This is a genomic window from Pseudomonas sp. MWU347, assembly GCF_017947305.1.
GTDB lineage: Bacteria > Pseudomonadota > Gammaproteobacteria > Pseudomonadales > Pseudomonadaceae > Aquipseudomonas > Aquipseudomonas putida_A.
In genome coordinates this window covers 228,800-285,726 of the sequence record NZ_JAFGZB010000003.1, presented here as the reverse complement: position 1 = coordinate 285,726, position 56,927 = coordinate 228,800, and the positions used below count along the sequence as shown (strand labels likewise).

Here is a 56,927-nt window from a genome sequence, read left to right as displayed (position 1 = left end):
CGCACCGGGTGCGTCGTTGCGTAGACGAAGGCAACATCAAGACCGTGGTAATCGACAGCATCAACGGCTATCAGGCCGCGATGCCGGAAGAAAACGCGCTGGTGCTGCACATGCATGAGTTGCTGCTGTATCTGAACCGCAAAGGCGCGGCAACCTTCATGACCGTTGCCCAGCATGGCCTGGTCGGCGACATGCAGGCGCCGGTCGACATCACTTACCTGGCCGACACGGTGATCCTGCTGCGCTACTTCGAAGCCATCGGCAAAGTTCGCCGAGCCATTTCCATCATCAAGAAACGTACCGGCAGCCACGAATCGACCATCCGTGAATACCGCATTTCGGGCCAGGGCATGACCATCGGCGAACCACTGGAAGCGTTCCAGGGTGTGTTGCGTGGCGTGCCGACTTACCTCGGCGCGAGCAATCCGCTGTTGCGGGAAGAAACCTTGTGACAGCCTCCGTATCACTGCCGGAACGGGCGCTGATTCTGGCGCCCATGGGCCGGGACAGCCAAGTGGCGCTGATGATCCTCAATGAGGCGGGTTACGGCGGCGTCATCACCCCGGATCTGGGCGCGCTGTGCGCAGAACTGGAGCCTGGCGCCGGACTTTTGTTAATTGCCACCGAAGCCCTGCGCGGCCCCGAGCTGGAAACGCTCCTGCACTTTCTGGAACAGCAACCGGCTTGGTCGGATCTGCCGATCGTCTTGCTGACCCACCATGGCGGCCCGGAACCGGGCCCCTCCTCGCGCCTGAGCAAACTGCTGGGCAACGTCACGTTCCTTGAGCGCCCGTTTCATCCGGCGACCCTGGTCAGTCTGGTCTCCACCGCCCTGCGCGGGCGACGACGACAGTACGAAGCCCGCGACCGCCTGATCGATTTGAGTGAAAGCGAACGCCGACTGCAATCGACCCTGGAAACCCTTGAGCAACAGGTCGAGGAACGCACCGCGCAACTGCGCCACAACGAAGAAGCCCTGCGCCAGTCACAGAAAATGGAAGCGGTCGGTCAGTTGACCGGCGGCATCGCTCACGACTTCAACAACATGCTCACCGGGATTATCGGCAGCCTTGAACTGCTGCGCCGGCGTCTGGCTCGCGGACGCCTTGATGACCTCGACAGCCTGATCGATCTCGGTGTCACTTCAGCCAACCGCGCGGCCGGCCTGACCCACCGTTTGCTGGCGTTTTCCCGCCGGCAATCGCTGGACTCCAAAGCCGTGCAGATGAACACACTGGTGCTGTCGATGGGCGAGCTGCTGCAGCGCAGCCTCAACGAAAGTATCCAGCTGGACATGCGCCTCAACGACCAGTTGTGGATCGCCGAAGCGGATCCCAATCAACTGGAAAGCGCCCTGCTCAACCTGGTACTCAACGCCCGCGATGCAATGCCCGAGGGCGGCAAACTGGTGGTCGAAACCAGCAATCAGGTGCTTAAGCCGGAATTCACCGAGGCCTACCCGAATCTCGAACCCGGCGACTACGTGATGCTCAGCGTCACCGATAACGGCAGTGGCATGGCCCAGAGCGTGGTCAGCCGCGCGTTCGATCCGTTCTTCACCACCAAGCCGATCGGCCAGGGCACCGGGCTGGGTCTGTCGATGATTTACGGCTTCAGCAAGCAGTCTCGTGGTCACGTCTCGATCGACAGCGAAATCGATCAGGGCACCACGGTCAAACTGTACCTGCCGCGCTTTCGCGGCGAAGAGCTGGAGCATCCGGTGTCCGATGCTCAGCAGGCCCCGGAAGCAATGGATGGCGAAACCGTGTTGATCGTCGAGGACGACCCTGCCGTACGCGTACTGGTCAGCGCGGTGCTCAGTGAGTTGGGTTATGCGTTTGTCGAAGCCGGCGATGCCGACGGCGCCGTGCCGATCCTCAACTCGACACAGCGCATCGACCTGCTGATCAGTGACGTCGGCCTGCCAGGCATGAACGGCCGGCAACTGGCGGAAATCGGCCGGCAGTATCGGCCGGGGCTGAAGGTGTTATTCATTACTGGGTATGCCGAGCACGCGGCAGTGCGCGGTGGTTTCCTCGACCCGGGCATGCAGATGATCACCAAACCGTTCACTTTCGATCTGCTGACCGCCAAAGTCCGCGAGATGATCCAGAACTGATCCCCCAAAACGACTGTAGGAGCTGCCGCAGGCTGCGATCTTTTGATCTTGTTTTTTAAGATCGAAAGATCGCAGCCTGCGGCAGCTCCTACATGGGGAGCATCAGCCGCTATAGATCAGGCCAGCAATTCCTGAATCTTTTCCTGCAGCACGTCCAGATCGAACGGTTTTTCCAGGATCGGCGCCTTGCGCGTGATCGGGCTGCCGGTCTCGCGGATTTCCTGCGGGTAACCGCTGATGAAGATCACCTTCAGATCCGGGCGCAGTTTTACTGCCGGCTCCGCGATCTGCACGCCGGAGATCCCGCCCGGCAGGCGGAAGTCAGTGATCAGCATGTCCAGATGCGGCTTGCTCGCGAGGATCTCGAACGCCTGCTCGCCGTTTTCGGCCTGCAACACGCGGTACCCCTGCCCCGACAGGTAATCTGTCAGCACCATCAAGATAACCGGTTCGTCCTCGACGACGAGTACTACATCTTGTGCATCTACGCTCATGGGAAGCCTTTGTTCGGTCAATAGCTGCTGATACGACCGTGCGGTCACTCAGAGGTTGCGTCGGATATGCCGTTTTCCTGGATTGGCAGACAAACGCGAAACAGGGCGCCTTCGTTGATTTGACTCTCGACGACGATGGAACCGCCATGGGCGGCGACGATCTGCTCGGAAATGAACAGACCCAGCCCGAGACCAGCCACTACCGTCTTGGCGGAAACCCGTTCGAACTGTTGGAAAATGCGCTTCTGGTTCTCTTCGCTGATGCCGATGCCACGGTCCTGAACCTCAACCCGCGCCTCGTCGCCTTCACGGTACACGCGCACCTGAATCGGGCTGCGGCCACCGTAGCGCAAGGCATTGGTCAGCAAATTGGAGACCACCTGCTCGATGCGAAATTCGTCCCAGTAACCTTCCACCGGCTGCGGCGCGGTGAACGACACTTCGGTCTCCGCCGCCTCTATCTGCTGGGCGAAATTCTGCAGCAGGTTGCTCACCAGTTGCGTCAGGTCGAAACGATTCGGCCGGATCGACAGCTTGCCCGTGCGGATACGCGAGACGTCGAGCATGTCTTCGATCAGCCGGATCAGGCTTTTGATCTGGCGCTCGTCGCGATCGACCATCGCGTGCATCTTGTCGAGAGTGAACGCCGCGGCGTTGTCCCGCGCCAGGTGCATCTTGCGCAACTGGGTTTCGAGTATCAGGCCATTGAGCGGCGTGCGCACTTCGTGAGCGACGATTGACATGAAGTCATCGCGCATACGCACCGCCTGCTCCAGCTCCAGTTGCGTGCTTTGCAGTTGTTGCAGCAGCGCTTCCTGCTCGCGACGCGCCTGCTCCAGGGCTTCGACCTGTTGTTTCATGGCCTTGCTCTGGCGGTACAGGTCGACGAATACGTTGACCTTGCTCTTCACCGCGTGGATATCCAGCGGCTTGTGCAGGAAGTCCACCGCCCCGCTCTCGTAGCCCTTGAACGCGTAGTTCAGTTCACGGCCGGCGGCGCTGACGAAAATGATCGGAATGTTCTTGGTTTTCTCGGTGCCGCGCATCAACTCGGCGAGCTCGAAGCCGTTCATCCCCGGCATCTGCACGTCGAGGATGGCCATGGCGAACTCGTGTTGCAGCAGCAGCGAAAGTGCCTCGTCCGCCGACAGCGCCTTGTACACCGTGCGGTCCTCGCGCTTGATCAGCGCTTCGAGGGCCAGCAGGTTCTCCGGCAGATCGTCGACGATCAGCAATTTGGCCTGGATATTACTCAGCATGCGATTCGTTCCAGCTCGACAAGCAGACGGCCGATGCCGTGAATGGGTAGGACATGGTCAGGCTGCTGAATTTTCAGCGCAGCCAGAGGCATGGTGGCGACCTGTGCGTCCTGCGGGTCTTGAACGATGGTCAGTCCGCCACGCTGCTTGACTTGCGCCAGGCCGCGAGCGCCATCGTGATTGGCGCCGGTCAGCAACACGGCAGCCAGGGTTTCGCCGTAAACATCAGCGGCGGACTCAAACAAGTAGTCGATGGCAGGTCGGGAATGGTGTACGCGGTCCTCAAGACTCAGCGACAAACTGCGATCCTGCTCCACCGACAGGTGATACCCGGGCGTGGCGAAATAAACCGTGCCGGGCATGATGTCTTGCTTGTCGGTCGCCTCTGCCACCGGCAGCATCAGGCGCCGGGAGAACACTTCGGCCAACTGACTGCGCCGCTCCTCCGGCAGGTGCAGCACCACAATGATCGGCAACACGTAACCCTGGCGCAACGGCGCGAGCAGAGTCAGCAGGGCCTCAACCCCACCGGCTGAAGCACCGACCACGATGGCCTCGACACGAGGCAAATCCACGGCATCGTTCATAATTTGCGGTAGATCCGTTCTTGTTTGACCAACGGTTCGAACTGATTCGAGTAACCGGAAAAATCCAGCGTTTCCTTGCTGCCCAGCACCAGAAAGCCACGGTGGCACAGCGATTCGTGAAACAGACCGAAGGCACGGTCCTGAAGTTTCTTGTTGAAGTAAATCAGTACGTTGCGGCAGGAAATCAACTGCGTTTCGGAGAACACGCTGTCCGTCGCCAGGCTGTGATCGGCGAAGGTCACGTTCTCGCACAGGCTCTTGTCGAAGATCGCGTAGCCATAGGCTGCGGTGTAGTAATCGGCAAAGGAACGCTGACCGCCGGCTTGCTGGTAATTGGCAGTGTAGGCCCGGACATTCTCCATCGAGAAAATGCCCTGTTTGGCCTTGTCCAGCGAGCGCGGATTGATATCGGTAGCGTAGATGATCGTACGGTCGAGCAGGCCTTCTTCGCGCAGCAGAATCGCCATCGAATAGACCTCCTCACCGGTGCTGCACCCGGCGATCCAGATCTTCAGCGACGGATAGGTGCGCAGCAGCGGCACCACTTCCTTGCGGATTGCCAGGAAGTGCGACGGGTCGCGGAACATCTCGCTGACCGGGATCGTCAGCAACTGCAGCAACTGCATGAACGCCGTGGGATCGTGCAGGACTTTCTCTTGTAACGCCGAGATCGTCGCGCATTCGAACTGACTCAAGGCGTGCTGCACCCGGCGCTTGATCGAAGCGCCCGAGTAATCACGAAAATCGTAGCTGTACTTGAGGTAGATAGCCTCAATCAACAGGCGTAATTCGATTTCGCTGTTGCGCTCCGCGGAGTGACTGCTATCCACTAAATGCGTTCCATCTTCGGTAACCACACGCGAATCAACGAGAACAGGCGATCCAGATCGATCGGTTTGGCCAGATAATCGTTGGCGCCCGCCTGCAGGCAGCGCTCCTGATCGTCTTTCATGGCCTTGGCGGTCACTGCGATGATCGGCAGTTTGCGCCAGCGCGGATCCTTGCGGATTTCAATGGTGGCTTCAAAACCATCCATCTCCGGCATCATCACGTCCATCAGCACCAGGTCGATGTCCTCGATTTCATTCAACTTATCAATCGCTTCGCGACCGTTACGGCCGATCACCACGACTGCGCCCTTGTGCTCCAGCGCACTGGTCAGGGCGAAGATGTTACGCACATCGTCGTCCACCAGCAGCACCTTGCGGCCTTCGAAGACCTTGTCGCGGCTGCGGGCGGTCTTGAGCATCTTCTGCCGTTCATGGGACAACTGCGATTCGACTTTGTGCAGAAAGAGTGTCACCTCATCCAGCAGGCGTTCCGGCGAGCGCGCGCCCTTGATGATGATCGAGCGCGAATATTTGCGCAGCTCGGCCTCTTCATCGCGGGTCAGGTTGCGGCCGGTGTAGACGATCACCGGCGGGAACGAGCAGATGTCCTCGGTCGACATGCGCTTGAGCAGATCGTTGCCGAGCATGTCCGGCAATTTCAGGTCGATCACCATGCAGTCGTAAATCGTCGTGCGCAGTTTCTCCAGCGCGTCTTGCGCCAGACCGACCGCGGTGATTTCGATGTCCTCGTCACCGATCAGGCGGGCAATGCTTTCGCGTTGCAGATCGTCATCTTCGACCAGCAGCACGCGCTTGACCTTCTGGGTCAGCTTGGCTTCGAGACGGGCGAACACGTCCTTGAGCTCTTCGCGGGTGGTCGGTTTGACTGCGTAACCGATCGCCCCCATGTGCATCGCCGCTTCAACGCGGTCTTCGACCGAGATCACGTGCACCGGGATGTGCCGGGTTTCGGCGTGTTCTTTCAGGCGTTGCAGCACGGTCAGACCGGAGTGATCCGGCAGACGCATGTCGAGCAGGATCGCGTCCGGCACGAACTCGCGGGCCAGGTCATAACCTTCATCCGCTCCGTGCGCCACCAGACACTGATAACCCAGTTCGTGGGCCAGGTCGTAAAGGATGTGGGCGAAATTCGGCTCGTCTTCCACCACCAGAATGCAGCGCGTGGCGAACGGCGCCTTGCCACGGTCATCGGCAAAACGCGGGATGTGCACCGGCGCCAGCGGCGACACCGCGATCGATGGCGGCTGCACCACCGGGGCCGGGGCCGATACCGGCGGCGTGAAGGTCAGCGGGATCGCAGGGCTGTCACCCGGCTCGCTGTATTGCTGCGGCAGCACCAGGGTAAACACACTGCCCTGCCCCGGCGCGCTGCTGACGCTGATCGAGCCACCGAGCAAGGCCGCCAGATCACGCGAGATCGACAAGCCCAGACCGGTGCCACCGTACTTGCGGTTGGTGGTGCCGTCAGCCTGACGGAACGCTTCGAAGATGCTTTCCTGCTGATCTGCAGCGATACCGATCCCCGAATCGCGCACGATGAATGCAATGCGTTCGTTCGGCTGGCCGGCGATGGTCAGGCTGACCGCGCCGTGTTCGGTGAACTTCACGGCGTTGGACAGCAGGTTCTTGATCACCTGCTCCAGACGCTGGCGATCGGTGTACAGCATGATCGGCGCATCCGGCTGCAACTCAACGCTGAACGTCAGTTGCTTATCCGCCGCCAGCGGTTCGAACACGCTGCGCAGGCCGTCGGCCAGCCGCGCGACGCTGGTGTTTTCCGGGATCACTTCCAGCTTGCCGGCCTCGACCTTGGAAATGTCGAGAATGTCGTTGATCAGGTTCAGCAGATCGTTGCCCGCCGAATAGATCGACTCGGCGAACTTGACCTGCTCGGCCGTCAGATTGTCCTGCGGGTTCTCGGCCAGCAACTTGGCGAGGATCAGCGAACTGTTCAGCGGCGTGCGCAGTTCGTGGGACATGTTGGCGAGGAATTCGGACTTGTACTTGCTCGAACGCTGCAGTTCTTCGGCGCGTTCTTCGAGCTGCACCTGAGCCTGATTGAGTTCGGTGTTCTTCTGGTCCATGGCGTCGCGCTGCTCGGCCAGAGTCTGCGCCTGTTCGGCCAGTTGCTCGTTGGTCTGCTCCAGCTCGACTTGCTGGGTTTCCAGATGCGCCTGGGATTCCTTGAGAATCCGCGACTGTTCTTCCAACTCCTCGTTGGCGGTTTTCAGCTCTTCCTGCTGCACCTGCAACTCTTCGTTGAGCTGCTGGGTTTCGGCCAGCACTTCCTGCAGACGCTGGCGATAACGCGCCGCTTCGATCGAGGTGCCGATGTTGCCGGCAATCAGTTCCAGCAAATCGATATCGCGGTCGGTGAGCGGGCGCAGGAAGCCCAGTTCGATCACGCCGTTGACCCGGTCATCATCACTGGTCGGCACCACCAGCACACTGTGCGGCAGACCTGCGCCCAGGCCGGAGCTGACTTTGAAGTAGTCGGCGGGGACGGAATCCAGACGAATCAGTTGCCCCTGCTGGGCAACCTGGCCGACGATGCCTTCGCCGCTGTAGATCTGCTGATCTTTTTCTTCCTGTTCGCGGGAGAATCCATAGGACGCCACGCGCTTGAGGCCGCCGTGTTCTTCGCGTACGTACAGCGCCGCCACCGCAGTGCCCAGATATTGTGCGCAGAACTGCAGGATGTTGCGCCCCAGCAGGTTAAGCGTCAGTTGCCCCAGCACCTGTTCCGCCAGTTCGGTCTGGCCGCTGCGCATCCACGCCTGGCGCTCCAGACGCTCGGCGCTGGCTTGCTGCGCCGCAAGGTTGGCGCTGTAGCTGTCCGACAGGCTGACCAGATCGCGGCGACCGACATACGCGAGCAAACCGCTGATCGCGGCGATGAACAGCAGGTATAAGGTGATGCTCCAGATCGTGGTACGGCGCACCTCTTCGTTGCGCGTGGTGCGCAACTGCTGCTCCATGTCGATCACGTCTTCGAACTGCTTGCGGATCTCATCGGTCAGGCGCTTGCCGCGCCCGGCCTTGACCGCGCCCCGGTAGTCACCGCTGGAGCGCTGCAGATCGATCATCGATTGCGCGTAGTTGCTCCACTCAGTCTGCAAGGCCTGCAGACGCCGCAACCGGTCGGTCTGGATCGGATTGTCGGCAGTGAGTTCGAGCAAGGTATTGAGCGCCACGTTGATCCGCGGCTTGGCGGTCTCGTACGGGTCGAGGAAGTGCTCGTCGCCGCTGAGCAGGAAGCCGCGCATGCCGGTTTCCAGATCAACGGTGAGTTTCACCGCTTCATTGGCGTTATTGATCACCCGGTCGGTGTGTTCCACCCACTGGATCACCGAGAGCAAATAGGTGATCAGCGAAATGAAAAACACTGCACTGATCGCGCCGACGCCCAAAGGCAGACTGATGTTGCGCGTCAGGAGTTTACGGAACCGTGTTTCGTCAACTGTAGACCGAGTGGACATGGGGCAGCCTTGTCGAACTGTCGAAACCCGGGAGTTTGCCCCAAAACGGTACTATGGATCCATTTTTCTCACTGCCATGGTGGCAATTTCCTACATTTGCTGCACTTCCCGATCAGGCAACGGGTATCCTTGCCGCCCCGATTTGCAGCTAATCTTTTTGTACCCGCTCGGGAACTTGTGGCCATGCGCCACTTACTCATGCAAGAGCCCGGCATTTTCGACCGGTCGCCGTTCCGATTTCATTTCTTGAGAGCTATCCCTATGTCCACCCCAGAGTCCACCATCCTTGTAGTAGAAGACGACGACATCGTACGCATGCTCATCGTCGATGTGCTCGAGGAGCTGGAATTCAGTGTGTTGGAGGCCGATGACGGCGAGTCTGCGCTGGAGATTCTCGGGGATCAGAGCAAGGCTATCGACTTGATGATGACTGACTACGGCCTGCCGGGCATGACAGGCAGTGAACTGGCCGGCAAGGCACGTGAACTGCGCTCCACCCTGCCCGTTCTGTTCGCCAGCGGTTACGCCGAAAACATCGACGTACCTGCGGGCATGCATGTGATCGGCAAACCGTTCTCCATCGATCAATTGCGTGACAAGGTCAAGGGCATTCTGACCAAGTGATTGGCCTTGATCCGGCAGCGGCTGCAGATGTGCTCTAATTGCGCGCCATTTTTAGCCGCCTGCCTGCAAGGAACCCCCGTCAATGACTGCATCACCCGCCACCAAAGTTCTGGTCATCGGTTACGTCTGGCCCGAACCGCGCTCTTCGGCAGCCAGCGGGCATGTGATGCAGATCCTCGAGACGTTTTTGCAGCAAGGCTGGGACATCACCTTCAGCAGCCCGGCCGGCCCGGGCGAGCACAAGGCTGACCTGACCGCGCTGGGCATCCGCGAAGTGCCGATCGAACTCAACAACAGCAGCTTCGATAGTTTCATCAGTGAACTGGCCCCGGATATCGTGCTGTTCGACCAGTTCATGATGGAAGAGCAGTTCGGCTGGCGCGTCGAAAAGCAATGCCCGAATGCCTTGCGCGTACTGGAGACGTCCGACCTGCAGAGCCTGCGCCACGCCCGCCACCAACGGCTCAAGGAACGTTTGAAAGACGACCCGGACAATCAGGACTTCAGCGCCCTGTTCGCCCCGGCGCTGCGCGAAGAGTTCGAGTTGATGGCCGACACTGACCTGGCCAAACGGGAAATCGCCGCGTTGTATCGCTGCGATCTGAATCTGATGATTTCCGAAGTTGAAATTCAGTTGCTGGTCGAACAGTTTCAAGTCCCTGGCGACCTGCTGCACTGGTGCCCGCTGATGCTCGAACCACCGCGCGATTCGTTCGTCCCCTTTGAAGAGCGGGCGCACTTTCTGAGTATCGGCAACTTCCGTCACGCGCCCAACTGGGACGCCGTGCTGTGGATGAAGACCGCCGTCTGGCCGCTGATCCGCCAGCGATTGCCCGGCGCCCAACTGCATATCTACGGTGCCTATACGCCGCCCAAGGCCACAGCCCTGCACAACGCGGCGCAGGGGTTTCATGTGATGAACTGGGCAGAAGATGCGCTGCAAGTGATGTCGCAAGCCAGGGTTTGCCTGGCGCCTTTGCGTTTCGGCGCTGGGATCAAGGGCAAGATCGTCGATGCGATGCTCTGCGGCACGCCCAATGTCACGACACCCATCGGCGCCGAAGGCATGGGCGGCGCATTGCCCTGGCCCGGTGCGGTGGCTCAGTCGGCCCAGGCCCTGGCCGACACCGCTGTGGCGCTGCACGAAGACAGATTGCGCTGGGCTGATGCACAGCAGGCCGGCGTCGCGTTGTTGAATGCGCGCTATCGGCAGACTGATCACGGCCCGGCGCTGATCGCTCGCCTGCAATATTGCCGCGACAACTTGTCAGCATTACGTCGCGCCAACTTTACTGGCAGCATGTTGCGTCACCACTTGCATAAAAGCACTCAATACATGGCGCAGTGGATCGAAGCAAAGAACCAGAAAAGTTGATAATTAAAGTGCAAAAGCACATTGCCAATACTTTGCAAAGAGTGCTGGCTTGTACTTTTTCCGTTTGCACCAAAGAATAACTTCCGAACTGACCAAACAAGTTGACTGGTCGGAAATTAAACTTTATCTGCAACGGAATGCACCATGAGTAATTACCCTTTCAAAAACTGGATGGCGGCTACACCGGATATGGACCGACTGACCCTTAGTGAAGTGGTCTGGCCCGGCGCGCATAATTCCGGGCTGGATTTTGATTTTCCGTACCCGACTTATCTCCAACCCGCCCAGAACTGGTTTGTCTGTCAGGACGGTCCGTTCATTCAGCAACTTAATGAAGGCGTGCGCGCCTTCGACTTGCGTCTGCATTCAGATGAACACTGGCTGGGCATCAGGAAGTTTCATACCTTTCATGGCGTGAAACTGCTCCAGGGACGCTCCTTGAGCGAGCTGGTAAAAAGTCTCAATTTTTTCCTCAATGAAAATCCGAACGAGTTCATCGTATTGGACTTACATGAACTCAAGGGCACCAACGATCAGCCATTCGATTACAAGGGTTTCCATGAAGTCATCACCACGGAGCTGGCTTCGCGGCTTATTCCCCGAAACAACGGTCATCTGACCCTTGAACAACTTAAAAGGGCCAGTTCGCTACAACGCGTGGTGTTGGCAAGCGACTCGCACCCGGATTTCAATTCGCCCCTGTACTGGCCGAAAATCCGCCATGAATGGAGCGGGTCGGACATCACCTCGCCAGAGCAACTCAAGCAACACATCACCCGAACCCTGGCCAACCCGCCGGTACCCGGCAGCCTCTGGTCATTGTCGGCCACCAGCTATGGCGAACTGGCCGGCGTCAAGCGGATCACCGACGAACTCGATCAATGGTTTGGCCCAGACTCGGGATGGGCGCCGAAGTGCAGCATTATCAATGCCGACTTCATCGGTGGCACTCCACTGATCGGCCATTGCCAGCAGGTCAACCAGTCCAAAGGTCTACGCAAGGCCCGGGACTGAGGCGCTGGAACTGTCCGTGGCGCGCGTGCATGATGGGCACCTGAACACCACAACAAGACGCATCGGACATGACTCGGGCAACCAGAATCACTGATCCCTCCTACGAACTGATGGACGACCATAACGGGTTGTCCATCATCTACCGTCAGCATGGTTTTCCGTGCCCATTAGTGCGCTGGCATTTTCACAAGGAATACGAACTGCACCTGATAGTTGCCAGTTCCGGCAAGGTCTTCATCGGCGACTACATCGGCAACTTTTATCCGCAAACACTGTTCCTCACCGGGCCCAATCTGCCGCACAACTGGATCAGCCAGGTGGCCGACGACGAGGTGGTGGAAAAGCGCGACATGCTGGTGAACTTCACCGATGAGTTGTTCGACAGCGGGCACCAGGTGTTCGCCGAACTCAAGACTTTGGCGCCGCTACTGGAGCGTGCGCAATATGGCATCGAATTTCGCGACAAGGATACGATCCGTCAGGCCATGACGTTGATGCAGCGAATTGCCGACACCCGCGGCGTTACCCGTCTCGGACACTTTTTCATTTTGATGGAGCTGCTGGCGGCGACTGACGATTATCAATTGCTGTCCGGCGCCACTAACACGCAACTGGCCGACGAGCACAACATCGACCGCACCAACCGCGCAGTCGATTTCATCTTCGACCATTACGCCCGCGAATTGACCCTGGAAGAAGTCGCCGATCATCTGGGGATGAAGCCGACCTATTTCAGCCGCGTGTTCAAACAGGCCACCGGGCGCAACTTCATCGAGTTCGTCAATCGCCTGCGCATCAGTAAATCCTGCGAACTGCTCGCTGACGGCGACAAACCGGTGACCGAGGTGTGTTTCGAGTCGGGGTTCAACAACATTTCCAACTTCAATCGGCGCTTCCAGCAACTCAAGGGCATGACGCCGTCGCACTATCGACGCCTCGCGGTGCAGCGCCTGACTGAACAAAACCTCGGCTGATATTACCGCCCCTTGTAGGAGTGAGCCTGCTCGCGAAAGCGGGGTATCAGTCAACTGATCGGCAAACTGACACAGCGCTTTCGCGAGCAAGCCCGCTCCCACAAAGAGCATCTGATGCGATGAAACCTGTACTGATTCGATAGCCCCTTCCCACTGAAAAGCCCTTCCCTGCGTCTACCGCAACAAACCCCAGTGCAAAAAAGTATTGATTTGAGTGCGACGGATGATTTGTCAGTCCGTCGATTGAGGGCTGTAATCAGCGCACATTCTTCCTGCATTCGGAAGACACAAAAACAATAACTGTCCTTCTGCCGCCCGCCGGGTGCAGAAAAGGAGTGCACGATGCAACCCACTGCAAAAGCTCTGCTAGCCCTCACCTGCATGACCCTCAGCAGCGTCAGCCTTGGCGCCCAGACCCTGACCATCGCCACCGTCAACAACAGCGACATGATCCGCATGCAAAAGCTCTCGAAAACTTTCGAGTCCGAGCATCCGGAGATCAAGCTCAACTGGGTGGTGCTGGAAGAAAACGTCCTGCGTCAGCGCCTGACTACCGACATTGCCACTCAGGGTGGCCAGTTCGATGTGTTGACCATCGGCATGTACGAAGCGGCACTCTGGGGCGCCAAGGGCTGGCTCGAACCGATGAAGGATCTGCCGGCTTCTTACGCCCTCGACGACGTGTTCCCGTCGGTGCGCGAAGGCCTGTCAGTCAAGGGTTCGCTGTATGCCCTGCCGTTCTACGCCGAAAGCTCGATCACCTACTACCGCACCGACCTGTTCAAGGACGCCGGGCTAAGCATGCCCGAGCGCCCGACCTGGGAACAGATCGCCGGTTTCGCCGAAAAACTCACCAACAAGGACAAAGAGCAGTACGGCATTTGCCTGCGCGGCAAGGCCGGCTGGGGCGAGAACATGGCGTTGATCACCACCGTCGCCAATGCTTACGGCGCGCGCTGGTTCGATGAGAAATGGCAGCCGGAATTCACCGGCCAGGAATGGAAAAACGCGCTGAACTTCTACGTCGACACCATGAAAAAATCCGGCCCGCCGGGCGCGTCCAGCAACGGTTTCAACGAAAACCTCGCGCTGTTCAACAGCGGCAAATGCGCGATCTGGGTGGACGCTTCCGTCGCCGGCTCGTTCGTCACCGACAAGACCCAGAGCAAGGTCGCCGATCACGTCGGTTTCACCTTCGCCCCGCATCAAGTCACCGATAAAGGTTCGGCGTGGCTGTATTCGTGGGCACTGGCGATTCCGACCAGTTCCAAGGCCAAGGACGCCGCCAAAGCGTTCAGCGCCTGGGCCACCTCCAAGGAATACGGCGAACTGGTGGCCAAGACCGACGGCATCGCCAACGTACCACCGGGCACCCGCGCCTCGACCTACAGCGATGCTTACATGAGCGCCGCGCCGTTCGCCAAGGTCACGCTGGAATCGTTGAAAGCGGCGGATCCGAGCAAACCGACGTTGAAACCGGTGCCTTACATCGGCATTCAGCTGGTGACCATTCCTGAATTCCAGGGCGTGGGCACCCAGGTCGGCAAGCTGTTCTCGGCGGCGCTGATCGGCCAGACCACGGTGGATCAGGCCCTGACCGCCGCACAGCAAACCACTGAACGCGAGATGAAGCGCGCCGGTTATCCCAAGTAACCACTGAACGACTTGCTCCTGCCTCCTGTGGGAGCGGGCTTGCTCGCGAAAGCGGTGGGTCAGTGTCATGTGTATTGACTGACACGACGCCTTCGCGAGCAAGCCCGCTCCCACATGGGATCTTCATAGGTCCGTACGACTCGGTTGTGATCACCATGAATACTTCAACTGCCAAAGCCCACCTCGACCTGTCGCAACCCCAGCGCAAAGTCCGCGTACGCAATCCCGGCTGGTTTCTGGTCAGCCCTTCGGTGGCCCTGTTGCTGCTGTGGATGATCGTGCCGTTGGGCATGACCATTTACTTCTCGATGATTCGCTACAACCTGCTCGATCCGGGGGTGAACGAATTCGTCGGGCTGGAGAACTTCACTTACTTTCTGACCGACTCCGGGTTCCTGCCCGGCGCCACCAACACCCTGTTGCTGGTGGGCAGCGTACTGCTGATCAGCGTGGTGTTCGGGGTGTTGATCAGCGCGTTGCTTGAGGCCAGCGAATTTCTCGGCCGCGGCATCGTGCGGGTGATGCTGATCTCGCCGTTCTTCATCATGCCCACCGTCGGCGCGCTGATCTGGAAGAACCTGATTTTCCATCCGGTGTCGGGGATTCTCGCCTACGTCTGGCGGCTGTTCGGCGCCGAGCCGGTGGACTGGCTGGCGCATTACCCGCTGCTGTCGATCATCATCATTGTTTCGTGGCAATGGCTGCCCTTCGCAATCCTGATCCTGATGACCGCCATGCAGTCCCTCGACCAGGAACAGAAGGAAGCCGCGCGCCTCGATGGTGCCGGTCCGGTGGCGATCTTCTGGCACCTGACCCTGCCACACCTGGCGCGGCCGATTGCGGTGGTGGTGATGATCGAAACGATCTTCCTGCTGTCGGTGTTCGCCGAGATTTTCACCACCACCAACGGCGGCCCCGGCTACGCCTCGACCAACCTCGCCTACCTGATCTACAACCAGGCGCTGGTGCAGTTCGACGTCGGCATGGCCTCGGCGGGCGGCTTGATTGCCGTGGTCATCGCCAACATCGCCGCGATCATTCTGGTGCGGATGATCGGCAAAAACCTGACTGACAAAGCCTGAGGCCCGCCATGACTCTTCAACAATCCCGCCGGCTGCAAAGCCTGCTGCTCGGCACCCTGGCCTGGGCCATCGCGATCGTGATTTTCTTCCCGATCTTCTGGATGGTGATGACCAGTTTCAAAACCGAAATCGACGCCTTTGCCACGCCGCCGCAGTTCATCTTCACGCCGACGCTGGAGAACTACCTGCACATCAACGAACGCAGCGACTACTTCAGTTTTGCCTGGAACTCGGTGGTGATCTCGTTCAGTGCTACCGCTCTGTGCCTGTTGATCGCGGTGCCCGCCGCCTACTCGATGGCGTTCTACGAAACCCAGCGCACCAAAGGCACGCTGCTGTGGATGCTCTCGACCAAGATGCTGCCGCCGGTGGGCGTGCTGATGCCGATCTACCTGCTGGCCAAGAGTTTCGGCCTGCTCGACACGCGCATCGCCTTGATCGTGATCTACACCCTGATCAACCTGCCGATCGTGGTCTGGATGATTTACACCTACTTCAAGGACATCCCCAAAGACATCCTCGAAGCCGCCCGCCTCGACGGCGCCACCCTGTGGCAGGAAATGGTCCGCGTGCTGCTGCCGATCGCCAAGGGCGGCCTCGCCTCGACCGTGCTGCTGTCGCTGATTCTGTGCTGGAACGAAGCGTTCTGGTCGCTGAATCTGACCTCGTCGAAAGCCGCGCCGCTGACCGCGCTGATCGCCTCGTACTCAAGCCCCGAAGGCTTGTTCTGGGCCAAGTTGTCGGCGGTCTCGACCCTGGCCTGCGCGCCGATCCTGATCTTCGGCTGGATCAGCCAGAAACAACTGGTGCGCGGCTTGTCGTTCGGTGCCGTGAAATGAATATTCCAGAACCAACACCTTCCCCTGTGGGAGCGGGCTTGCTCGCGAAAGCGGTGGGTCATCCAACAATGATCGTGACTGACACGGCCCCTTCGCGAGCAAGCCCGCTCCCACCAAAAGCTTGCCCGGCGCCATTGAATTAACTTAAGCGGAGGCCCATCACCATGGCCAACCTGAAAATCAAGAATCTGCAAAAAGGCTTCGAAGGTTTCTCCATCATCAAGGGCATCGACCTTGAGGTGAATGACAAGGAATTCGTGGTCTTCGTCGGCCCGTCCGGCTGCGGCAAATCCACCTTGCTGCGACTGATCGCCGGGCTGGAAGAGGTCAGCGGCGGCACCATCGAACTCGATGGCCGCGACATCACCGAAGTCAGCCCGGCCAAGCGCGACCTGGCGATGGTGTTCCAGACCTACGCGCTGTACCCGCACATGACCGTGAAGAAAAACATGTCGTTCGCCCTCGATCTGGCCGGTGTACCGAAAGCCGAAGTCGAGAAAAAGGTCGGCGAAGCGGCGCGCATTCTCGAACTCGGGCCGATGCTCGAGCGCAAGCCGAAACAGCTGTCCGGCGGCCAACGGCAACGGGTCGCCATCGGCCGGGCGATCGTGCGCAATCCGAAGATCTTCCTGTTCGACGAACCACTGTCTAACCTCGACGCCGCGTTGCGCGTACAGATGCGCCTGGAACTGCTGCGTCTGCACAAGGACCTGCAAGCCACGATGATCTACGTAACCCACGATCAGGTCGAAGCCATGACCATGGCCGACAAAGTCGTGGTGCTCAACGGCGGCAAGATCGAACAGGTCGGCTCGCCGCTGGACCTCTATCACAACCCGGCCAACCTGTTCGTCGCCGGGTTCCTCGGCACGCCGAAAATGGGTTTCCTCAAAGGCAAGATCGCCCGCGTCGACGGCCAGACCTGCGAAGTCTCGCTGGACGCCGGCACGCGCATCACCCTGCCGTTCAATGCCGCCAACCTGAGCGTCGGCAGCACCGTGACCCTGGGCATTCGCCCGGAACATCTGGAGCTGGCACAACCGGGCGACTGCACCCTGCAAGTCACCGCCGACGTCAGCGAACGCCTGGGCAGCGACACCTTCTGCCACGTCACCACCAACGCCGGCGAAGCCCTGACCATGCGCGTGCGCGGTGACCTGGCGAGCCGCTACGGCGAGCAACTGAACCTGCACCTGGACGCCAGCCATTGCCACCTGTTCGACGCCGATGGCGTGGCGCTGACCCGCCCGCTTCGCGCCGCGGCCTGAATTTCGAGACCTGTCCGATGAAACTGAATGAACAAAACCTGCACCGCCTCGCCCCCGAGGTGCAACTGCCGTCCTACAGCCTCAGCGACACCCGTCAGGGCATCGCACACATTGGCGTCGGCGGCTTCCACCGCGCCCATCAGGCGTATTACACCGATGCGCTGATGAACACCGGCGAAGCCCTCGACTGGGCGATTTGCGGCGTCGGCCTGCGCGCGGAAGACCGCCGCGCCCGTGACGATCTCAAAGAGCAGGACTACCTGTTCACCCTGTTCGAACTGGGTGACAACGACGACACCGAAGTGCGGGTGATCGGTGCGATCCGCGACATGCTCCTGGCCGAGGATGGCGCGCAGGCGCTGATCGACAAACTTGCCGATCCGCAGATCCGTATCGTCTCGCTGACCATCACCGAAGGCGGCTACTGCATCGACGACAGCAACGGCGAATTCATGGCGCACCTGCCGCAGATTCAACACGATCTGGCACATCCGCAGGCGCCGAAAACCGTGTTCGGTTTCCTCTGCGCGGCGCTGGAAAAACGCCGTGGCTCGGGCACACCGGCGTTCACGATCATGTCCTGCGATAACCTGCCGCATAACGGCGCGGTGACCCGCAAGGCACTGCTGGCCTTCGCCACCCTGCGTGACCCGGGGCTGCGCGACTGGATCGAGCAGAACGTCAGTTTCCCCAACGCCATGGTCGACCGCATCACACCGATGACCAGCACCGCGCATCGTCTGCAACTGGCCGACAAACACGCGGTCGACGATGCCTGGCCGGTGGTCTGTGAGCCGTTCGTGCAATGGGTGCTGGAAGACAAATTCGTCAACGGACGCCCGGCCTGGGAACAGGTCGGCGTGCAGTTCACTGACGACGTTTCGCCCTACGAAGAAATGAAGATCAAACTGCTCAACGGCAGCCACCTGGCGCTGACGTATCTGGGCTTTTTGAAGGGCTATCGTTTCGTCCACGAGACCATGAACGACCCGCTGTTCGTGCGCTACATGCGCGCCTACATGGACCTCGACGTCACCCCGCAACTGGCGTCGGTACCGGGCATCGACCTGACCGACTACAAAAATACGCTGGTCGCGCGCTTCTCTAATCAGGCGATTGCCGATCAGCTGGAACGAGTGTGTTCAGACGGCTCGTCGAAGTTTCCCAAGTTCACCATTCCGACGATCAACCGCTTGATTACCGATGGCCAGGAGACCAAGCGCGCAGCGTTGGTGGTGGCGGCCTGGGCGTTGTATTTGAAGGGCGTGGATGAGAATGGCGACACTTATACGATTCCCGATCCACGGGCGGAATTCTGTCAGGGACTGGTGGCGGATGATGCGCTGATTACCCAGCGGTTGCTGGCGGTCGAGGAGATCTTCGGCACGGCGATTCCACGGTCGGCGGAGTTTGTTGCGGCGTTTGAGTGGTGCTGCAACAGCTTGCGCGAGGTGGGGGTGACGCGCACGTTGGAGCGGGTTTTGGCCTGAATTCAGCGGTGAAACCACCGACGCCTTCGCGAGCAAGCCCGCTCCCACAGGGGAACGCGTTTCAAAATGTGGGAGCGGGCTTGCTCGCGAATGGCAGCCTCACCTTGGCAGATCTGAAACCCTGAGGACCTCACTGTGACCACCCGACAACTCTTCCTCGGCATCGACTGCGGCACCCAGGGCACCAAGGCGATCATCCTCGATGCCAGCAACGGTCAGGTGCTCGGCGAAGGCGCGGCCACGCACACGATGATCAGCGGCGCCAATGGCCGGCGCGAGCAGGACACCCAACAGTGGCTCGACGCCTTCGCCCTCGCCACCCGCCGCGCCTTGCTCTTAGCCAATGTTGACGGTCAGGCGATCCTCGGCATCGGCGTATCCGGCCAGCAACACGGTCTGGTGCTGCTCGACGAACAGGGCCAGGTGCTGCGTCCGGCCAAGCTGTGGTGCGACACCGAAACCACCGATGAAAATGACCGTCTGCTCAAGCACCTCGGCGGCGAAAAAGGCTCGCTGGAGCGCCTCGGGGTGGTCATCGCGCCGGGCTACACAGTGTCGAAACTGCTGTGGACCAAGGAACAACACCCGGAGTTGTTCTCGCGTATCGCGCGCATCCTTCTGCCCCACGACTACCTGAACTTCTGGCTCACCGGCCGCGCCTGCAGCGAATACGGCGACGCCTCCGGCACCGGCTATTTCAACGTGCGCAGCCGTCAGTGGGACTTGCAACTGCTGCGCGACATCGACGCCACGGGTCGCCTGCAAGCCGCGTTGCCGGAGCTGATCGACGCGCATCAGGCGGTCGGCACGCTGCTGCCGGCGATTGCCGAACAGCTCGGCCTCAACCCGAATGCGCTGGTCGCCAGCGGCGGTGGCGACAACATGATGGGCGCCATCGGCACCGGCAATATTCAGCCGGGAGCGATCACCATGAGCCTCGGTTCCTCCGGCACGGTGTACGCCTACGCCGAGGCGCCGCAGGTCAGCGCGGACGCTTCGGTTGCGACGTTCTGCTCGTCCAGTGGCGGCTGGCTGCCGCTGATCTGCACCATGAACCTGACCAACGCCACCGGTGCGATCCGCGAACTGTTCGACCTCGATCTGCAGCAGTTCAATCAACTCGTGGCCCAGGCGCCGATCGGCGCGGAAGGCGTGAGCATGCTGCCATTCCTCAACGGTGAACGCGTCCCCGCCCTGCCCCATGCCACCGGCAGCCTGCACGGCCTGACTCTGAGCAACCTGACCCAGGCCAACCTGTGTCGCGCCGTGGTCGAAGGCACCACCTTCGGTTTGCGTTATGGACTGGATCTGTTGCGCCACAATGGTTTACAAAGCCGCAGCATTTGCCTGATCGGCGGCGGCTCGAAAAGTGCAGTGTGGCGGCAGATCGTCGCCGACATCATGAACACCCCGGTGATCTGCACCGAACACAGCGAAGCCGCAGCCCTTGGCGCGGCGATTCAGGCGGCGTGGTGCAAGTCATGGTCGAACGGCCACGAAGACACTTTGGCCGATCTGTGCCAGCGCTGCGTGAAGCTCGATCTGCACAGTGAAACCCTGCCGGTCGCCGCCCATGTCGCGGCGTTCCAGCAGGCCTATGAACGCTATCAACAGCATGTCGCAACCCTATAAAGAGCAAACAATTATGTATTTGGTGTGTGGCGAAGCCCTGTTCGATTTCTTCAGCGAAGACGATGCCAGCGGTCTGGCCTCGAAGGTGAATTTCAAGGCGATTGCCGGCGGCTCGCCGTTCAACGTCGCGGTCGGCTTGCGCCGTTTGGGTGTGGATTCGGCGCTGTTTGCCGGGCTGTCTACCGACTATCTCGGCCGGCGTTTGCAGCAAGTGCTGCAGGAAGAAGGCGTGCGTGCGGACTACCTGATCGACTTCGCCGCGCCAACCACGCTGGCGATGGTCGCGGTCGGCGCCAACGGTTCGCCGCATTACAGTTTTCGCGGCGAGGGCTGTGCTGATCGCCAATTAAGCCTCGCCCATCTGCCGCAACTGGACGCTGAAGTCCGTGGTCTGCACATCGGCTCGTTCTCGCTGGTGGTGCAACCGATCGCCGACACCCTGCTGACCCTGGTGCAGCGCGAAAGCGGCAAGCGCCTGATCACCCTCGACCCCAACGTACGCCTGAACCCGGAGCCAAACATTGACCTGTGGCGCGAGCGCGTGGCGACCCTGGTGCAACTGGCCGACATGATCAAGGTCAGCGACGAAGACCTGAGCCTGTTGTATCCCGAGCAGGAGCCAAAACGCGTGATCGAAGGCTGGCTGCAGCATCGCTGCCAGTTAGTGTTCCTCACCCGTGGCGGCGAAGGCGCCACCGTATTCAGCCGCGCCCACGGTTCGTGGTCAGTACCGGCGTGCTCGGTGAAGATCGCCGATACCGTCGGCGCCGGCGATACCTTTCAAGCGGCGCTGATTACCTGGTTGACCGAGCAGGAACTGGATTCGGTCGAAGGGGTTCAAGCACTCAGCCGCGAACAGATCGAGGCGATGCTCAGGTTTGCCGTACAGGCGGCTGCCCTTACGTGCAGCAAGACCGGTCCGGATTTGCCCTATCGTCACCAGTTGAGCTGAGCGCGTAGACTGTCGGCCTTTTTGCGCGCATGGGGATGACGGTTTGATGTCGGGGCGGACGGCGGGACTTTTGATACTGGCGGGATTACTCAGCGGCTGCGGCACCTCGCCGCCGCGTTCGCCGGAAGACATTTGCGCGATCTTCCGCGAGAAAAGCGACTGGTACGATGCGGCGCAAGTCACGCAAAAGCGTTGGGGCGTGCCGATCCAGGTGCCCTTCGCGATCATGTATCAGGAGTCCGGCTACCGCTACGACGCCAAGACCCCGCGCAAATACCTGTTGTGGGTGATTCCGTGGGGCCGGGTGACGACTGCCTCGGGCTATGCCCAGGCCAAGGATGAAGTCTGGTCCGACTACCAGAAAAGCACCGGCCGACACGGCGCCGACCGCGAAGACTTCGATGACGCCATCGACTTCGTCGGCTGGTACATGGACAAGACCACCTCGATCAACGGCGTGTACAAATACGACGCCTATAACCAGTACCTGAACTACCACGAAGGCTGGGGCGGCTTCCGCAACAAGACCTACGCCAGCAAGGCCTGGCTGATGCCGACTGCGCGCAAAGTGCAGACGCGTTCCGACGTGTATGCGCGGCAGTATGCCGGGTGCAAGGACGATCTGAATCGCGGCTTCTGGAGCCGGTTCTGGCATTGGTTGTAGGGGAGCCTGTGAGGACGCCTTCGCGAGCAAGCCCGCTCCCACAGGGGATCAGTGCCGAGCACAAAACTTGTGTTCACCCATGATCCAATGTGGGAGCGGGCTTGCTCGCGAAGGCGGTCATCCGGACACTGCAGCTCTCACAGTTACAACACCGAAAAGTTGTAACTCACAATCAACCGGGTCTCATCCACATCCCGGGCAAACTTTTCATAGTTGGTGCGGTAAGTCGCATTGCGCAGGCGCAGGCTGACATCCTTGAACGTGCCCGTCTGGATCACGTACTTCAGCTCGCTGTCGCGTTCCCACTCTTTGCCTTCCTGATCGCTGCCCGGGACCTTGATGTGATCACCGTTGACATAGCGGGTCAGGAAGCTCAGGCCGTTGATGCCGATGGCCTTGAAGTCATAGTCATAACGCAGCTGCCAGGAACGTTCCTGCGCGGCGGCGAAGTCGTTGACCTGCACGTAGTTGACCAGATACGGATTGCTGCCATCGAGGTACGGCATCGAATTGTCGCCGTTCATGCGCTGCCAGCCGGCGCTGAAAGTGTGGCCGCTGATGCCGTACGAGAGCATGCCGCTCAAGGCGCGGTTGTCGATGGAGCCGGCCTTGGCATCACCGCTGTCGGCGCTTTTCAGCAAACGCAGATCGGCCTTCAGCACACCGTCACCCAGCGGTTGGTTGCCGAGCAAGCCAATGAAGTGCTGGCGGTAGATGTCTTCCAGCTCGGCGTAGTGATATTGCGCGGTCAGGCGATCGTTGATCTTGTAGTCGATGCCGTACGTGTCGAAATGGTCGGCGGTGGTGTTACAGGCGTAGCGCTTGTTCTTACAGTGCACGCGGATGTCTTGCGAATCGGTGGAATCGCGCGCGGTGTACTTGTCCAGACGCGCGGCCATGAAGGTCAGATCCTTCACTTCCCTGGAGGTCAGCATGGCGCCGTTGAACATGGTCGGCAGCAAGCGGCCGTCGTTGTACTTGAGCAGCGGCAGATCCGGCAGCAGCGCGCCGTACTTCAACACCGTGTCCGAGACCTTGACCTTGGCGGTCAGGCCCATCTTCGCGTACTGGCCCTTCGAGCCGCGCGGGTTCTCGCCGCTCGACGGCAGCAAGCCGCTGTTGCTGCGATCAGGGCTGGAGTCGAGCTGAAAGCCGAGCATGCCCAGCGCATCGATGCCGAAGCCGACCGTGCCCTCGGTGTAACCCGATTGCAGATTGAGAATAAAGCCTTGCGCCGACTCTTCACGCTTGGAAGCGCCCTGGTCGCTGGAGGTGTGCCCATCACGGAAATCGCGGTTGAAATACACCGTGCGCGATTCGATTTTCGCCGTGGTGTCTTCGAGAAAACCGCTGGCCTGAACCTGCGCGGCAAAACCGGCGCACAGCACAACGGCTCCGAAGCCAAACGACTGGCGCGGGGTGATGAGAGGGAATGGGGGACGCATGAAAAACTCCAACAGTACAGCGTTTGCGCCTGGGCGCAGTTAGCCAGAAAAATAGCTCCCGTCCCGGGTCAAAAACAGCCGGGAAGAAGTGGACACGCAGGGGTGAAGAGCAATGATGGCAGAGGGCTTTGACGGGCTGAAGGCGACTTTAGTCTGAAACTGACTGGCGATTCTTCGGCCTGCGATGGGCTCAAACCAGGTGCTGGCCAGTGGCTCACGACTGCGAAATCCCCGGTTTCATTGGGTGAAAACGCCGGCATAGGGGTTTTCCCTATACCCCACGGGCCCCGTCCCTACGGCATTTGCGCCTTGAACGAGGCGGTCTAATCCTCCATCATCCGTCACCTGCTTATTCAATGGACGGAATTCAAGGCATGCTGGACGCCAACGCTACCCACATTACCCTTACCCTCGAAGGCGCCTCCGCCGACCTGCAAGTGCTGAGCTTCACTGGTCGCGAAGCCCTCAACGAGCCTTTCCGTTTCGACCTCGAACTGGTCAGCGCCCGCCCCGACCTCAAACTCGAAGAGCTGCTGCACAAGCCCGGCGTCCTGACCTTCGGCGCCACCGGCGAAGGCAAGATTCATGGCCTGGTGTACCGCATCGAGCAAGGCGATTCCGGCAAGACCCTGACCCGCTACAGCATCAGCCTGGTGCCGCAACTGGCCTATCTGCGGCACAACCATGACCAGCAGATTTTCCAGAACCTCACGGTGCCGAAAATCATCGCCCAGGTCCTCGAAGATCGCGGCATTCTGGCCGACGCTTACAGCTTCCAGCTCAACGCCGAGTACCCGCAGCGCGATTACTGCGTGCAGTACGACGAGTCCGACCTGCATTTCATCCAGCGCCTGTGCGAAGAGGAAGGCATTCACTTCCACTTCCAGCACAGCAGCAGCGGGCACAAACTGGTGTTCGGCGACGATCAGACGGTGTTCCGCAAACTCAAGGCCGTGAGCTACCAGCAAGACTCCGGCATGAGCGCCGACAAACCGGTGATCAAGCGCTTCAACCTGCGCCTGGAGACCCGCACCACCCGCGTCAGCCGCCGCGACTACGACTTCGAAAAACCGAAGATCCTGCCCGAAGGCGCGGTCAAATCCGAGTTCGCCCCGGATCTTGAGGACTACGATTACCCCGGCCGCTTCACCACCCGCGAGCGCGGCAAATTCCTCTCGACCCGCGCCCTCGAACGTCATCGCAGCGACTACAAACTCGCCGAAGGCAAAGGTGACGAACCGACCCTGACCAGCGGCCACTTCCTGACCTTGGCCGAACACCCGCGCGCTGAATGGAACGACTTGTGGCTGCTGCTGGAAGTCTTCCACGAAGGCAAACAACCGCAAGTGCTCGGTGAAAACGTCACCAGCGACGTCACCGACAACAAAAGCGATTTCCACCAGGGCTACCGCAACAGCTTCCTCGCCACCCCGTGGGACGCGCACTACCGCCCTGCCCTCGAACACCCGAAACCCAAAGTCCTCGGCAGCCAGACCGCGGTCGTCACCGGCCCGGCCGGTGAAGAAATCCACTGCGACCAGTACGGCCGCATCAAAGTCCAGTTCCACTGGGACCGCGACGGCCAGTCCGACGACAAAACCACCTGCTGGCTGCGCGTCGCCAGCGGCTGGGCCGGCGCCGCCTACGGCGGCATCGCCATCCCGCGCATCGGCATGGAAGTCCTCGTCACCTTCCTCGAAGGCGACCCCGACCAGCCACTCGTCACCGGCTGCCTGTACCACAAGGAAAACGTCGTCCCCTACGACCTGCCGGCGAACAAAACCCGCAGCACCTTCAAAACCCTCAGCTCCCCGGGCGGCAAGGGCTACAACGAGTTTCGCATTGAAGACAAAAAGGGTGCCGAGCAGATCTACATCCATGCGCAGCGCGATTGGGACGAGAACATCGAGCACGACCAGAAGATCCGCGTGGGCAATGAGCGGCATGACACGGTTGAGGCCAATGCCCTGAGCGAGTTCAAGGTTGAGGAACACCGGATTACCCATCTGGATCGCATCAGTGAAATGCGCGCGGATGACCACCTGACGGTGGGCGTGACGCAGCATTTGAAGGTCGGTACGGCGCAGTTTGTCGAGGCCGGGACGGAGATTCACTATCACGCGGGTGAGAAAGTAGTAATCGAGGGTGGCATGGAGCTGACCGCCAAGGCGGGCGGGAGTTTTGTGAAGGTGGATGCCGGTGGTGTGACCATCAGCGGGGCTGAGGTGAAGGTGAATACCGGTGGTGCGCCGGGTGTGGGGACCGGGATCGGGATTCTGGAACCTGTCATACCGTGGGCCGCAGCGAAAGACAAAGCAGGTGCCCTGCTCGTCCCGGCCGCCGCACAAATGGCCTTGGCCAAAGCCGCTCGCGCGGCCGGCGACATACGTTGCCCGATCTGCGAAGCCTGCCGCGAAGGCAAATGCGATCTGGGAGCCACAGCATGAGCGAAGTACTCAACAACTGGCTAGGCGAACAGTCCAGACTCAATCGCGTGCTGATTCTGGCACTGGACAGCCTCGCCGAACCCAATCCGGTCACCTCGTTGTACAGCGCCGGCGTCATGCAACGCTCGGTACAACTCTATCGCCGTACCGAATACGCGCAGTTCGCCGCCATCAGTCCATGGCTAACTGAACTGCAGAACCCGGGCAATGATGCTTTCCGCAAACTGCTCGATGAGCCACAGCGGAACTGGGGCTGGATCGGTAGCATGGACAAGGCTGATCTCGACAGTCTGACTCAGCACTGGATTGCCCGTATGGTCATCGACGAAGACGGCGGGCGCTCGCTGTTCCGTTTTCAAGACAACCGGGTTCTGGCCCGCTGCCTGGGCAACATGAAGGAAACCGAATGGCCGCTGCTGCTCGGGCCAATCAGCAGCGTGCTGTATTGGGACCAGGATCAGTGGAAAAGTGCAGATAACAGTAGGCCTGGGATGTATCCGGTGCCGAATCCGGCACCATGGCTGCAAGTACCCACCCCACCGGAAAGAACCCGCGAAATCTTGCGTGCCAACCTGAAGCGTTGGCTGCTGGTGAATCACGCCGAAACCGCCGCGAAACTTTCAGAAGCCCAGCCCATCCTCGAATGGCTTGAAGAGCAGATGGACCTGCTTGAAGGCTGGCGATGGAGTACTCCAGAGCAACGGGAGTTCATGTTGACCCTGCGCCTTGATCCCAAGAATGCCAAGGATATGGCTTGGCAACCCTTACCGGGGGAAACGCCGGAGGAGCATTTTGAGCGGTGCGAGCGCTTTTTCGCCCAATACAGCGATGACCTTGCACTGAATTGAATTCGAGATTGGGCGTCACCTGCTCGAAATGACCGCCACGAGACAAAGGACAATCAAATGCTTCATCGCAATACTTCCAATGGGTTTCGCAGCTTGCTGATTGGGCTGAGTGCGATTGGAGCAACTGGCTGTTCGGTTGCTCAGGAGGACAGTTTTACTTTGGTGACTGAGCTTCCGCCGGGGTTCGAGGTGAAGGGTGAAGCTATCTATACTCCTCGCACTGGAGAAACCTGCAAAGCCCCGCCAAAAAGTGGCAAGAATCATCCAGGGTCAAAAATTTTCAAACAGGAACCAAGTGAAAAAGCTCAGACAGCGCATTTTACGATCCCACTTTCAAGCTCGGGAGACGGCTGTCCTTTGGTTTTGAAGCGTTTTGATTACGAAGTAGATGCGAAATACGGTGCTGCCAGACTTAACTTAGGGCGAGATTACACCAGCATTGCGTTTGAAGACGCCAAAGCAAATAGCCAGCCCTCCCCCTCACATCTCTCATTAAAAAGAGAATGCGAGTGGTTGTTCCGCACAATCGGATCAAATCGATACATAACAAAAATATTGAAATGCAAAGCCATAGAAACTTCGCAACCCGAAAAAGACTCTGCCACCAGTTCTATTTCACGAGCTCAATTGGCTGGAAAAACGCTTACTGTAGAATTCTCCCTTTCCAAAGAGGAGCGCCCCTACATGGGCGATACGTGGATTAAATTTCCAGAGGGATGGAAGCGTTGCATGGGCGAAAATCTTGATGATCAATACGGATTTTGTCGCGGCAACACAAAAGACTTCAAGTCTTTTAAAATGCCTGACGGTCGCGAGTGCACTGTGTACCCAAACTGTACTGAATAAGGATATTTTTTATGGCATCACAAAAAACTTGCGACCCCATGTTAAGCGGAAAGTCGGAAGCATGCCCATTGCGTGGCGACTGGATCAGCTTTCAACTGGTTGATGAAAATGGCGACGGCAAGCCGTACGCTGGCCTTGGTTACGTCTTGAGCGATAGCGCTCATCAACAATATGTCGGCGTACTGGATGCAAATGGCTCGGCCAAGGTCATGAACCACTATCAAGGACCTGTTGTACTCACTGTTGACAGCCCTTACAAAGGTACGGATAACCTCTACAGTGCTCTATCTCAACGGAGTAGCTATCCTCTTCCAATTACTGAGCTCCAGGTACGAGCAGAGAAAACGCGCTTTGTAAAAAAGGATGGTACACGCGTTGAAAATAACCCTGCAAAGAATAACGCTCAGCAATTTTTTCACGTCGAAGTTAAAGACCTTGTAAGCAAATCCGCTCACTTGCCCCCTTACTCAACCAGAAAGTACCCACCAAATTTCAGCCTGCTTAAAATCATGGGCGACTTGGGATTTAGCCCAGAGGAGTCAGAGCTTCGCGGAGTTGCATTATTACCTAACAAGCATGCCGTGCTTGAGGTCAGACCATTACGTGCTTTTCGGCCAATACTTTCGAAAGACAACAAGTTCAGCGCATTGAATCTTTATCAATTGTCTTTATTTGCTGCCTTAAGCTATTGCAATTTCGGTCAATCACCAGCTGAAAACCCCAAAGATACGGTTAGCTTTCCTCTTGACCCTAGTGTCGGGAATATGTTTGCTGAAGGGATGGCTAGCTACAAGGAGCCATGGAAAGTTAACGCAGAACAGGCAAAAGCTTACTACCCTTTATATGAAGATGTTCCTTATTCGAAACGATTCGAGATTCTGCCTTTCGACCCGGCACTTTATGATCAGAACAAACCTGACTTAAATGAAAAACAAGAGCACCCTGCAAAACTGCACTTCTTTGACGACAGCAATGAAGGAACCAACACTCAAGCCTTCATAACTCATCATGACGAAATCATATTGATTGCCGTCCGGGGCACATTGGAACTTGTCGACTTCATACGTGATACCGATGCTGAGCAGATTCCCTTTGCAGCGGGTGTCGGCAAGTCTCACCAAGGCTTTTACGAGGCTTACGAAGCATTGAGTAAACTTGTCGAGATTTATCTCGGCCAATTTCACACTGGGCAAAAGATAATTATCTGCGGGCACAGCTTGGGGGGAGCAATCGCCACACTCCTTGCTGAGTCCTTGAGACGGCACCCAAATGGTTATGACATTTTGCTTTATACCTACGGCTCGCCAAGAGCCGGCGATGCCGAGTTCGTGGAGGGTGCAGCAGCTTTGGCGCATCACCGCATGGTCAACGACAACGACCCAATCCCGAGTGTTCCCGCGCCTTGGATGAACACTAGAAAAAGCGTCTGGATACCTGGACTGGTACTCAGCTTCATTACAGCGCCTCTAGGTGCTCTTATTTTCGCTCTGGGGTTGACGCGAATCGGAGGAGCACCTTATGAGCACCAAGGGGAGTTGCGCCATTTCATGCCGGTGCATTTCAAGGGGCGCGAACAATCTGCTGTGCTCTGGAACCCCGGATGCGAATCCATCGAAGAAGCCGCCTGTACACGAGCGTTGAAAAAGTTCGGCGACTTACCTGATCGTGCCATGTTTATCCAGCAACTGTTCCAGATGTCTGACCACTACATGGTCCCATCCTATATTCCAAATGCGTGGGCGACACTTCGCCGATGGCAGCAAACTCAAGATGCCGGTCGTACAGTAGTGACCAAGACTGAATACGATCAGATCTACTATCAGTTGCAGGAAATGCAGGAACGCTTGAAGGCCAAGGAGGCTGAGCTAAATCATTCTTTTCAGCCTGATCGCCGAACTGTTCTACAGCAAATCAATTCGCTCCGAGCTGAGATGGGGCGCATCGATACGTCAAGACAACGACTGCACACCCTCAGCTTCCAAAAAATCACGCCTGAAGATATCTATGGCTCAGCGACTCAAGGGCCAGAACATGACATCAATATCGAACGCTGGCTGGCGAAGAAAGAGAACAATGTAGAGGTTCAGCTGGCCATGATTCCTCAGGCGGGCAGCGCTCAGTTGAGAACCGCGTGATTTCTCTTGCTGCACAACCTGCGACAAATCATTGCCATCCTGCGCCAGCGATACAGCCCGTGCTTAATGCGTGAAACGTCCTGAACATCGCTGTGCCTGAAGCACACGGAATGCAGGGTTTCAAGCAGATCGCTGCGCGCGCGGATGTGCTGGATGGCGGGGATGCCGGGGGTTGGCTTCGGTATTGATGACCATCGGCGCGCTGTCGGTGACAACCGCTGTTGATTTGCTCGATTCAGCCAGGTCATCCCTCTCTTCCAGACAGCCGGCGTTCAGCGAGGTTAACCATCGCTTAACGCCGCAGTCCAAGACTGTACTGAACCGCACACTTCAGCCCCTGGCTGACGCCGAGTGCGGCAGGTTCGGCCGTATGGCGCCGAACGCTCATTCCGTCGCACGGGAGTCTGATTCATGAACATTCGCACGCTATTGCTCACCTCCGCCCTCACCTGCAGCGCATCCGCCGGGCTGGCTCAGGCCAATGACACCAACGCTGCTACCCAGCCCGTTCCCTATCAGTACGGCATGCCGTTGCATGTGAACAAAGTGATTTCCCTGACCGAGCCACAGACTCAGCAGTGCAAGGTCATCACCGCTGACATGAAGTACATCGACAATGCGGGCAAGCCGGCGGAAATCACCTACCGGAAAATGTCTGACGCCTGCAGCTTCCAGAACTGACAGAAGGCTCTGATTTGCGGCTTTGCGGTAGGCGGTGAAGGGTTCGCGGGTTATGCTCGGGGTCACTTCTCACTGCCGCAAGGACTCGCCATGCAGTTGTCGTTTCGCACGTTGTCGATCATCACGTCTTTGTTGTGTTTCGTGCTCGCGCTGGCTTGGGGCTTTTTCCCGCAGGTGTTGCTGGCGATCTGGAGCATTGAGTATTCGTTCGCTGCCGGTTTTGTAGCGCGGCGCAGTGCGGTGCTGTTTGCGGCGTTGGGGGTGATGTTTTATCTGGTGCGCAGCGCGCCGCCGTCGCTGGGGCGCAATGCCCTGAGTAACGGGTTTATCGTCGGTTGTTTTGGTCTGGCGGTACTGGGTTTTGGCGAATGGCTGAACGGCCACGCCGGCCCCGGGATTCTGCTCGCGGTGCTGGTCGAGTTCGCGCTGGGCCTAGGCTTTGTGCAGGCCCGGCGCGTGACGGTCGAACTGGGTGAAACGGTGAGTTAAAGCGCTCTGGAGCGAGGACTGTAATGCTGTGGCGTGGTTTGTTGCGCCAGATCCGAACGCAGGCCGGCAATCAGTTCGTTGATCTCGCGACAGCCATTGAGATGGCTGGCGTCGATACCGCTGACGTGCAGATCAACCTGGTCAGTCTGGTGGTCACCGAAGACCTTGACGGTCATCGACAGGTCTGGCGACAGCGTGCACTGGCAGCGTTTAGGCAGAAAACTGCTTTCAATGATATTGCGTAGTTCCAAGGCAGACAGAAACATGGTGAACCTCTCCTTATTGATGAAACTGCCAATCAACTCTTCACGTTGACCGCTTTTGCTGCCCCTGCACGGGTGTGTCCCCGCTGATTCCCTGGTGCGGCAAACGGTTGTACTGCGAAATGCCCATTGGAGTGTAGGCGCCCGAAGCCGGTGCGCTGCACCAAAGCGACGCATAAAACGTGCCTTTCATCGGGTCATTTCGACCCTCATGAAATCAAGCACTTGGCGCGCTGGCCAGCAGTTGGCCAGTTGCAAAATGCAAGATCGACCCTCCTGAGCACTGCAATTTGCAAGTCGACGCCGGTTTGCATTCATCGCTGATGATAGTGAGAATGCCCGACATCCACCCTACACCCGCCAGGAGGCTTTCATGGGTTCTTTACGCGCTCGCGCGACAATCGGTCTGCTCGTTGCCGGCCTGTCTACCCTCGCCCACGCGGCCAAACTCGAAGACGTCGCGCCGTATCCCAAGGCGGAAAACGGCTTCACCCGCCAAGTCATCTACCTGCCCAAACAGGATCAGGAGGAGAACTTCCAGGTTGAAGTGCTCGCCGGCAAAACCCTGGAAGTCGACTGCAATCGCCAGCGCCTGGGCGGCGCTCTGGACGAGAAAAACCTCGAAGGCTGGGGCTATCCGTTCTACCGCCTGGAAAAAGTCATTGGCCCGATGAGCACGCTGATGGCCTGCCCACCCGGCACCGCGAAGAAACGCGCCTTTGTCCCGGTTGTCGGTGACGGCTTCATGCTGCGCTACAACAGCAAGCTGCCACTGGTGATCTACGCCCCGAAAGATGTCGAGGTGCGCTATCGCATCTGGTCTGCTTCGGACAAGGTCGGCACTGCCATCGCGGAATGACCTGAACAGGGAGCGCCAATCTTGATTACTTGCCATGTGCGATACGTGATCGATCCGTACCAACTGACCGAATTCGAGGCCTACGCCAAGGCCTGGCTGGGCATCGTCGAGCGCTTGGGCGGCACGCATCACGGCTATTTCCTGCCCTCCGAGGGCGCGAGCAACATCGCTTATTGCCTGTTCAGCTTTCCTTCGCTGGCCGATTACGAAAGCTACCGGCACATCGCGCTGACCGACCCGGAAAGCACGGCGCTGGTGGAATCACTGGTGCAGAAGAAATTCATCGTCAGCTACGAGCGCAGTTTCCTGCGCCCACTGCTGCCCTGAGTGTTATCACGCCGGGACGCCGCCGCACACCGCGGCGCGCTCGGCGACATGGCGCAGGCTGTCGAAGTTTATATTCGCGCCGGAGTCGATCGCGACGAAGGTCTGCCCGCGAACACCGGTGCGTCCCACGTATTGCTTGATGCCGGCCACCGCCAATGCCCCGGAAGGCTCGGTGATCGAGCGGGTATCGTCGTAGATATTCTTGATCGCCGCGCACAGCTCGTCATTGCTGACGGTGACCACCTCGTCCACGCAAAACCTGCACACCTCAAAACCATAAGCGCCGATCTGCGCCACCGCCACGCCATCGGCGAACGTTCCGACACTGGGCAACACAACGCGCGCATCCGCTTGCAGCGCCGCCTTCAGGCAGGCCGAATGCTCCGATTCGACACCGATGATCCGTACCTCCGGTCGCAGGTATTTGACGTAAGCCGCGATGCCGGCGATCAGCCCGCCCCCGCCCACCGGAACGAAGATCGCATCCAGCGGCCCCTGATGCTGACGGAGGATTTCCATGGCAACCGTGCCTTGGCCGGCGATCACGTCCGGGTCGTCGAATGGAGAGACAAAGGTGCGCCCGGTCTGCTCGGCGAGTTGCAGCGCATGGGCCAGGGCAAACGGAAAACTCTCGCCGTGCAGCAGCGCCTCGGCACCCCGACTTCGTACCCCAAGCACCTTGAGTTCGGGGGTGGTCGAGGGCATGACGATGGTCGCCGCGATCCCCAGCTCCCGCGCTGCCAGAGCCACGCCTTGGGCATGATTGCCCGCCGAAGCGGTGATCACCCCGCGTGCTTTCTGCGCATCGCTCAATTGCACCAGCTTGTTGTAGGCGCCACGGATCTTGAAGGAGAACGTCGGTTGCAGGTCTTCGCGCTTGAGCAGGATCCGGTTGCCCAGCGCCTCGGACAGCGCAGGCGCCGCTTGCAACGGCGTGCGCACAGCAATGTCGTAGACCGGCGCGGCGAGGATCCTTTTCACGTACTGCTCAAGCAGGGCTTGCTGGTCGGGGCTGTATTTCATCGTCATCTCCGGGCGCTCTGTGTAGGAGCTGCCGGAGGCTGCAATCTTTTGACTTTGTATTTCTCAAATCCAAAGCAAGATCAAAAGATCGCAGCCTTCGGCAGCTCCTACAGGGAGCCATCGTTGTTAAAACCCTGGAGACAGAAAATGAAAACCCGCCTCTAGGGCGGGTTGGGTGCTGCAGTCGTGAGCTAGCCCGCCAAATGAGGAATGGCGGTAATAATGCTTGGCTGGCAGCGCAATACGGTGGAAGTCATGGGCCTGAAATTAGCCCGGCGGCGGCCGGCGAGTCAATGGCTTATTTGCGGATGCCAAGGTAGGCTGGCGATTCTGCTCATTACCCAAGGAAGGAATGCATGATGTCTGTCGCCCTGCCCCTCACTGCGTTGATTGCGTTTACTGGCTACACCGTATCGGTGATGCTCCAGGCCGAACAGTCGTTGATCGACTTCGGTATCAGCCTGATGTCGCGTCCGGATACAGCGCAGGTGGTGATTGATCTGTATCTGCTGGCGACGCTGGCCGGGGTATGGATGGTCAAGGATGCCCGCTCGCGAGGAATGTCGATCTGGTCGGTGGTGCCATATCTGTTGCTGACGGCAGTGTTTGTGTCGATCGGGCCGTTGTTGTATCTGGTGGTGCGTGGGGTTCGGGAGCGCCGGAAAGTGATTGTGCCAGATCCAGCGGGCTGATCCTGAGCCTCCGGTGCTGCTGAAATAGCTTTCGCGAGCAAGCCCGCTCCCACAAGGGATTTGTATCAGGCACAGATCCCCTGCCAACCCGCAATCCACTGTGGGAGCGGGCTTGCTCGCGAAGGTGTCAGCTCAGGCACCGATCAATCACTGGGCCAGCCGCCGCAGCCCCAACAACATCCCCCCCGCCCCCAACAACATCACCAGCAGAAACAACGGGTAAGAAATCCACCACGGCGTGCCTGCCGTCATCATGCTGAACTCGGACATCCCGCCAATGCTCGCAATCAGGTTCAACGGCAGAAACACCACGTTGATCAACGTCAACTTGCGCAGCAGGTTGTTCATGCTGTTATTCATCAAGTTGCCGCGCGCATCGATCAGCCCCGAGAACACCGTGGAGTAGATCTCCGCCTGCTTGTAGCACTGGTTATTCTCGATGATCAGGTCGTCGATCAGCCCGATCGCTTCACTGCCGAAATGCTGTTTTTCCGCGTGATTGCGCAGCCGCGTCAGCACCGCGCCGTTGCTGTGCAGAGCATTTATGTAATAGATCAGGCTTTCGCTGAGGTTGAACATCTGCACCAGATGCTGGTTCTGCATCGAGGCGTTGAATTTCTGTTGAAGCTCGCGGGCCACCAGTTTGATCACCTTCAGATGGCCGAGGTAGTGATGGATGTTGTTGAACAGCAAATCGAGCAGCACATCCAGCGGTGCATTGAGCGGCTGGCGCGTGCCGATGCCGTGCAGCGGCGTGTCGTCGGTGGCGATCACCAGCAGTTGCCCGGGCGCAAACAGCAGGCCGCAGGACGACACCTCAAACGCCAGGCTGCCACCGCCGGAATAGTTTTCCGGACGTTTCCAGATCAGGAACAAATGATCCGGGTGAAACTCGATTCGCGAAACCTCGTCCGGGTCCAGCGCCGAGGCCAACGCGTGTTCGTCGACCTTGTAGTGGCTGTGCAGCAAATCGCGCTCGGCCGCATCGGGATTGCTGAACAGCATCACCTCGGCGTCCAGCCGCTCGACCCGCTGCAGCGCGCCATGACTCAATGCGAAACTGCTGATCATCGGCGCTTCACCAGGCCTGGCCGCGACGCTTGAGCTCCAGCCGTCGCACGAACTCCTCCAGCACCAGTGAATACAGATCGTCCTGCAAGTAGGCGTCTTCAATGCCGGCGTCGAGGTTCGGGTTATCGTTGACCTCGATTACTACCACTTTGTCGCCGGCCTGTTTCAGGTCCACGCCGTAGAGGCCATCGCCGATCAGGTTGGCGGTCTTGACCGCCAGTTCCACCACCGCTCGCGGCGCCTCGTGCACGGCCAGGGTGCGACACTCGCCGTTGATGTCCTGGCCCTTGGCTTTGTGGTTGTAGATTTGCCAGTGTCCCTTGGACATGAAGTATTGGCAGGCGAAGATCGGTTTGCGGTTGAGCACGCCGATGCGCCAGTCGTACTCGGTGTAGAAAAACTCCTGAGCCAGCAGCAACACTGAGTGCTCGAACAGTTCGGCGGTGGCTTCGAGCAACGCCTGCTGGCTTTCGACCTTGATCACTCCGCGAGAAAAACAGCCGTCGGGGATCTTCAGCACCAGCGGAAAACCGAGGCGTTCGCCGACCCGCTCGAAGTCTTCCGGTCGTTCCTTGTAGAGAATTTCGGTGGCGGGCATGCCCAGTTGGTGGCTGTTGAGCAGGTCGGTCAGGTACACCTTGTTGGTGCAGCGCAGGATCGACGTCGGATCATCCATGACCACCAGCCCTTCGCTTTCGGCTTTTTTTGCAAAGCGATAGGTGTGGTTGTCGACGCTGGTGGTCTCGCGGATCAGCAAGCCGTCGTACTCGGCGATCCGCGCATAATCCCTGCGCTCGATCAGTTCGACGTCGATGCCCATGCGTTTGCCGACCCGCACGAAGTTTTCCAGCGCCTTGGCGTTGGATGGCGGCAAGGCTTCCTGCGGATCGTGCAGGATCGCCAGGTCGTAACGCGCCACTTGTGGCGAGCGTGGCGCCCGCCAGACTTTACGGCTGAAGCCGTCCAGCGCATTGGCGAACTGATCTTCTTGGTCATCACGCAACTTATGCAGAGCGCCGGACTTTATGCCTTCGATGTGCCAACCGTTAGTTCGACGAAACTCAACTAACAGGATCGGACAAGGAAACACTTCGAATAACTGTCGAGCCAGATCCTGCAGCGGCTCGATATGCGTCTTGCCGAAGTAAAGAGTCAAGGTGAAACCTTCGGTATCGCTGTAAAGGTGATGACTGAGGGCCTTTTCCAGGGTTTTATCGAGATCGTCCAGTGCCAGACCGTAAAGTGATTTTTTCGTCAGCTCGCTGATGGTACGTACCGATGGAATCACCTTGTGGCCGCGGGCTTCAGCCAGCAGCGAGCAGTAGTAACCGTGGCCCAGGTACTTGTAGCTGCGGCACAGATTGATCACCTGCACCCGCTTGCCCGGCTCGCTGTCACGGGTTTGCTCGAGGTATTCCTGAGCCGTGACGATGTCCTCGCTGGGAAAGTAGGAGGCCCAGTCTTCCTTGCGTTCGACGATAATCAACACTTGACTGGAAGTTCTGATGGCTGGATTTAAAAAAGTTGCCGCCGGCAAACTTTGCTCGGATACTTCGCGCCAATGACCCTGTACCGCTGACATAGAGATTGATCCGTTGGAGAACAAGACCATTTCTATTAAGCACGAAGTTTTTCGAAAGTCCCGTTTCGTTACGCAACTTTTACGGTGGTCATATGAGTGCTGTTTTTCGTTTGGCGGTAGTTGAAGATCTGCCAGCGTTGCTGGCCCTGGAAATGCAATGTTTCACCACCGACCGGCTCACCAGCCGCAGCTTTCAGTGGATGATCACCCGCGCCCACGCGCAGCTAATGGTCGCCGAGATCGACGGTCGATTGCTCGGCTACGCACTGGTGCTGTTTCATCGCGGCACCTCGCTGGCGCGCCTGTACTCGATCGCCATTGCCGGGGAAGCTCGCGGCAGCGGATTGGGCAAACAGTTGCTGCAACGTATCGAGGCCTGCGCCGTCGAGCATGACTGCGCATACCTGCGCCTGGAAGTGCGTATCGACAACCCCACCGCCATCGCGCTTTACGAGCGCAACGGCTACCGACGCTTTGCGTTGATTCACGATTACTACGAAGACCACGCCGATGCGTTGCGTCTGGAAAAGCGCATTGTTCAGCACCGTGATTCGCGCAACATCAAGGTGCCCTATTACCCGCAAACCACTGAGTTCACCTGTGGCCCGGCTTGCCTGCTGATGGCCATGGGCGCGCTGCAACCTGAGCGCTTGCTGGAGCGGCGTGAGGAATTGCAGATCTGGCGTGAAGCGACCACGGTGTTCATGACCTCCGGCCATGGTGGCTGCAGCCCCCAGGGCTTGGCACTGGCGGCCTGGCGACGGGGTTTTAAGGTGCGTTTGCAGCTGAGTATGGCCGGGCCATTGTTCCTCGATGGCGTGCGCGATGAGCATAAAAAAGACGTCATGCGCCTGGTGCACGAGGAGTTCACTGCGCAAATGCACGAAACCGACATCGATCGGCAGATTGGCACCCACCTGGATTTGCCGAAGTTGTTACAGGCTGGCGGACAGCCTCTGGTGCTGATCAGCAGCTATCGCCTGACCCGCTCCAAATCACCGCATTGGGTGGTGGTCACCGATTGCGATGAAGACTTTGTGTATCTGCACGATCCGGATGTCGATCACAGCCAGCATCGTCAGCCGATGGACTGCCAGCATGTGCCGGTCAGCCATGGCGAGTTTGAGAAGATGAGCCGGTTTGGGCGTGGCAAATTGCGGGCAGCGGTAGTTTTGTATCCCCGGAATGAAATCTCTGGCTGACCCGTTGTAGTGAGGGGATTTAGCGAAACGTCGCACCGCCCCGATGGCGCGCGAAGCGGGCCCTCCTGAATTTTTAAGGGCCTGCTGCACAGGCCATCGGGGATAAATCCCCTCACTACAATTGAGACTGAGTGTCTGAAGTGAAGTTATTTCAGACCGATTTTGTACAACGAACCATCCTGTTCATCCGTCAGCACATACAGATAGCCATCCGGCCCCTGCCGTACATCACGAATCCGCTGCTTAAGCTCACCCAGCAGCCGTTCCTCGTGCACCACCTTGTCCCCGTCAAACTGCAAACGAATCAGCTCCTGACTGACCAGCGCGCCGATAAACAGATTCTGCTGCCAAGGCTTGAAGCGGTCAGCGTCATAGAACGCCATCCCGCTGACACCGGGGGACTTCTCCCAGACATGGTGCGGATCAACCGCACCCTCGACACTCTTGCCCTTGGCTTCCGGGATCGGTTGCAGCGAATAGTTGATGCCGTGGGTCGCCAGCGGCCAACCGTAGTTCTTGCCGCGCTCAATGATGTTCACCTCATCGCCGCCACGGGGGCCGTGTTCGTTTTCCCAGATAGTGCCATTCCACGGATTGAGCGCCGCGCCCTGCGGGTTGCGCTGGCCGTACGACCAGATTTCCGGACGCACACCGGATTGGCCCACGAACGGGTTGTCATCCGGCACCTTGCCGTCGGGGAAGATCCGCACGACCTTGCCCTGCAGCTTGTCGAGATCCTGCGCGGTCGGTCGGTCGTTGTTTTCGCCCAGGGTGATGAACAGATAACCGTCGCGGTCGAACACCAGTCGTGAGCCGAAGTGGTTGCCGGTCGAGAGTTTCGGCTCCTGACGGAAGATCACCTTGAAATCGCTGATCGTCTTCAGGTCATCCGACAGCCGCCCACGCCCCACCGCCGTACCGGCCTTGTCCCCGGCACCACCGCCCTCGGCGTAGGACAGATAGACCAGTCGATCCTGTTTGAAGTCCGGCGACAGCACCACGTCGAGCAAACCGCCCTGGCCCTTGGCCCAGACCTTCGGCACGCCACTGATGGGCTCGGAACGCTTGCCGTCGGCTGTAATCAGCCGCAGGGTTCCCGGGCGCTCGGTCACCAGCATGCCCTGACGATCTGGCAGAAACGCCAGCGCCCAAGGGTGCTGAAGGCCTTGGGTGACCGTGGTGACTTCAAGGGTGCCCTGCTCGCTTTGCAACTCTTGTGGAGCAGCGGCGAAAGCTGGAGCGCTGATCAGCGCGCTGGCGCACAGCGTGGCTAGAAGGGTTTTACGCAACATGCACGATTCCTTTTGTTCATTTCAAAGGCTGACAGGGACGCAGTCCCGCCGTTCAACGGTTGCTGTCTCCATCGCGTGGCGGTGGGTTGGGGATGAATCTGGGCGGCGTACTCGGCACCGAGCGTTGCTGCTGACCATTGCCAATCCCGCCGTTACCAACGGTGGGCGTACTGGGCGTCGGCACGGTATTCGGCCCGCGAATCGCCGGCGCGCTGGGCTGCGTGCCCTGCATGCTGTTGGGATTGGCCCGGCGGATCGGGCTGTTGTAGGGATTGTTGTTGGTGCCGGTGGGACTTTGCGCCAGCAATAGCGGCGCGGACGGTGCCGCGACGTCGGCATGCGCCAGACCGGCCCCAAGGAGCAGAACGATAATGCCTGGCAGTAGTCGTTTCATGGGGTGGCCTCGCGGTGCACAGGTGATAGAGCCTTCGAGTCCACGCTACGCCCCGGGTTCGGATTTGTTAACCCGTTGCCCTTAAACAAGATGTAACACGGCTTGACCGGCAACGCCACGCGCCACGCAAATGCCGGAAACTTTCGCACTGCGCCACAGGTCACCTGATCATCACTTGGAGAACTCACCATGGCTCGGGCAATCTGGAAAGGCGCGATCAGTTTCGGACTGGTACACATCCCTGTCGCGCTGGTGTCGGCAACCTCTTCGCACGGCGTGGACTTTGACTGGCTCGACAGCCGCAGCATGGATCCGGTGGGTTATAAACGGGTAAACAAGGTCACCGGCAAGGAAGTCACCAAGGAGCACATCGTCAAAGGTGTGGCCTATGAAAAAGGTCGCTACGTAGTGCTCAGCGAGGAAGAGATCCGCTCGGCGCACCCGGTGTCGACACAGACCATCGACATTTTCTCCTTCGTCGATGCCGAGCAGATCCCGCTGCAAAACATCGATACGCCTTATTACCTGGCCCCGGACAAACGCGGCGGCAAGGTCTACGCGTTGCTGCGTGAAACATTGAGCAAAACCAACAAGGTCGCCCTCGCCCGTGTCGTCCTGCACACTCGGCAATATCTGGCGGCACTGATGCCACTGGAATCGGCATTGGTGCTGGTCAAACTGCGCTGGCCGCAGGAAGTCCGCGGCCTTGATGAGCTGGAGCTGGGCAGCGAAGTGACCAAACCGCAACTGGCCAAGGGCGAGTTGGACATGGCTAAACGTCTGGTGCAGGACATGAGCGGCGACTGGAGCCCGGAGGACTACAAGGACGAGTTTGAAGACAAGATCATGGCCCTGGTCGAGAAAAAGGCTCATGAAGGCAAGATCGAGGATGTCGAGACCGTGGGTGGCGAGGAGGAGCGCAAATCTGCGGATGTTATCGACTTGACCGAGTTGCTTAAACGCAGCCTGGGCGGTAAAGCGCCGGCCAAAGCGAAGGCAAAAGAAAAGCCTGCCAGTAAGGCAGCCCCGGCGAGAAAGACCAAAAAGGCCTCGGGGGAGTAATCAGATGCGGTTCCTGTCAGGAAGCTGACAGGTTGGCTTTGAGAGACTCATCGCTCCCACAGTTGAAATGCGTTCTTTCCTGAACTCACATTCCACTGTAGGAGCCAGCCTGCTGGCGATGGCATAAACAGGCGCGATACACCGGTCAGATCAAAATGAAGATCGCCAGCAAACCGCCAAAGATCGCCCATTTTTCCATGTAGTAGCGCGCGCGATTACGCTTTTTCAGCTCTTTACCACGCAGGCGAACCTTGTAGATTTTGGTAAACAGGCGATTGATCCCACCGGTACGGTCGCCCGCATCGTTCGGTGCACCCGCCGCGGACATCACGGTACGGCTGAACCAGCTGTTGAACGCCGCCGCCCAGCGATATTTCATCGGGCGCTCGATGTCGCAGAACAGGATGATGCGGTTCTTGTCGGTGGTGTTTTCGGCGTAGTGGATGTAAGTCTCATCAAACATCACCGCTTCACCGTCGCGCCAGTGGTAGCTCTCGCCGTCGACATTGATGTAGCAACCGGCATCATTCGGCGTATCGAGACCAAGGTGGTAGCGGTACGAACCGGCATACGGGTCACGGTGGCGAACCAGTTTCGACCCAGGTGGCAGCTCGGCGAACATCGCCGCCTTGATCGAACCGATGCTCTGCACCAACTCAGTGGTGCGCGGGCACAGCTTCATCGCCGACGGATGGCTCTCGCCGTACCATTTCAAGTAGAAACGCTTCCATCCACTTTTGAAGAACGAATTGAAACCGACGTCATCGTACTGATTCGAGCGCTTGATCTCACCGGCGCGCAGCAGGTTCTGCCCTTCCTGGCGAATTTCTTCCCAATGCGCCTGCAACGGGCTCAGGTCCGGAAACTCGGACGGATCGAGATACGGTTTGTTCGGCTTCTTCGAAAACAGGTAAAGGAAGCAGTTGATCGGGGCCAGAAACGTCGAGTGATCGCTCAGTTGACGGCCCAGTTTGTGACGCACACGTCCACGAAGGTGAACGTATGCAATCGAAATGACATAAATAGCGGCAATGATGAGTTTCACGGAAATCGTCACACGTCAAAAGTGAACAAACTGCGCGCCTGCCGGCCAGAGGCCCAGGGTCTGATGCAGTGGCATGAATACAAATACTATCCCGGTGGCACTTCCTTGAGCCCATGCCGTTAACGGCTATTGGGTAATCGGATGGCATTTTAGCCATACTTTGTAACCAATAGTGAACCTGATCTGTGAAAAACTGTCCGCTGAATCTGCCAAACAGCAGGCGCGACGTCATCGCCCTATCGTTTAAAGAGCCAGACCAGTACAATCGCCGCCAAACTTTACGCGCCCCCCTTGGTTGATGACGGGACTGTCCCGCTTCAGCGCACTTTGACTCGGGCCAAGCGCTCCAGCCGCACCCTCGCTACTCAGAATGCTTCGCAGGAAAAACCTTTGATTTCTACAGCTAACATCACGATGCAGTTCGGCGCCAAGCCGCTCTTCGAAAACGTTTCGGTCAAATTCGGCGCGGGTAACCGCTACGGCCTGATCGGCGCCAACGGTTGCGGCAAGTCGACCTTCATGAAAATCCTCGGCGGCGACCTCGATCCGTCCGGCGGTCAGGTCATGCTCGAGCCGAACGTGCGTCTGGGTAAATTGCGCCAGGACCAGTTCGCCTACGAAGAATTCACCGTGATCGATACTGTGATCATGGGTCACGAAGAGCTGTGGAAGGTCAAGGCCGAGCGCGATCGCATCTACTCGCTGGCGGAAATGAGCGAAGAAGACGGCATGGCCGTGGCCGAGCTGGAAACCGAGTTCGCCGAGATGGACGGCTACACCGCAGAATCCCGCGCCGGTGAACTGCTGCTGGGTCTGGGTATTCCGCTGGAACAGCATTTCGGCCCGATGAGCGAAGTCTCGCCAGGCTGGAAACTGCGCGTATTGCTGGCGCAGGCGCTGTTCTCCGATCCGGAAGTGCTGTTGCTCGACGAACCGACCAACCACCTGGACATCAACACCATTCGCTGGCTGGAAAACGTTCTGACCCAGCGTAACAGCCTGATGATCATCATCTCTCACGACCGACACTTCCTGAACAGCGTGTGCACGCACATGGCTGACCTGGATTACGGCGAGCTGCGCCTGTTCCCGGGCAACTACGACGAGTACATGACCGTGGCGACCCAGTCCCGCGAGCAACTGCTGTCGGACAACGCCAAGAAGAAAGCGCAGATTTCCGAGCTGCAATCGTTCGTCAGCCGCTTCTCGGCCAACGCCTCGAAAGCCAAACAGGCGACTTCCCGCGCCAAGGCGATCGACAAGATCCAGCTGGCTGAGGTCAAGCCGTCCAGCCGCGTCAGCCCGTTCATACGCTTCGAGCAGAACAAAAAGCTGCACCGTCAGGCGGTCATGGTCGAAAAAATGGCCAAAGGCTTCGACGGCAAGCCACTGTTCAAAGACTTCAGCTTCCAGGTTGAAGCCGGCGAGCGCGTAGCGATCATCGGCCCGAACGGTATCGGCAAAACCACCCTGCTGCGTACCCTGGTCAACGAACTGACCCCGGATGCCGGTAGCGTCAAGTGGACCGACGCCGCGGAACTGGGCTACTACGCTCAGGACCATGCGCACGACTTCGAAGACGACGTGACGCTGTTCGACTGGATGGGTCAGTGGACTCAGGGCGAGCAGATGATTCGCGGCACTCTGGGCCGCATGCTGTTCTCCAACGACGAGATCCTCAAGTCGGTCAAAGTGATTTCCGGTGGTGAGCAAGGTCGCATGCTGTTCGGCAAGCTGATCCTGCAAAAGCCGAACGTGCTGATCATGGACGAACCGACCAACCACTTGGACATGGAATCGATCGAGGCGCTGAACCTGGCGCTGGAAAACTACCCGGGCACGCTGATCTTTGTCAGCCACGACCGTGAGTTCGTATCGTCCCTGGCGACGCGCATCATCGAGCTGAGCGCCAACGGCGTGACTGACTTCAGCGGCACTTACGATGACTACCTGCGTAGTCAGGGTGTGGTGTTCTAAGAGCAGCTTCGAGCCTCCAGCTTCAAGCTTCAAGCGAAAGCCCTGTCGGTGTGACAGGGCTTTTTGCATTTCGGAGCCAATATTTATGCGGGCACCAACACCATCGCGAGCAGGCTCACTCCTACATTTGAAATGCGCCCCCTCCTGTAGGAGTGAGCCTGCTCGCGATGAGGGCACCAGCAACAATCGGAATAGCCGGGAAAAATAGTTAGCCTGCTTCCTTTTATTTCAACGCCAAGCCATGATGCCCACTCTCCCACCGCCGCCCGCGAACGAGTCCACATGTCTGCGCAGCAACCGCCTCCGCAAAGCTCCCTGGCGATCACCCTGCAGATCGTCTCCATCGTGTTCTACACCTTTGTCGCCTTCCTGTGCATCGGCCTGCCGATCGCGGTGCTGCCCGGTTATGTGCATGAGCAGCTGGGTTTCAGCGCCATTATTGCCGGGCTGGTCATCGGCTCGCAGTATCTGGCCACCCTGCTCAGTCGGCCGATGGCCGGACGCATGTCGGATACGCTGGGTACCAAACGGGCGATTGTTTTTGGCTTGTCGGGGATTGTGCTCAGCGGGCTGCTGACGCTGATCTCGACGCTGTTGCAGGACTTCCCGATGCCGAGCCTGATCATTCTGATCATCGGTCGACTGCTGCTCGGCGTCGCACAGGGCCTGATCGGCGTCGGTACCATCAGTTGGTGCATGGGCCAGGTCGGCGTCGAACACACGGCGAGGTCGATCGGCTGGAACGGTATTGCCTCCTATGGCGCAATAGCGATTGGCGCACCGCTGGGCGTGGTCATGGTCGCCGACTACGGCTTTGCCAGCCTGGGCATCGCTCTGTCGATATTGGCCGCCGGGGCCTTGGTGTTGATCCGCAATAAACCTTCGGTGCCGGTGGTGCGCGGCGAACGGCTGCCTTTTTGGGCGGTGTTCGGGCGGATTGCACCGTATGGGGCCAGTTTGACTCTGGCGTCGATCGGTTACGGCACGCTGACCACCTTCATCACCCTTTATTACCTCAACCGTGGCTGGAGCGGCGCGGCGTATTGCCTGACGGTATTCGGTGTATGTTTCATCCTGTCGCGGCTGCTGTTCATTTCGGCGATCAGCCGCTTTGGCGGTTTCAATTCGGCGATCGCCTGCATGAGCATCGAGACCGTCGGCCTGGTGTTGCTATGGCTGGCGCCCTCTACCGCGTTCGCCCTGATCGGCGCGGGACTGGCGGGATTTGGCTTGTCGCTGGTGTATCCGGCGCTGGGGGTCGAGGCGATCAAGCAGGTGCCCAGCTCCAGCCGTGGCTCGGGGTTGGGGGCTTATGCGGTGTTCTTTGATCTGGCGCTGGCGATTGCCGGGCCGTTGATGGGCGCAGTGGCGTTGAATCTGGGGTATGCGTGGATTTTTTTCAGTGCGGCGCTGTTGTCAGTGATCGGGCTGGGGTTGACCTTGGTACTCAAGCACCACTCGACATCCTGAAATTACGTACAAATCACTGTGGGAGCGGGCTTGCTCGCGAAGGCGGTGGGTCAGTCAAAATATAGAGTGACTGATCTATCGCATTCGCGAGCAAGCCCGCTCTCACAGGGGAGATTGAGTCGTTTATTGATCCGCGGTCTGCATCCCCGCCCGGCTCGGCTTGCCCAGCGTGCGCGAGAAGAACTGCCCGGCCTCGGAGATCAGGTTGCGGTGAATGTCTTCGCGATCCACGCCGTCGGCGTCGGTGCACAACGCCGGCATGGCGCGGATCTGCTCTTCGTTGCACGGCGCCATGAATACGAAGTGCCCTGCCCCGGCCAGTAATTTGAAGTCCGGTGCGGTTGGCAGTTTGCGCGCCAGAGCCGCGGCGTTTTTGTCGAAGGCCACCAGTTTGTCGCCATCGCCGCTGTACAGCAGCACCGGCACATGCACATCCGCCAGGGTGCTACGGCCGAATTTCAGGCTCAGCGGCGCCATCAGCAGCAAGGCATGCACGCGCGAATCGGCCACTGGCTGCAAATCGTCGCGATCGACGATCAGCTCACCCTGGGTGTTGCAGGCATCATGGTCGTCAGGGCGTTCCTGGCAGTAGCGGCGCAGGCGATCCAGATCCGGCTGCGCGCCGGAGAGAATCAACGCGGTTTCGCCACCGGCCGAATAACCAATGACCCCGACCTGATCAGCGTTGACGAACGGCGAGAGCATCGGGTCGCCGAGGGTCGCGGTGATCGCTTCGGAAATCTGGATCGGCCGCCCATACAGATTGCTCAGGGTGCCGAGGCGGCTGTGGTCTTTGGAGTTGTCGCCGGGATGAATCACCGCGACCACCACAAAGCCCTTGCGTGCCAGCGAGGTGGCGAGGTCATGCAGTGCCAGCGGCGTGCCGGTGTTGCCGTGGGACAGCATCAGCATCGGAAAACGACCGATCGCGACCTTGGTGTCAGCGCCGGCCTCGACGGTGTAACCCTCAAGCAGGCTGCTGTGTTCGCGGTCGCTGGAAGGATAGAAGGCGATGGCGCGCATCGGTTGCAGATCCAGCGGATCGAGGAATGTCATTTCGTGGTAACCGACACTCCAGACAGGGTGTCGCCCGGGCGCGGCATGCACTGAACCGAGGCTGCCGAGCAGGCAAATCAGTAACGTTGCACAAAGACGCATCATGGGATGGCCCACCCTGTGTTACTCAATCGAAAGATCCTTTGTGTTCCGACACGCCCGAAACCCGGTGGTTCGGTAATCCGGCGCGGCGTTGCACTCAGACGTTGATCGTTTGACTGCATAACCCGGGCCAGATTATGCAACAGTCAGAAACAAAAAACTCCGCATCTGGCCCTTGCAGAACCAGAATACAGAGTTTTTTGAGGGGCTACCTGAACGGCAGCTGGTCTTTACGCAATGCTTACGCGGCGGCGAACAACTGCTCGCTGATCTTCGCCTGAGCAGCGCTCATCGCGTTGTTGCGCACTTCTTCACCGTAGGCCAGACCTTCGGCACGGACGATTTCGATGTCGGTGATGCCGAGGAAGCCCAGTACCAGCTTCAGATATTCCTCGTGAGCGATGCCGCTCGCCTGACCGGCATGGATGCCGCCGGAGGTAGAGACGATCACCACTTTCTTGCCACCGCACAGGCCTTCAGGACCGGCTTCGGTGTAACGGAAAGTCTGGCCGGCAACGGCGACGCGGTCGATCCAGGCCTTGAGCTGGGTCGGCACGGTGAAGTTGTACATCGGCGCGGCAATGACGATGGCGTCGGCAGCGATGAATTCGGCCAGGGTCGAGGCGCTCAGTTCGGCTTCGTGCTGTTGTGCGGCGTCGCGCAGCTCAGCAGTGGTACCGGCAGCCACCAGGGTAGTCGACGAGAAATGGCTGATGGCGTCGGCGGCCAGGTCGCGGTAGGTGACCACGGCGGTTGGCTCGGCGGCTTGCCAGGCTTTGACGACTTGGCTGCTCAACTGACGGGAAGCGGAGTTGTCGCCCAGAATGCTCGAATCGATGTGCAGCAGTTTCATGTGGAATCTCCTGTAAAGAATCGCCGGCGGCGACGGAATGGAGACAATCCTACGGAAGAAACCAATAGCTGATTAGCCGCCGACAATGCGATAGTTCGTCCCACTGATAGAACGGTGGACTTTTCATGCAGGATCTCAATGATCTCTACTATTTCGCCAAGGTGGTCGAGGCCGGTGGCTTCGCGGCGGCCGGGCGTTTGCTGGGCATTCCCAAGTCCCGCCTGTCACGACGCATCGCCGAACTCGAAGAGCGCCTCGGCGCCCGTCTGCTGCAACGCACCACCCGCCAGTTGAACCTGACCGCGGTTGGCGAGCGCTACTTGCGTCACTGTCAGGCGATGTTGCTGGAAGCGGAGATGGCCGACGAAGCGGTCGCCAGCATGTCCAGCGAGCCACGTGGCCGCCTGCGCGTATCCTGTCCTACCGGTCTGGCGCGGGAAATGTTGCCGTGGGTGATCAGCGAATTCCTCGGCAAATTCCCTCAGGTGCAACTGGAGGTGGTGCTGCTCAATCGCCGGGTGGATCTGGTCGCCGAAGGCTTCGACGTGGCCCTGCGTGTACGCGAGTTGGGCGATGAAGATCCCTTGCTGGTCACCCGCCGTCTGCGCCAGGCGCAAATGGTCGTGGTGGCCAGCCCGGCTTTTGTCGAGGGCAAAACCATCACTCATCCGCAGGACTTGAAGAACCTGCCGGTGCTCGGCGCGCTGGAGGCCGATCGCATGGTGCATGTGCGCTTGCTGGACGAGCAAGGCAACAGCATCGAACTGAACATGGAAGCGCGGCTGGGCATCGATGATTTCATCGTGCGCAAGGCCTGTGTGCTGGCCGGCCAGGGTTTTACCCTGCTGCCGATGATGTATTGCGAAGCCGACCTTGAGAGCGGCGCGCTGGTGCAACTGTTGCCCGAGTGGTCGTTGCCCGGCGGCTGGTTGCAGGCGGTGTATCCGCATCGACGCGGGGTGATGCCGGCGGTGCGGGCATGGATCGATCATCTGGTCGAATCGTTCAATGCGTGTGGGGAGCGGTTGTTATGAACAAGGGAAAAATGAACGAAGCGGATGTCGCCGCCTTCTGCCTGGCCTTGCCGGGGGCGCGGGAGGATTACAAATGGGGCGGCGTGCGGGTGTTCTCGATTGCCGGCAACAAGATGTTTGCCCTGCAAGGGCTGCGCGGGGATTCATTGGCGTTCAAGGTCGACAAGGACCTGTTTCTCGGCCATTGCGACCGCCCGGGTATTCACCCTGCGCCTTATCTGGCGCGGGCGCAGTGGATCATCATGCACCCGCCCTACCCGCTGGGTGCGGAGGAATTACGCGGGTTGCTGACACGGTCGCATCAGTTGGTGGTGAGCAAGTTGCCGAAGAAAACCCAAATCGGATTACTGCTCTAGCTTTTTGATTTTGATTTTGGTGGGAGCGGGCTTGCTCGCGAAAGCGGTGTGTCAGACAACATATTCGTCCATTGGCACACCGCTTTCGCGAGCAAGCCCGCTCCCACATGGGTCATGTGTGAAGCTTAAATATGTGAAAGCAGGTTCGAACCGAGAAACAACTGATCGATCCAGAACACCTGATGCAGCGCCACAATCACCCAGAACAGAATCTGAAACGACACCTTGCGCGTCTTGTGCCGGAACACCTGTTGGGCGATCAGCGCGCCGGGCCAGCCGCCGGCCAGTTCCAGCGCATGCAGGATGTTCTCCGGCGTGCGCCACGCATCGGCGCGGGCCTTGCGCTTGTCTGCCCAGTACATGAAAAACGCCAGCACGCTGACCACGCCATAAGCGGTCAACGGCACCAGCGAGATGCCGCGCAGCCACATCGACAGCGAGCCGAACAGCGGCAGCGCGCAGACGATCAGCAGCACCGCCAGTTTCAGTTTCAGATGCTGAATGCCGCCACCGGACGGTCGTCCATCCGGGCGGCGCGCGCGGGAATCACTCATGGTTTCGCCGCCGACCAATCCACCCAGCCGAACTGCCAGGTCGCCAGAATCACCAGACCGAAAACAATCCGGTACCAGGCGAATGCCGCGTAACTGTGGCTGGCGATGAACTTGAGCAGACCGCGCACGGCGATCATGGCGAAGATGAACGCGGTGATGAAACCGATGGCGAACACCGGGAAGTCCGCCGGCACAAACAGATGGCGATACTTGTAACCGGAGTACACCGCCGCACCGACCATGGTTGGCATCGCCAGGAAGAACGAGAACTCGGTCGCAGTCTTGCGCGACAGGCCAAACAGCAGGCCGCCGATGATCGTCGAGCCGGAACGCGAGGTGCCGGGGATCATCGCCAGACACTGGGCGAAACCGACTTTCAGCGCGTCCTTCCAGGTGATCTCGTCCACGGTTTCGGCGTGCACTTCATGTTGCCGACGCTCGGCCCACAGCATGATCACACCGCCCACCACCAGCGCGGTCGCGACGGTGATCGGATTGAACAGGTATTGGTGAATCAGGTCGGCAAAAATCACCCCCAGCACCACCGCCGGCAGAAACGCGATCAGCAGGTTGGCAGTAAAACGCCGTGCACTCGGCTGGGTCGGCAAGCCGATCACCACGTCGAGAATCTTGCGGCGAAACTCCCAGACCACCGCAAGGATCGCGCCGAGCTGAATAATGATGTTGAACGCCATGGCCCGTTCGCCGCCGAACTCGAGCAGGTCGGCAACAATGATCTGGTGTCCGGTACTGGAAATGGGCAAAAACTCCGTCAGCCCCTCTACAACTCCAAGAATCAGTGCCTGCAAGGCGGTCCAAAGATCCATCAATCCCCCAAAGAGCGATGCACGCGGGCATGCCCCGATAATATTTTTCTAACGTTCACTGCGTTCAGCGTAGCTGTACCGATTCCGCGCGCACAGGATCCACACGAAACGGTCAAAATTCCGTGAAATATCAATTCGGATTCAGGTTTTCACGCGCGGGGCCGAAATCCTAACAGACAAGCCTTAATAGTGCTGCGGCGTTATTCGACTTGGGTCGCGTATGCCTGACCACCCAAACGTGGTTGGATGCTGGCGTTGATTTATTACAAGAAAAAGAAATCGGAGTGACAGCGTTATGAACAGCTTGCGCAGTGTGTCGATCAGCCGACGCTTGTGGCTCATTTTGATTGTGGCGGTGGTCATGTTGTTGACCTTGGGCGTGTTGATGCTCAAGCAGATCCACGATGACCTGTACCACGCCAAGGCGCAGAAAACCCAGCATGTGGTGCAGACCGCCAGCGGCCTGCTGACCTATTACCACGACCTGGAAACCGCTGGCACCCTCACCCGCGACGCCGCACAGAAGCAAGCGCTGACCGCCATTCGCGGCCTGCGCTACGACCAGAGCGATTACTTTTGGATCAACGACCTCACCCCCGTGATGGTCATGCACCCAACCAACCCCAAACTCGAAGGCCAGAACCTTTCGGCGATCCGCGACCCAGACGGCTTCGCGGTGTTCAACGAGATGGTCGCGATCGCCAAAAACAAAGGCGCCGGCATGGTCAATTACCGCTGGCCCAAGCCCGGTGCCAGCGAACCGGTGGCGAAAACCTCCTACGTGAAACTGTTCGAACCGTGGGGCTGGGTGCTCGGTTCCGGGGTTTACGTCGATGATGTGCAGAGCGAGTTCCGGGGGCAGTTGATCAAGGCTTCGGTGATTGGTTTGGTGATCGCCGTGATCATGGCCCTGCTGGTGATTTTGATTGCCCGCAGCATCGTCCGTCCGTTGCAGGAAACCGTGAACGCCATGGCCAACATCGCCAGCGGCGAGAGCGACCTGACCCGTAGCCTCGACACCCACGGTCAGGACGAAGTCACGCAACTGGCGCATCACTTCAACGCCTTCACCGCCAAGTTGCGCCGGGTCATCGGTGACCTGCAGGTTTCGGCCAGTGCGCTGGGTCAGTCGTCCAGTGAACTGGGCAACGATGCGACTCAGGCCCAGCAGCGCAGCCAACAGCAATCGCAGCAGATGGAACTGGTGGCGACCGCAATCAACGAAGTGACCTACGGCGTGCAGGATGTGGCGAAGAACGCCGAACATGCTGCCGCTGAAATGCGCGATGCCGAAGCTCAGGCGCAGCAGGGCCAGATCAACATCGACGGCAGTCTGCAACAGATCGACAAGTTGTCCGGAACCATTGACCAAGCGGTCGAAGTGATTCGCACCCTGGCGGCCGAAAGTACGCAGATCGGCAGTGTGCTGGAGGTGATCCGCTCGATTGCCGAGCAAACCAACCTGCTGGCGCTCAACGCGGCCATCGAAGCGGCCCGCGCCGGGGAACAGGGCCGGGGCTTTGCGGTGGTGGCCGATGAAGTGCGGTTGCTGGCGCAGCGCACGCAAAAGTCGACGGCGGAAATCCAGAGCATGATCGAACGCCTGCAGAATCATTCCGAAGCGGCGGTGAAAGTCATTGGCGACAGCAGCAAGGCCTCGCAACTGACCATCGAACAGGCCGGCCTCGCCGGTGCCAGCCTTAACGCGATCGGCCAGGCCCTGCGCAATCTCAACGGCCTGAATGCCTCGATTGCCAGCGCCACACTGCAACAGGCGCATGTGGTCGAGGACATCAACCAGAACGTCACGCAGGCCGCCGGTCTGTCGCACAGTACGGCGCTGGCGGCGGAGCAGTCGAGTGCGGCGAGCGTCAAGCTTGGGCAGTTGAGTGAACAGCTGAACCAGCTTCTGCGCCAGTTCCGCGTCTGACCCCGCTCCCCCTGTAGGAGTGAGCCTGCTCGCGATAGCGTCGTATCAGTCAACCACAGAGCGGCTGACCCACCGCCATCGCGAGCAGGCTCACTCCTACAGGTTTTTGGGTACAATCCGCTCCCTCCTCAACTCCCCCAAGGAACCCCCATGTCCGGGCTTGAACTGTTTGCCGCCGCCCTCGGTGTGATCGCCGTCTGGCTGACGGTCAAACAGAATCCGTGGTGCTGGCCGATCGGCCTGGTCATGGTGTTGCTGTACAGCTGGATTTTCTATGACGTGAAGCTGTACTCGGACATGTTGCTGCAAGTGATTTACGCCGCGCTGCAAGTCTACGGCTGGTGGCAGTGGACCCGCGCCGGGACGATGCATGACGGCCGTGAAGTCACGCGCCTGGATCAGCGCTCGATACTGCTCGGCCTGAGCGTAGGCGCCCTCGGCAGCCTGCTGCTGGGTGCAGCCATGGCGCACTGGACCGACGCGGCGCAGCCGTGGCTCGATGCCGCGCTGACGGCGTTCAGCCTGGTTGCGCAATTGTGGATGGCGCAGAAACGTCTGCAATGCTGGGCGCTGTGGTTCGTGCTGGATGTGATTTTCGTCGGTCTGTTCCTGTACAAGGGTCTGTACCTCACCGCCGCGCTGTATGCCCTGTTCACCCTGATTGCGCTGCAAGGCTGGCGCGAATGGCGCGCCGATCCGGCGCTGCAGCGATGAAGGTGGTTGTCCTCACCGGCCCGGAATCCACCGGCAAGAGCTGGCTGGCCGCTGGCCTTCAGGCGCGCTTCGGCGGCTTGCGAGTGGACGAATACGTGCGCTGGTTCATCGAGCAGAATCCACGCGATACCTGCCTCAACGACATCCCCGCTATCGCCCGTGGGCAGTTGCAATGGGAGGATCAGGCGCGGGCGCAGCAACCGCAATTGCTGATTCTCGATACCCATTTGCTGAGCAACATCCTCTGGAGCCAGACCCTGTTTGGCGACTGCCCGGCGTGGCTGGAACCCGAGCTGCTGGCCCGGCATTACGACCTGCATCTGCTGTTGTCGCCGGAGCAGATCGACTGGACCGACGACGGCCAACGCTGCCAGCCGCAACTCAGCGAACGCATGGCGTTCTTTCAGGCCACCCGCGACTGGCTGGAACAACAACGGCAACCGCTGCAGATCATTCAGGGCGATTGGGATGAGCGGCGGTCTCAGGCTTTCGAAGCCGTGGCGCGTTTAATGGCTGATTGACCTGGCAAACAGCTCCTTTCGGAGCCCAAGTGTCCATTCTTGAAACACCCGACTCCGCGCAAAGCAGCCGTTTAAATGGCCTTCATCATTCTGAAAGGGCATCTGTTACGCCAGTGAAACAGTCCCCGGCAAACCCTTGTTCCAGAGCTTTGCACCGCCCATGCCCCCGCCGCTGTCGACATGACTGTTTCAGCGCTGAAACAGGTTATATATCAAGATTGCGTGCCGCAGCGCCAACCCGTTGAAAACAATAGACAACTCAAAAGCGGCACAGCTTTCGCTCTCTCCTTCCCAACGCTGACAAGAGCCAGCCCACTGAAGAAGGAATTGCCGCCGTGGGGAATATCAATAAAGGCCTGACCTGCCTTCTGCTGATTGGATCAGCCGCCAGCACATTCATCAGTTTCAACGTTCAGGCCGAAGGCAATGGCGTGATCGTTCTCAACCGCGACGTCCAGCCTATTGCAATCGGGCGCAGCGGTGGCAAAGACCCGTATCCAACCACGGTCAACGCCAACCCTTCCGATCGAATCCATCAAGCGATGACCAGCACCGAACTCAGTGATGGCGACTTTGCCAGTGTCGCCAGCGGCGCTTCGATCCGCAGCAACATGATCACGCCGAACTCGGACATGCCCGGCATGAACGTGCTGACCAACCCCAACGGCCTGCCTGGCATGAGTGCCGGTCACGGCGGCGGCGGTGGCGGCACGATCTCCAACACGATCAATCGCTCGCTGAGCACCGGTCTGGCGCCGCTGACTCGCATGGCTGGAGGTCAATGAGATGAATCGTTCCCTTCTGCTACTTGCCCTCTTCAGCTGTGCCAGCGTCATGGCCGATCCGAGTTCCGTGAACAACGCAGACATCCAGGATACCGGTGTGCAGTACCGCGGCAACTTCAACGTCAACCAGGCCGCCGGCGACCAGATGCAACAGACCAACACCAAAGCGATCGCCATTGGCACCAATGCCAGTGCCACCACCATCGTCAGGCAAAAGCTGGATACCCCTGCCAACCCGTCGATGAACGCCAGCGCCACCATTGGCGGCACCTCTTTCAGTAATGGCAACGGGATCCTGGGCGTGAACCAGGGCGCCGGTGCCAACAACCAGATGGCCAACGTGACGCGCGTCAGCATCAGTGCTGCCCCGCAAAGCGTTGACGACAGCGCCCTGTCGCAACAGAACGTGGCGCTTTTACCGAGCTCAGGAGCAACTGGCACCTCACCCGGCAGTCGCCAGGTCACGACAAGTGATCAGGCCTTCACCGGCAGCCGAGGGGTGATTCAGGTGAACCAGAGTGCCGGGGTGGGGAACCGTATGGCTAACACCCTGAGCATCCGGGTCGCTGACTGACCCAAACAACAAAAGCAGTGCAATTAGAAAGTACCAACACTTAACCAACTAATAAGCACGATGGAGAAACACCATGAAAACTACAATGGCTCTCAAACCACTGGTTTTCGCACTTGCAGCAGTAATGGCAATGGCGGCTCAAGCAGGCGGCAATGATCATGGTAACAACGGTGGTCACGGTCACAATCCTCCTCCACCAAAAGGCCCTACCCTGGAAGAACTGCTGCAAATCGGCGCAGGTGCCGGTGCTGCAGTGCTCGACGTGCAAAACAACGGCGGTAACACCGTCCTGAACCAGGGCACCCAGAACAACGCCGGCATCAGTGGCTCGCTTAACGGCGCCAACGGCAACATCGGGGCCAACAACGTGGCCGGTGACGGCAACCAGCAAGACAACGCCGCGGCTCTGGCCACCGCTGACGAAAGCTTCATCTTCGGCTCTGCGGTGTCCGCTTCCAGCGCCACTCAAGTCAACAGCAACAACACCGTTGGCAACTACTCCAGCACCAACAACGCCGGCATGAACAACGTCGGCAACAGTGGCTCGGGTAACATTGGCGTGAACAACGCTGCCGGCAACTTCAACCAACAGAAAAACAACCTGGCAATCGCTGTGTCCGGTGGTCGTGTAGCGCAAGCCGCTGCTGCTGCCAACCAAAGCACTACAGGTCTGCAAGTCGGCAACAACGGCACTCAGACCTACAAAAAAGACACCCTCACTGGCACTGTCGCCGCCGTCGGCGTATTCGGCGCCGTGGGCGAAGCTACCATCAAAGGTGACAGCCACGGCGGTGGCGGTTATGGCAACGACGACAAAGGCCATGGCGGCAATGGCGGCAGCAAAGATCAGAAAGCCACCTTCGAAGCTGTGGGTGCCTTCGGTCTTGCTGGTGTAACCACGCAACAAGTGCTGACCCCAGACGGCTGGAAAAACCCAGTTACCAACAACGCCAGCATGACCAACGTAGGCAACAACTGGTCGGGTAACGGTGGCTTCAACAACGCTGCCGGTGTTGGCAACCAACAAAGCAACTCGCTGTCCATCGCTGCAGGTTGCAAAGCCTGCATGTAATCGCGATCGAAACGAAAGCCCCGGAAACGGGGCTTTTCCTCAGTCCGCAAAGGCGTATCGATCATGCGTAAGACTGCCTTTATCGCCCTGCTTTGCCTGTCCGGCCTGACCCAGGCTGCCCAGATGCCCGTCGCTGCCCTGCCCGGCGGCGTACTCGTCTACAAGAACGTGCAAAGCATTCGTGAACGCAAGTTTGCCGACATCGTCGAACAAAAAACCGATTTCAGCTGCGGCGCCGCCGCGCTGGCCACGGTACTGCGCCAGGCTTATTGGCTCGACGTCGATGAAGAGCACATCATCAAAGGCATGCTGGTCAACGCTGACCAGGACCTTGTGCGTACTCAAGGTTTCTCCATGCTGGACATGAAGCGCTACATAGAAAGCATCGGCATGCGCGCCAGGGGCTACAAGATTCCACCGGAAAAACTCGACGACGTAACAATCCCGGTGGTGGTACTGATGGAAATTCGCGGCTACAAGCATTTCGTGGTGCTGCAGCGTTCGGACAAGGATTGGGTTTATATCGGAGATCCCGTCTTAGGCCATAAACGCTACGCCCATGATGACTTTGTCAAAGGTTGGAACGGCATCGTCTTCGCCATCGTCGGCCCCGGTTATGACAAAACCAATGCATTGCGCATGCCGCCGACCCCGCTGACCGCGAAGAACAAGCTGGATAACTTCAACCCTGTCAGAGATGCCGAATTGATGGACTTCGGGTTCATACAGAGCGACTTCTTTTAATCGCCGATTATAAAGAATGGGGCTGGATGTCCCGGGAGCAGCAGATGAAAACCTCATACTGGCTGGCCGCCGCCTGCCTGGCAGCGAGCGCGTCAGGCTATGCCAATGCAGGATTCAAACCCATCGAAGTTCAGGATCAGGAGCTGTCCCAGCTTCGTGGTCGTTACGTCATGCCGGGGCGGATCATCAGCTTCGGCATTGTCATGAGCAGTACCTGGCGCAACGCCAGCGGTGATCTGATCGGCGCTGCGACGTCGATGCAAATCCAGGCCGCCACGATCAAACCGGAATTCTATGTC

The 56,927-nt window shown here is 59.0% G+C and carries 53 protein-coding genes and 2 pseudogenes (2 of these 55 running past the window's edge); 37 read left to right on the top strand and 18 right to left on the bottom strand.

The window, feature by feature from the left end:
* Nucleotides 1–452: the end of an ATPase domain-containing protein gene (locus KCG87_RS07725; RefSeq protein ID WP_098964109.1), read on the top strand. The gene continues 1,051 nt to the left of window position 1, outside the view; 452 of the gene's 1,503 nt are visible here — the last part of the coding sequence; its start codon lies beyond the left edge, outside the window; the stop codon is at nucleotides 450–452.
* On the top strand, nucleotides 449–2,119 hold the full coding sequence (locus KCG87_RS07720; RefSeq protein WP_210557214.1) for an ATP-binding protein: 1,671 nt from the start codon (nucleotides 449–451) through the stop codon (nucleotides 2,117–2,119). Before KCG87_RS07725 ends, KCG87_RS07720 begins: the two co-directional genes overlap by 4 nt.
* A gap of 116 nt (nucleotides 2,120–2,235) precedes the next feature.
* Here KCG87_RS07720 and KCG87_RS07715 read toward each other — a convergent pair whose 3' ends face one another.
* The 5 genes from KCG87_RS07715 to KCG87_RS07695 are packed head-to-tail and all read right to left on the bottom strand — an operon-like array spanning nucleotide 2,236 to nucleotide 8,789.
* Nucleotides 2,236–2,613 carry a response regulator gene (locus KCG87_RS07715; protein WP_003225116.1) on the bottom strand — a complete coding sequence of 126 codons (378 nt, stop codon included), beginning with the start codon at nucleotides 2,611–2,613 and terminating at the stop codon, nucleotides 2,236–2,238.
* Between the two features lie 44 nt (nucleotides 2,614–2,657).
* A complete protein-coding gene (locus KCG87_RS07710; RefSeq protein WP_027612747.1) occupies nucleotides 2,658–3,872 on the bottom strand; it encodes a hybrid sensor histidine kinase/response regulator in 1,215 nt (404 codons plus the stop codon).
* The gene (locus KCG87_RS07705) at nucleotides 3,866–4,459 is read right to left on the bottom strand and encodes a chemotaxis protein CheB (RefSeq protein WP_097087405.1); all 594 of its coding nucleotides are present in this window, start codon (nucleotides 4,457–4,459) and stop codon (nucleotides 3,866–3,868) included. The genes KCG87_RS07710 and KCG87_RS07705 overlap by 7 nt, the downstream gene beginning before the upstream one ends.
* Nucleotides 4,456–5,289, bottom strand: coding sequence for a protein-glutamate O-methyltransferase CheR (locus KCG87_RS07700; RefSeq protein ID WP_027612745.1), 834 nt, complete (start codon nucleotides 5,287–5,289; stop codon nucleotides 4,456–4,458). Before KCG87_RS07700 ends, KCG87_RS07705 begins: the two co-directional genes overlap by 4 nt.
* A complete protein-coding gene (locus KCG87_RS07695; RefSeq protein ID WP_134786467.1) occupies nucleotides 5,289–8,789 on the bottom strand; it encodes a response regulator in 3,501 nt (1,166 codons plus the stop codon). The genes KCG87_RS07700 and KCG87_RS07695 overlap by 1 nt, the downstream gene beginning before the upstream one ends.
* 261 nt (nucleotides 8,790–9,050) lie before the next feature.
* Here KCG87_RS07695 and KCG87_RS07690 point away from each other — a divergent pair, with 261 nt between their 5' ends.
* The 12 genes from KCG87_RS07690 (at nucleotide 9,051) to KCG87_RS07635 (ending at nucleotide 22,356) form a co-directional block, all read left to right on the top strand.
* A complete protein-coding gene (locus KCG87_RS07690; protein WP_135295868.1) occupies nucleotides 9,051–9,413 on the top strand; it encodes a response regulator in 363 nt (120 codons plus the stop codon).
* An 82-nt stretch (nucleotides 9,414–9,495) separates the two neighbouring features.
* Complete coding sequence (locus KCG87_RS07685) at nucleotides 9,496–10,788, top strand: glycosyltransferase (RefSeq protein WP_134786468.1); 1,293 nt, start codon at nucleotides 9,496–9,498, stop codon at nucleotides 10,786–10,788.
* 144 nt (nucleotides 10,789–10,932) lie between these two features.
* Entirely contained in the window at nucleotides 10,933–11,802 is an 870-nt protein-coding gene (locus KCG87_RS07680) for a phosphatidylinositol-specific phospholipase C domain-containing protein (RefSeq protein WP_134786469.1), read from the top strand.
* Nucleotides 11,803–11,870: 68 nt separating this feature from the next.
* Nucleotides 11,871–12,776 carry an AraC family transcriptional regulator gene (locus KCG87_RS07675; RefSeq protein WP_096796578.1) on the top strand — a complete coding sequence of 302 codons (906 nt, stop codon included), beginning with the start codon at nucleotides 11,871–11,873 and terminating at the stop codon, nucleotides 12,774–12,776.
* Nucleotides 12,777–13,118: 342 nt separating this feature from the next.
* Nucleotides 13,119–14,429: a sugar ABC transporter substrate-binding protein gene (locus KCG87_RS07670; RefSeq protein WP_210557215.1), complete on the top strand. Its 1,311-nt coding sequence runs from the start codon at nucleotides 13,119–13,121 to the stop codon at nucleotides 14,427–14,429.
* Nucleotides 14,430–14,584: 155 nt separating this feature from the next.
* Nucleotides 14,585–15,511: a sugar ABC transporter permease gene (locus KCG87_RS07665; RefSeq protein ID WP_003225141.1), complete on the top strand. Its 927-nt coding sequence runs from the start codon at nucleotides 14,585–14,587 to the stop codon at nucleotides 15,509–15,511.
* A gap of 8 nt (nucleotides 15,512–15,519) precedes the next feature.
* Complete coding sequence (locus KCG87_RS07660; RefSeq protein ID WP_003225143.1) at nucleotides 15,520–16,350, top strand: carbohydrate ABC transporter permease; 831 nt, start codon at nucleotides 15,520–15,522, stop codon at nucleotides 16,348–16,350.
* Between the two features lie 164 nt (nucleotides 16,351–16,514).
* The gene (ugpC, locus tag KCG87_RS07655) at nucleotides 16,515–17,618 is read left to right on the top strand and encodes a sn-glycerol-3-phosphate ABC transporter ATP-binding protein UgpC (protein ID WP_135295872.1); all 1,104 of its coding nucleotides are present in this window, start codon (nucleotides 16,515–16,517) and stop codon (nucleotides 17,616–17,618) included.
* 17 nt (nucleotides 17,619–17,635) lie between these two features.
* A complete protein-coding gene (locus KCG87_RS07650; RefSeq protein ID WP_210557216.1) occupies nucleotides 17,636–19,108 on the top strand; it encodes a mannitol dehydrogenase family protein in 1,473 nt (490 codons plus the stop codon).
* A gap of 135 nt (nucleotides 19,109–19,243) precedes the next feature.
* Nucleotides 19,244–20,740, top strand: coding sequence for a xylulokinase (gene xylB, locus KCG87_RS07645; RefSeq protein WP_210557217.1), 1,497 nt, complete (start codon nucleotides 19,244–19,246; stop codon nucleotides 20,738–20,740).
* Between the two features lie 13 nt (nucleotides 20,741–20,753).
* Nucleotides 20,754–21,692, top strand: coding sequence for a carbohydrate kinase (locus tag KCG87_RS07640; protein ID WP_210557219.1), 939 nt, complete (start codon nucleotides 20,754–20,756; stop codon nucleotides 21,690–21,692).
* A gap of 43 nt (nucleotides 21,693–21,735) precedes the next feature.
* Nucleotides 21,736–22,356 carry a hypothetical protein gene (locus KCG87_RS07635; RefSeq protein ID WP_210557221.1) on the top strand — a complete coding sequence of 207 codons (621 nt, stop codon included), beginning with the start codon at nucleotides 21,736–21,738 and terminating at the stop codon, nucleotides 22,354–22,356.
* Nucleotides 22,357–22,499: 143 nt separating this feature from the next.
* Here the strand turns inward: KCG87_RS07635 and KCG87_RS07630 are convergent, their stop codons facing one another.
* The gene (locus KCG87_RS07630; protein ID WP_210557223.1) at nucleotides 22,500–23,801 is read right to left on the bottom strand and encodes an OprD family porin; all 1,302 of its coding nucleotides are present in this window, start codon (nucleotides 23,799–23,801) and stop codon (nucleotides 22,500–22,502) included.
* A gap of 374 nt (nucleotides 23,802–24,175) precedes the next feature.
* Between KCG87_RS07630 and KCG87_RS07625 the strand changes: the two genes are divergently transcribed.
* Genes KCG87_RS07625 through KCG87_RS07610 form a run of 4 tightly spaced genes read left to right on the top strand, consistent with a single transcriptional unit; the run spans nucleotide 24,176 to nucleotide 30,077 of the window.
* Nucleotides 24,176–26,248, top strand: coding sequence for a type VI secretion system tip protein VgrG (locus tag KCG87_RS07625; RefSeq protein ID WP_210557226.1), 2,073 nt, complete (start codon nucleotides 24,176–24,178; stop codon nucleotides 26,246–26,248).
* Nucleotides 26,245–27,096, top strand: coding sequence for a DUF4123 domain-containing protein (locus KCG87_RS07620; protein WP_135295879.1), 852 nt, complete (start codon nucleotides 26,245–26,247; stop codon nucleotides 27,094–27,096). Before KCG87_RS07625 ends, KCG87_RS07620 begins: the two co-directional genes overlap by 4 nt.
* 57 nt (nucleotides 27,097–27,153) lie before the next feature.
* Entirely contained in the window at nucleotides 27,154–27,942 is a 789-nt protein-coding gene (locus tag KCG87_RS07615; RefSeq protein WP_210557228.1) for a hypothetical protein, read from the top strand.
* Nucleotides 27,943–27,953: 11 nt separating this feature from the next.
* On the top strand, nucleotides 27,954–30,077 hold the full coding sequence (locus tag KCG87_RS07610; RefSeq protein WP_210557230.1) for a lipase family protein: 2,124 nt from the start codon (nucleotides 27,954–27,956) through the stop codon (nucleotides 30,075–30,077).
* A 6-nt stretch (nucleotides 30,078–30,083) separates the two neighbouring features.
* On the opposite strand, the pseudogene KCG87_RS27430 reads toward KCG87_RS07610, so the two are convergent.
* Nucleotides 30,084–30,338: pseudogene (locus KCG87_RS27430) on the bottom strand (hypothetical protein); the annotation flags it as partial.
* Between the two features lie 150 nt (nucleotides 30,339–30,488).
* Between KCG87_RS27430 and KCG87_RS07605 the strand changes: the two are divergent.
* Both KCG87_RS07605 and KCG87_RS07600 read left to right on the top strand, forming a co-directional pair.
* Nucleotides 30,489–30,758 carry a DUF2790 domain-containing protein gene (locus tag KCG87_RS07605; protein WP_210557232.1) on the top strand — a complete coding sequence of 90 codons (270 nt, stop codon included), beginning with the start codon at nucleotides 30,489–30,491 and terminating at the stop codon, nucleotides 30,756–30,758.
* A 90-nt stretch (nucleotides 30,759–30,848) separates the two neighbouring features.
* Complete coding sequence (locus KCG87_RS07600) at nucleotides 30,849–31,247, top strand: hypothetical protein (protein WP_134786482.1); 399 nt, start codon at nucleotides 30,849–30,851, stop codon at nucleotides 31,245–31,247.
* On the opposite strand, the gene KCG87_RS07595 is transcribed toward KCG87_RS07600, so the two are convergent.
* Entirely contained in the window at nucleotides 31,244–31,513 is a 270-nt protein-coding gene (locus KCG87_RS07595; protein WP_007964586.1) for a DUF1652 domain-containing protein, read from the bottom strand. The two genes, KCG87_RS07600 and KCG87_RS07595, sit on opposite strands and share 4 nt — an antisense overlap.
* A 370-nt stretch (nucleotides 31,514–31,883) precedes the next feature.
* Between KCG87_RS07595 and eco the strand changes: the two genes are divergently transcribed.
* Both eco and KCG87_RS07585 read left to right on the top strand, forming a co-directional pair.
* The gene (gene eco / locus KCG87_RS07590) at nucleotides 31,884–32,369 is read left to right on the top strand and encodes a serine protease inhibitor ecotin (protein WP_096796565.1); all 486 of its coding nucleotides are present in this window, start codon (nucleotides 31,884–31,886) and stop codon (nucleotides 32,367–32,369) included.
* Nucleotides 32,370–32,390: 21 nt separating this feature from the next.
* Nucleotides 32,391–32,696, top strand: a complete 306-nt coding sequence (locus tag KCG87_RS07585) for an NIPSNAP family protein (RefSeq protein ID WP_003225174.1) — start codon at nucleotides 32,391–32,393, stop codon at nucleotides 32,694–32,696.
* A gap of 27 nt (nucleotides 32,697–32,723) precedes the next feature.
* Here KCG87_RS07585 and ilvA read toward each other — a convergent pair.
* Nucleotides 32,724–33,725 (bottom strand): annotated as a pseudogene (gene ilvA / locus KCG87_RS07580) (threonine ammonia-lyase, biosynthetic); the annotation flags it as partial.
* 350 nt (nucleotides 33,726–34,075) lie between these two features.
* Here ilvA and KCG87_RS07575 point away from each other — a divergent pair.
* Nucleotides 34,076–34,411, top strand: coding sequence for a DUF2834 domain-containing protein (locus KCG87_RS07575; protein WP_210557236.1), 336 nt, complete (start codon nucleotides 34,076–34,078; stop codon nucleotides 34,409–34,411).
* A gap of 147 nt (nucleotides 34,412–34,558) precedes the next feature.
* Here the strand turns inward: KCG87_RS07575 and KCG87_RS07570 are convergent, their stop codons facing one another.
* Both KCG87_RS07570 and KCG87_RS07565 read right to left on the bottom strand, forming a co-directional pair.
* Entirely contained in the window at nucleotides 34,559–35,482 is a 924-nt protein-coding gene (locus KCG87_RS07570; RefSeq protein WP_135295886.1) for a magnesium transporter CorA family protein, read from the bottom strand.
* Between the two features lie 7 nt (nucleotides 35,483–35,489).
* Nucleotides 35,490–37,064 carry a RimK family protein gene (locus tag KCG87_RS07565; protein ID WP_096796561.1) on the bottom strand — a complete coding sequence of 525 codons (1,575 nt, stop codon included), beginning with the start codon at nucleotides 37,062–37,064 and terminating at the stop codon, nucleotides 35,490–35,492.
* 92 nt (nucleotides 37,065–37,156) lie between these two features.
* Between KCG87_RS07565 and rimI the strand changes: the two genes are divergently transcribed.
* Nucleotides 37,157–38,266 (top strand): ribosomal protein S18-alanine N-acetyltransferase, encoded by a 1,110-nt coding sequence (gene rimI / locus KCG87_RS07560; RefSeq protein ID WP_210557238.1) that lies wholly within the window; start codon nucleotides 37,157–37,159, stop codon nucleotides 38,264–38,266.
* 146 nt (nucleotides 38,267–38,412) lie between these two features.
* Here the strand turns inward: rimI and KCG87_RS07555 are convergent, their stop codons facing one another.
* Nucleotides 38,413–39,558, bottom strand: a complete 1,146-nt coding sequence (locus KCG87_RS07555) for a PQQ-dependent sugar dehydrogenase (RefSeq protein WP_210557240.1) — start codon at nucleotides 39,556–39,558, stop codon at nucleotides 38,413–38,415.
* Nucleotides 39,559–39,610: 52 nt separating this feature from the next.
* Entirely contained in the window at nucleotides 39,611–39,952 is a 342-nt protein-coding gene (locus tag KCG87_RS07550; protein WP_098964134.1) for a hypothetical protein, read from the bottom strand.
* Between the two features lie 189 nt (nucleotides 39,953–40,141).
* Here KCG87_RS07550 and KCG87_RS07545 point away from each other — a divergent pair, with 189 nt between their 5' ends.
* Complete coding sequence (locus KCG87_RS07545) at nucleotides 40,142–41,014, top strand: Ku protein (RefSeq protein ID WP_027612716.1); 873 nt, start codon at nucleotides 40,142–40,144, stop codon at nucleotides 41,012–41,014.
* A gap of 145 nt (nucleotides 41,015–41,159) precedes the next feature.
* Here the strand turns inward: KCG87_RS07545 and lpxO are convergent, their stop codons facing one another.
* A complete protein-coding gene (gene lpxO / locus KCG87_RS07540) occupies nucleotides 41,160–42,059 on the bottom strand; it encodes a lipid A hydroxylase LpxO (RefSeq protein WP_098968420.1) in 900 nt (299 codons plus the stop codon).
* A 390-nt stretch (nucleotides 42,060–42,449) separates the two neighbouring features.
* Here lpxO and KCG87_RS07535 point away from each other — a divergent pair, with 390 nt between their 5' ends.
* Together KCG87_RS07535 and KCG87_RS07530 are read left to right on the top strand one after the other, a co-directional pair.
* Nucleotides 42,450–44,036 (top strand): ABC-F family ATPase, encoded by a 1,587-nt coding sequence (locus KCG87_RS07535; RefSeq protein WP_027612713.1) that lies wholly within the window; start codon nucleotides 42,450–42,452, stop codon nucleotides 44,034–44,036.
* A 282-nt stretch (nucleotides 44,037–44,318) separates the two neighbouring features.
* Complete coding sequence (locus KCG87_RS07530; protein ID WP_210557242.1) at nucleotides 44,319–45,506, top strand: MFS transporter; 1,188 nt, start codon at nucleotides 44,319–44,321, stop codon at nucleotides 45,504–45,506.
* A 123-nt stretch (nucleotides 45,507–45,629) separates the two neighbouring features.
* On the opposite strand, the gene KCG87_RS07525 is transcribed toward KCG87_RS07530, so the two are convergent.
* Both KCG87_RS07525 and KCG87_RS07520 read right to left on the bottom strand, forming a co-directional pair.
* A complete protein-coding gene (locus KCG87_RS07525) occupies nucleotides 45,630–46,667 on the bottom strand; it encodes a dienelactone hydrolase (protein ID WP_027612711.1) in 1,038 nt (345 codons plus the stop codon).
* 238 nt (nucleotides 46,668–46,905) lie between these two features.
* Nucleotides 46,906–47,517 carry an FMN-dependent NADH-azoreductase gene (locus KCG87_RS07520; RefSeq protein ID WP_064587669.1) on the bottom strand — a complete coding sequence of 204 codons (612 nt, stop codon included), beginning with the start codon at nucleotides 47,515–47,517 and terminating at the stop codon, nucleotides 46,906–46,908.
* Between the two features lie 125 nt (nucleotides 47,518–47,642).
* On the opposite strand from KCG87_RS07520, the gene KCG87_RS07515 reads away from it, so the two are divergent.
* Both KCG87_RS07515 and KCG87_RS07510 read left to right on the top strand, forming a co-directional pair.
* On the top strand, nucleotides 47,643–48,551 hold the full coding sequence (locus KCG87_RS07515; protein ID WP_098964136.1) for a LysR substrate-binding domain-containing protein: 909 nt from the start codon (nucleotides 47,643–47,645) through the stop codon (nucleotides 48,549–48,551).
* The gene (locus KCG87_RS07510) at nucleotides 48,548–48,907 is read left to right on the top strand and encodes an MmcQ/YjbR family DNA-binding protein (RefSeq protein ID WP_183780033.1); all 360 of its coding nucleotides are present in this window, start codon (nucleotides 48,548–48,550) and stop codon (nucleotides 48,905–48,907) included. Before KCG87_RS07515 ends, KCG87_RS07510 begins: the two co-directional genes overlap by 4 nt.
* Nucleotides 48,908–49,032: 125 nt before the next feature.
* On the opposite strand, the gene KCG87_RS07505 is transcribed toward KCG87_RS07510, so the two are convergent.
* Entirely contained in the window at nucleotides 49,033–49,461 is a 429-nt protein-coding gene (locus KCG87_RS07505; protein WP_027612708.1) for a DUF1294 domain-containing protein, read from the bottom strand.
* Complete coding sequence (locus KCG87_RS07500; RefSeq protein ID WP_098964138.1) at nucleotides 49,458–50,288, bottom strand: undecaprenyl-diphosphate phosphatase; 831 nt, start codon at nucleotides 50,286–50,288, stop codon at nucleotides 49,458–49,460. Before KCG87_RS07500 ends, KCG87_RS07505 begins: the two co-directional genes overlap by 4 nt.
* Before the next feature lie 295 nt (nucleotides 50,289–50,583).
* Here KCG87_RS07500 and KCG87_RS07495 point away from each other — a divergent pair, with 295 nt between their 5' ends.
* The 8 genes from KCG87_RS07495 to KCG87_RS07460 form a co-directional block, all read left to right on the top strand.
* On the top strand, nucleotides 50,584–52,218 hold the full coding sequence (locus KCG87_RS07495) for a methyl-accepting chemotaxis protein (protein WP_139053896.1): 1,635 nt from the start codon (nucleotides 50,584–50,586) through the stop codon (nucleotides 52,216–52,218).
* 150 nt (nucleotides 52,219–52,368) lie between these two features.
* Entirely contained in the window at nucleotides 52,369–52,932 is a 564-nt protein-coding gene (pnuC, locus tag KCG87_RS07490) for a nicotinamide riboside transporter PnuC (RefSeq protein WP_095136075.1), read from the top strand.
* Nucleotides 52,929–53,453, top strand: coding sequence for an AAA family ATPase (locus tag KCG87_RS07485; RefSeq protein ID WP_027612704.1), 525 nt, complete (start codon nucleotides 52,929–52,931; stop codon nucleotides 53,451–53,453). The genes pnuC and KCG87_RS07485 overlap by 4 nt, the downstream gene beginning before the upstream one ends.
* A 335-nt stretch (nucleotides 53,454–53,788) precedes the next feature.
* Nucleotides 53,789–54,238, top strand: coding sequence for a hypothetical protein (locus KCG87_RS07480; RefSeq protein WP_098964142.1), 450 nt, complete (start codon nucleotides 53,789–53,791; stop codon nucleotides 54,236–54,238).
* 1 nt (nucleotide 54,239) lies between these two features.
* Entirely contained in the window at nucleotides 54,240–54,812 is a 573-nt protein-coding gene (locus KCG87_RS07475; protein ID WP_098964143.1) for an adhesin, read from the top strand.
* Between the two features lie 73 nt (nucleotides 54,813–54,885).
* Nucleotides 54,886–55,884, top strand: coding sequence for a heme utilization protein (locus KCG87_RS07470; protein ID WP_098964144.1), 999 nt, complete (start codon nucleotides 54,886–54,888; stop codon nucleotides 55,882–55,884).
* Between the two features lie 63 nt (nucleotides 55,885–55,947).
* Nucleotides 55,948–56,628, top strand: a complete 681-nt coding sequence (locus KCG87_RS07465) for a C39 family peptidase (RefSeq protein ID WP_007964629.1) — start codon at nucleotides 55,948–55,950, stop codon at nucleotides 56,626–56,628.
* Between the two features lie 44 nt (nucleotides 56,629–56,672).
* Nucleotides 56,673–56,927, top strand: partial view of a hypothetical protein gene (locus tag KCG87_RS07460; RefSeq protein ID WP_027612700.1) — the beginning only. 492 nt of this gene lie beyond the right edge of the window; the window shows 255 of its 747 coding nt (coding positions 1–255); it begins with the start codon at nucleotides 56,673–56,675; its stop codon lies beyond the right edge, outside the window.

Excerpts from the sequence above, each read along its gene's own strand:
- KCG87_RS07630 (WP_210557223.1), bottom strand. The coding sequence starts at position 23,801 with ATGCGTCCCCCATTCCCTCTCATCACCCCGCGCCAGTCGTTTGGCTTC.
- eco (WP_096796565.1), top strand. The coding sequence starts at position 31,884 with ATGGGTTCTTTACGCGCTCGCGCGACAATCGGTCTGCTCGTTGCCGGC.
- KCG87_RS07510 (WP_183780033.1), top strand. The coding sequence starts at position 48,548 with ATGAACAAGGGAAAAATGAACGAAGCGGATGTCGCCGCCTTCTGCCTG.
- KCG87_RS07615 (WP_210557228.1), top strand. The coding sequence starts at position 27,154 with ATGCTTCATCGCAATACTTCCAATGGGTTTCGCAGCTTGCTGATTGGG.
- KCG87_RS07515 (WP_098964136.1), top strand. The coding sequence starts at position 47,643 with ATGCAGGATCTCAATGATCTCTACTATTTCGCCAAGGTGGTCGAGGCC.
- KCG87_RS07525 (WP_027612711.1), bottom strand. The coding sequence starts at position 46,667 with ATGATGCGTCTTTGTGCAACGTTACTGATTTGCCTGCTCGGCAGCCTC.
- KCG87_RS07505 (WP_027612708.1), bottom strand. The coding sequence starts at position 49,461 with ATGAGTGATTCCCGCGCGCGCCGCCCGGATGGACGACCGTCCGGTGGC.
- KCG87_RS07485 (WP_027612704.1), top strand. The coding sequence starts at position 52,929 with ATGAAGGTGGTTGTCCTCACCGGCCCGGAATCCACCGGCAAGAGCTGG.
- KCG87_RS07690 (WP_135295868.1), top strand. The coding sequence starts at position 9,051 with ATGTCCACCCCAGAGTCCACCATCCTTGTAGTAGAAGACGACGACATC.
- KCG87_RS07475 (WP_098964143.1), top strand. The coding sequence starts at position 54,240 with ATGAATCGTTCCCTTCTGCTACTTGCCCTCTTCAGCTGTGCCAGCGTC.
- KCG87_RS07605 (WP_210557232.1), top strand. The coding sequence starts at position 30,489 with ATGAACATTCGCACGCTATTGCTCACCTCCGCCCTCACCTGCAGCGCA.
- KCG87_RS07545 (WP_027612716.1), top strand. The coding sequence starts at position 40,142 with ATGGCTCGGGCAATCTGGAAAGGCGCGATCAGTTTCGGACTGGTACAC.
- rimI (WP_210557238.1), top strand. The coding sequence starts at position 37,157 with ATGAGTGCTGTTTTTCGTTTGGCGGTAGTTGAAGATCTGCCAGCGTTG.
- KCG87_RS07595 (WP_007964586.1), bottom strand. The coding sequence starts at position 31,513 with ATGTTTCTGTCTGCCTTGGAACTACGCAATATCATTGAAAGCAGTTTT.
- KCG87_RS07665 (WP_003225141.1), top strand. The coding sequence starts at position 14,585 with ATGAATACTTCAACTGCCAAAGCCCACCTCGACCTGTCGCAACCCCAG.
- ugpC (WP_135295872.1), top strand. The coding sequence starts at position 16,515 with ATGGCCAACCTGAAAATCAAGAATCTGCAAAAAGGCTTCGAAGGTTTC.
- KCG87_RS07715 (WP_003225116.1), bottom strand. The coding sequence starts at position 2,613 with ATGAGCGTAGATGCACAAGATGTAGTACTCGTCGTCGAGGACGAACCG.
- KCG87_RS07575 (WP_210557236.1), top strand. The coding sequence starts at position 34,076 with ATGATGTCTGTCGCCCTGCCCCTCACTGCGTTGATTGCGTTTACTGGC.
- KCG87_RS07685 (WP_134786468.1), top strand. The coding sequence starts at position 9,496 with ATGACTGCATCACCCGCCACCAAAGTTCTGGTCATCGGTTACGTCTGG.
- KCG87_RS07670 (WP_210557215.1), top strand. The coding sequence starts at position 13,119 with ATGCAACCCACTGCAAAAGCTCTGCTAGCCCTCACCTGCATGACCCTC.
- KCG87_RS07530 (WP_210557242.1), top strand. The coding sequence starts at position 44,319 with ATGTCTGCGCAGCAACCGCCTCCGCAAAGCTCCCTGGCGATCACCCTG.
- pnuC (WP_095136075.1), top strand. The coding sequence starts at position 52,369 with ATGTCCGGGCTTGAACTGTTTGCCGCCGCCCTCGGTGTGATCGCCGTC.
- KCG87_RS07640 (WP_210557219.1), top strand. The coding sequence starts at position 20,754 with ATGTATTTGGTGTGTGGCGAAGCCCTGTTCGATTTCTTCAGCGAAGAC.
- KCG87_RS07465 (WP_007964629.1), top strand. The coding sequence starts at position 55,948 with ATGCGTAAGACTGCCTTTATCGCCCTGCTTTGCCTGTCCGGCCTGACC.
- KCG87_RS07495 (WP_139053896.1), top strand. The coding sequence starts at position 50,584 with ATGAACAGCTTGCGCAGTGTGTCGATCAGCCGACGCTTGTGGCTCATT.
- KCG87_RS07500 (WP_098964138.1), bottom strand. The coding sequence starts at position 50,288 with ATGGATCTTTGGACCGCCTTGCAGGCACTGATTCTTGGAGTTGTAGAG.
- KCG87_RS07565 (WP_096796561.1), bottom strand. The coding sequence starts at position 37,064 with ATGTCAGCGGTACAGGGTCATTGGCGCGAAGTATCCGAGCAAAGTTTG.
- KCG87_RS07625 (WP_210557226.1), top strand. The coding sequence starts at position 24,176 with ATGCTGGACGCCAACGCTACCCACATTACCCTTACCCTCGAAGGCGCC.
- KCG87_RS07470 (WP_098964144.1), top strand. The coding sequence starts at position 54,886 with ATGAAAACTACAATGGCTCTCAAACCACTGGTTTTCGCACTTGCAGCA.
- KCG87_RS07660 (WP_003225143.1), top strand. The coding sequence starts at position 15,520 with ATGACTCTTCAACAATCCCGCCGGCTGCAAAGCCTGCTGCTCGGCACC.
- KCG87_RS07695 (WP_134786467.1), bottom strand. The coding sequence starts at position 8,789 with ATGTCCACTCGGTCTACAGTTGACGAAACACGGTTCCGTAAACTCCTG.
- KCG87_RS07550 (WP_098964134.1), bottom strand. The coding sequence starts at position 39,952 with ATGAAACGACTACTGCCAGGCATTATCGTTCTGCTCCTTGGGGCCGGT.
- KCG87_RS07710 (WP_027612747.1), bottom strand. The coding sequence starts at position 3,872 with ATGCTGAGTAATATCCAGGCCAAATTGCTGATCGTCGACGATCTGCCG.
- KCG87_RS07680 (WP_134786469.1), top strand. The coding sequence starts at position 10,933 with ATGAGTAATTACCCTTTCAAAAACTGGATGGCGGCTACACCGGATATG.
- KCG87_RS07675 (WP_096796578.1), top strand. The coding sequence starts at position 11,871 with ATGACTCGGGCAACCAGAATCACTGATCCCTCCTACGAACTGATGGAC.
- KCG87_RS07705 (WP_097087405.1), bottom strand. The coding sequence starts at position 4,459 with ATGAACGATGCCGTGGATTTGCCTCGTGTCGAGGCCATCGTGGTCGGT.
- KCG87_RS07610 (WP_210557230.1), top strand. The coding sequence starts at position 27,954 with ATGGCATCACAAAAAACTTGCGACCCCATGTTAAGCGGAAAGTCGGAA.
- KCG87_RS07555 (WP_210557240.1), bottom strand. The coding sequence starts at position 39,558 with ATGTTGCGTAAAACCCTTCTAGCCACGCTGTGCGCCAGCGCGCTGATC.
- KCG87_RS07650 (WP_210557216.1), top strand. The coding sequence starts at position 17,636 with ATGAAACTGAATGAACAAAACCTGCACCGCCTCGCCCCCGAGGTGCAA.
- KCG87_RS07570 (WP_135295886.1), bottom strand. The coding sequence starts at position 35,482 with ATGATCAGCAGTTTCGCATTGAGTCATGGCGCGCTGCAGCGGGTCGAG.
- KCG87_RS07620 (WP_135295879.1), top strand. The coding sequence starts at position 26,245 with ATGAGCGAAGTACTCAACAACTGGCTAGGCGAACAGTCCAGACTCAAT.
- KCG87_RS07600 (WP_134786482.1), top strand. The coding sequence starts at position 30,849 with ATGCAGTTGTCGTTTCGCACGTTGTCGATCATCACGTCTTTGTTGTGT.
- KCG87_RS07520 (WP_064587669.1), bottom strand. The coding sequence starts at position 47,517 with ATGAAACTGCTGCACATCGATTCGAGCATTCTGGGCGACAACTCCGCT.